General features: G+C 46.9%; 61 protein-coding genes (2 of these 61 only partly in view). 33 read left to right on the top strand and 28 right to left on the bottom strand.

Annotation, left to right across the window (positions count from 1 at the left end; all coding sequences use genetic code 11):
* The 5 genes from coaBC to folE all read left to right on the top strand — a co-directional run.
* On the top strand, positions 1 to 820 hold the 3' portion of the coding sequence (gene coaBC / locus MZ182_RS01665) for a bifunctional phosphopantothenoylcysteine decarboxylase/phosphopantothenate--cysteine ligase CoaBC (RefSeq protein ID WP_248069068.1). The gene continues 401 nt to the left of window position 1, outside the view; the window shows 820 of its 1,221 coding nt (coding positions 402-1,221); the start codon falls outside the window, past its left edge; its stop codon occupies positions 818 to 820.
* Positions 817 to 1,275 carry a dUTP diphosphatase gene (dut, locus tag MZ182_RS01660; RefSeq protein WP_011787732.1) on the top strand — a complete coding sequence of 153 codons (459 nt, stop codon included), beginning with the start codon at positions 817 to 819 and terminating at the stop codon, positions 1,273 to 1,275. Before coaBC ends, dut begins: the two co-directional genes overlap by 4 nt.
* 32 nt (positions 1,276 to 1,307) lie before the next feature.
* Positions 1,308 to 1,901, top strand: a complete 594-nt coding sequence (gene slmA, locus MZ182_RS01655; protein WP_011787731.1) for a nucleoid occlusion factor SlmA — start codon at positions 1,308 to 1,310, stop codon at positions 1,899 to 1,901.
* 136 nt (positions 1,902 to 2,037) lie between these two features.
* On the top strand, positions 2,038 to 4,026 hold the full coding sequence (locus MZ182_RS01650) for an alpha/beta hydrolase family protein (protein ID WP_248069026.1): 1,989 nt from the start codon (positions 2,038 to 2,040) through the stop codon (positions 4,024 to 4,026).
* 270 nt (positions 4,027 to 4,296) lie between these two features.
* Positions 4,297 to 4,941, top strand: a complete 645-nt coding sequence (gene folE / locus MZ182_RS01645; RefSeq protein ID WP_248069023.1) for a GTP cyclohydrolase I FolE — start codon at positions 4,297 to 4,299, stop codon at positions 4,939 to 4,941.
* Between the two features lie 51 nt (positions 4,942 to 4,992).
* Here folE and pyrE read toward each other — a convergent pair whose 3' ends face one another.
* Together pyrE and rph are read right to left on the bottom strand one after the other, a co-directional pair.
* A complete protein-coding gene (gene pyrE / locus MZ182_RS01640) occupies positions 4,993 to 5,634 on the bottom strand; it encodes an orotate phosphoribosyltransferase (RefSeq protein WP_006079863.1) in 642 nt (213 codons plus the stop codon).
* Positions 5,635 to 5,805: 171 nt separating this feature from the next.
* Positions 5,806 to 6,519, bottom strand: a complete 714-nt coding sequence (gene rph, locus MZ182_RS01635; protein ID WP_011787729.1) for a ribonuclease PH — start codon at positions 6,517 to 6,519, stop codon at positions 5,806 to 5,808.
* A 537-nt stretch (positions 6,520 to 7,056) separates the two neighbouring features.
* Here rph and MZ182_RS01630 point away from each other — a divergent pair.
* Positions 7,057 to 7,920 (top strand): YicC/YloC family endoribonuclease, encoded by an 864-nt coding sequence (locus MZ182_RS01630; RefSeq protein ID WP_248069020.1) that lies wholly within the window; start codon positions 7,057 to 7,059, stop codon positions 7,918 to 7,920.
* Positions 7,921 to 8,187: 267 nt separating this feature from the next.
* Here the strand turns inward: MZ182_RS01630 and MZ182_RS01625 are convergent, their stop codons facing one another.
* The 16 genes from MZ182_RS01625 to MZ182_RS01555 all read right to left on the bottom strand — a co-directional run bounded on the left by MZ182_RS01625 (position 8,188) and on the right by MZ182_RS01555 (position 21,787).
* Complete coding sequence (locus MZ182_RS01625; protein WP_248069017.1) at positions 8,188 to 9,075, bottom strand: OmpA family protein; 888 nt, start codon at positions 9,073 to 9,075, stop codon at positions 8,188 to 8,190.
* Between the two features lie 11 nt (positions 9,076 to 9,086).
* Entirely contained in the window at positions 9,087 to 9,794 is a 708-nt protein-coding gene (locus MZ182_RS01620) for a TadE/TadG family type IV pilus assembly protein (protein ID WP_248069016.1), read from the bottom strand.
* 1 nt (position 9,795) lies between these two features.
* Entirely contained in the window at positions 9,796 to 10,233 is a 438-nt protein-coding gene (locus MZ182_RS01615) for a tetratricopeptide repeat protein (protein WP_248069013.1), read from the bottom strand.
* A 2-nt stretch (positions 10,234 to 10,235) separates the two neighbouring features.
* Complete coding sequence (locus MZ182_RS01610; RefSeq protein ID WP_248069065.1) at positions 10,236 to 11,453, bottom strand: type II secretion system F family protein; 1,218 nt, start codon at positions 11,451 to 11,453, stop codon at positions 10,236 to 10,238.
* A 5-nt stretch (positions 11,454 to 11,458) separates the two neighbouring features.
* Positions 11,459 to 12,313 carry a type II secretion system F family protein gene (locus tag MZ182_RS01605; protein WP_248069010.1) on the bottom strand — a complete coding sequence of 285 codons (855 nt, stop codon included), beginning with the start codon at positions 12,311 to 12,313 and terminating at the stop codon, positions 11,459 to 11,461.
* On the bottom strand, positions 12,310 to 14,028 hold the full coding sequence (locus MZ182_RS01600) for an ATPase, T2SS/T4P/T4SS family (protein WP_248069007.1): 1,719 nt from the start codon (positions 14,026 to 14,028) through the stop codon (positions 12,310 to 12,312). The genes MZ182_RS01605 and MZ182_RS01600 overlap by 4 nt, the downstream gene beginning before the upstream one ends.
* Positions 14,029 to 14,036: 8 nt before the next feature.
* Positions 14,037 to 15,341 (bottom strand): type II and III secretion system protein family protein, encoded by a 1,305-nt coding sequence (locus tag MZ182_RS01595; RefSeq protein ID WP_248069004.1) that lies wholly within the window; start codon positions 15,339 to 15,341, stop codon positions 14,037 to 14,039.
* A gap of 11 nt (positions 15,342 to 15,352) precedes the next feature.
* Positions 15,353 to 16,285, bottom strand: coding sequence for a Flp pilus assembly protein CpaB (gene cpaB, locus MZ182_RS01590; RefSeq protein WP_248069001.1), 933 nt, complete (start codon positions 16,283 to 16,285; stop codon positions 15,353 to 15,355).
* 11 nt (positions 16,286 to 16,296) lie between these two features.
* A complete protein-coding gene (locus MZ182_RS01585; protein WP_248068998.1) occupies positions 16,297 to 16,548 on the bottom strand; it encodes a hypothetical protein in 252 nt (83 codons plus the stop codon).
* Complete coding sequence (locus MZ182_RS01580; RefSeq protein ID WP_248068995.1) at positions 16,548 to 17,189, bottom strand: hypothetical protein; 642 nt, start codon at positions 17,187 to 17,189, stop codon at positions 16,548 to 16,550. Before MZ182_RS01580 ends, MZ182_RS01585 begins: the two co-directional genes overlap by 1 nt.
* Before the next feature lie 14 nt (positions 17,190 to 17,203).
* Positions 17,204 to 18,103 carry a hypothetical protein gene (locus tag MZ182_RS01575; protein WP_248068992.1) on the bottom strand — a complete coding sequence of 300 codons (900 nt, stop codon included), beginning with the start codon at positions 18,101 to 18,103 and terminating at the stop codon, positions 17,204 to 17,206.
* Positions 18,100 to 19,740: a TadE/TadG family type IV pilus assembly protein gene (locus MZ182_RS01570; protein WP_248068989.1), complete on the bottom strand. Its 1,641-nt coding sequence runs from the start codon at positions 19,738 to 19,740 to the stop codon at positions 18,100 to 18,102. Before MZ182_RS01570 ends, MZ182_RS01575 begins: the two co-directional genes overlap by 4 nt.
* Positions 19,741 to 19,888: 148 nt before the next feature.
* Positions 19,889 to 20,452: a hypothetical protein gene (locus tag MZ182_RS01565; RefSeq protein ID WP_248114737.1), complete on the bottom strand. Its 564-nt coding sequence runs from the start codon at positions 20,450 to 20,452 to the stop codon at positions 19,889 to 19,891.
* A 48-nt stretch (positions 20,453 to 20,500) separates the two neighbouring features.
* On the bottom strand, positions 20,501 to 21,088 hold the full coding sequence (locus MZ182_RS01560) for a hypothetical protein (protein ID WP_248114736.1): 588 nt from the start codon (positions 21,086 to 21,088) through the stop codon (positions 20,501 to 20,503).
* 266 nt (positions 21,089 to 21,354) lie between these two features.
* A complete protein-coding gene (locus MZ182_RS21405) occupies positions 21,355 to 21,423 on the bottom strand; it encodes a hypothetical protein (RefSeq protein WP_411028082.1) in 69 nt (22 codons plus the stop codon).
* 10 nt (positions 21,424 to 21,433) lie between these two features.
* Entirely contained in the window at positions 21,434 to 21,787 is a 354-nt protein-coding gene (locus tag MZ182_RS01555) for a hypothetical protein (protein ID WP_248069585.1), read from the bottom strand.
* Positions 21,788 to 21,939: 152 nt separating this feature from the next.
* On the opposite strand from MZ182_RS01555, the gene MZ182_RS01550 reads away from it, so the two are divergent.
* Complete coding sequence (locus MZ182_RS01550) at positions 21,940 to 23,385, top strand: OmpA family protein (protein ID WP_248069583.1); 1,446 nt, start codon at positions 21,940 to 21,942, stop codon at positions 23,383 to 23,385.
* 116 nt (positions 23,386 to 23,501) lie between these two features.
* Here the strand turns inward: MZ182_RS01550 and MZ182_RS01545 are convergent, their stop codons facing one another.
* Positions 23,502 to 24,215, bottom strand: a complete 714-nt coding sequence (locus MZ182_RS01545) for a MarC family NAAT transporter (RefSeq protein ID WP_011787702.1) — start codon at positions 24,213 to 24,215, stop codon at positions 23,502 to 23,504.
* A 246-nt stretch (positions 24,216 to 24,461) separates the two neighbouring features.
* Here MZ182_RS01545 and recG point away from each other — a divergent pair, with 246 nt between their 5' ends.
* The 23 genes from recG to MZ182_RS01430 all read left to right on the top strand — a co-directional run bounded on the left by recG (position 24,462) and on the right by MZ182_RS01430 (position 47,214).
* Entirely contained in the window at positions 24,462 to 26,537 is a 2,076-nt protein-coding gene (gene recG, locus MZ182_RS01540; protein ID WP_014609667.1) for an ATP-dependent DNA helicase RecG, read from the top strand.
* Positions 26,538 to 26,719: 182 nt separating this feature from the next.
* On the top strand, positions 26,720 to 27,619 hold the full coding sequence (locus tag MZ182_RS01535) for a DUF3014 domain-containing protein (protein WP_011787700.1): 900 nt from the start codon (positions 26,720 to 26,722) through the stop codon (positions 27,617 to 27,619).
* 339 nt (positions 27,620 to 27,958) lie between these two features.
* Positions 27,959 to 28,702 (top strand): beta-ketoacyl synthase chain length factor, encoded by a 744-nt coding sequence (locus MZ182_RS01530; RefSeq protein WP_011918528.1) that lies wholly within the window; start codon positions 27,959 to 27,961, stop codon positions 28,700 to 28,702.
* Positions 28,695 to 29,570, top strand: coding sequence for a lysophospholipid acyltransferase family protein (locus tag MZ182_RS01525; protein WP_025008042.1), 876 nt, complete (start codon positions 28,695 to 28,697; stop codon positions 29,568 to 29,570). Before MZ182_RS01530 ends, MZ182_RS01525 begins: the two co-directional genes overlap by 8 nt.
* A complete protein-coding gene (locus MZ182_RS01520) occupies positions 29,554 to 29,808 on the top strand; it encodes a phosphopantetheine-binding protein (RefSeq protein ID WP_011787697.1) in 255 nt (84 codons plus the stop codon). The genes MZ182_RS01525 and MZ182_RS01520 overlap by 17 nt, the downstream gene beginning before the upstream one ends.
* Positions 29,809 to 29,817: 9 nt before the next feature.
* Positions 29,818 to 30,066, top strand: coding sequence for an acyl carrier protein (locus tag MZ182_RS01515; protein WP_014609665.1), 249 nt, complete (start codon positions 29,818 to 29,820; stop codon positions 30,064 to 30,066).
* Complete coding sequence (locus tag MZ182_RS01510; RefSeq protein WP_248069575.1) at positions 30,066 to 30,614, top strand: hypothetical protein; 549 nt, start codon at positions 30,066 to 30,068, stop codon at positions 30,612 to 30,614. Before MZ182_RS01515 ends, MZ182_RS01510 begins: the two co-directional genes overlap by 1 nt.
* Positions 30,611 to 31,975: an AMP-binding protein gene (locus MZ182_RS01505; protein ID WP_248069573.1), complete on the top strand. Its 1,365-nt coding sequence runs from the start codon at positions 30,611 to 30,613 to the stop codon at positions 31,973 to 31,975. Before MZ182_RS01510 ends, MZ182_RS01505 begins: the two co-directional genes overlap by 4 nt.
* Positions 31,968 to 32,375, top strand: a complete 408-nt coding sequence (locus MZ182_RS01500) for a thioester dehydrase (RefSeq protein WP_248069571.1) — start codon at positions 31,968 to 31,970, stop codon at positions 32,373 to 32,375. The genes MZ182_RS01505 and MZ182_RS01500 overlap by 8 nt, the downstream gene beginning before the upstream one ends.
* Positions 32,369 to 34,258, top strand: coding sequence for a glycosyltransferase family 2 protein (locus MZ182_RS01495; RefSeq protein ID WP_248069569.1), 1,890 nt, complete (start codon positions 32,369 to 32,371; stop codon positions 34,256 to 34,258). Before MZ182_RS01500 ends, MZ182_RS01495 begins: the two co-directional genes overlap by 7 nt.
* Positions 34,255 to 35,829, top strand: a complete 1,575-nt coding sequence (locus tag MZ182_RS01490) for an HAL/PAL/TAL family ammonia-lyase (RefSeq protein WP_248069561.1) — start codon at positions 34,255 to 34,257, stop codon at positions 35,827 to 35,829. The genes MZ182_RS01495 and MZ182_RS01490 overlap by 4 nt, the downstream gene beginning before the upstream one ends.
* Entirely contained in the window at positions 35,826 to 36,260 is a 435-nt protein-coding gene (locus MZ182_RS01485) for an acyl-CoA thioesterase (protein ID WP_248069559.1), read from the top strand. Before MZ182_RS01490 ends, MZ182_RS01485 begins: the two co-directional genes overlap by 4 nt.
* Entirely contained in the window at positions 36,257 to 37,009 is a 753-nt protein-coding gene (locus MZ182_RS01480) for an outer membrane lipoprotein carrier protein LolA (protein WP_248069557.1), read from the top strand. The genes MZ182_RS01485 and MZ182_RS01480 overlap by 4 nt, the downstream gene beginning before the upstream one ends.
* A 2-nt stretch (positions 37,010 to 37,011) precedes the next feature.
* The gene (locus MZ182_RS01475) at positions 37,012 to 39,447 is read left to right on the top strand and encodes an MMPL family transporter (protein ID WP_248069555.1); all 2,436 of its coding nucleotides are present in this window, start codon (positions 37,012 to 37,014) and stop codon (positions 39,445 to 39,447) included.
* Between the two features lie 23 nt (positions 39,448 to 39,470).
* Positions 39,471 to 40,760 carry an NAD(P)/FAD-dependent oxidoreductase gene (locus MZ182_RS01470; RefSeq protein WP_248069547.1) on the top strand — a complete coding sequence of 430 codons (1,290 nt, stop codon included), beginning with the start codon at positions 39,471 to 39,473 and terminating at the stop codon, positions 40,758 to 40,760.
* A gap of 4 nt (positions 40,761 to 40,764) precedes the next feature.
* Positions 40,765 to 41,529 carry a DUF3261 domain-containing protein gene (locus MZ182_RS01465; protein WP_011787686.1) on the top strand — a complete coding sequence of 255 codons (765 nt, stop codon included), beginning with the start codon at positions 40,765 to 40,767 and terminating at the stop codon, positions 41,527 to 41,529.
* Positions 41,530 to 41,575: 46 nt separating this feature from the next.
* The gene (locus tag MZ182_RS01460; protein ID WP_248069545.1) at positions 41,576 to 42,775 is read left to right on the top strand and encodes a beta-ketoacyl-[acyl-carrier-protein] synthase family protein; all 1,200 of its coding nucleotides are present in this window, start codon (positions 41,576 to 41,578) and stop codon (positions 42,773 to 42,775) included.
* 4 nt (positions 42,776 to 42,779) lie between these two features.
* Entirely contained in the window at positions 42,780 to 43,313 is a 534-nt protein-coding gene (locus MZ182_RS01455) for a hotdog family protein (protein WP_248069543.1), read from the top strand.
* Positions 43,314 to 43,425: 112 nt separating this feature from the next.
* Positions 43,426 to 44,151 carry a 3-ketoacyl-ACP reductase FabG2 gene (locus MZ182_RS01450; RefSeq protein WP_248069540.1) on the top strand — a complete coding sequence of 242 codons (726 nt, stop codon included), beginning with the start codon at positions 43,426 to 43,428 and terminating at the stop codon, positions 44,149 to 44,151.
* Entirely contained in the window at positions 44,152 to 45,411 is a 1,260-nt protein-coding gene (locus MZ182_RS01445; protein WP_248069538.1) for a beta-ketoacyl-ACP synthase, read from the top strand.
* Between the two features lie 31 nt (positions 45,412 to 45,442).
* Complete coding sequence (locus MZ182_RS01440; RefSeq protein ID WP_248069536.1) at positions 45,443 to 46,186, top strand: hypothetical protein; 744 nt, start codon at positions 45,443 to 45,445, stop codon at positions 46,184 to 46,186.
* 477 nt (positions 46,187 to 46,663) lie between these two features.
* Entirely contained in the window at positions 46,664 to 46,906 is a 243-nt protein-coding gene (locus MZ182_RS01435; protein WP_011787680.1) for a type II toxin-antitoxin system Phd/YefM family antitoxin, read from the top strand.
* Between the two features lie 8 nt (positions 46,907 to 46,914).
* On the top strand, positions 46,915 to 47,214 hold the full coding sequence (locus MZ182_RS01430) for a type II toxin-antitoxin system RelE/ParE family toxin (RefSeq protein ID WP_014609651.1): 300 nt from the start codon (positions 46,915 to 46,917) through the stop codon (positions 47,212 to 47,214).
* A 251-nt stretch (positions 47,215 to 47,465) separates the two neighbouring features.
* Here MZ182_RS01430 and MZ182_RS01425 read toward each other — a convergent pair whose 3' ends face one another.
* Positions 47,466 to 48,332 carry a DUF6236 family protein gene (locus MZ182_RS01425; protein ID WP_025008029.1) on the bottom strand — a complete coding sequence of 289 codons (867 nt, stop codon included), beginning with the start codon at positions 48,330 to 48,332 and terminating at the stop codon, positions 47,466 to 47,468.
* 233 nt (positions 48,333 to 48,565) lie between these two features.
* Positions 48,566 to 48,769: a hypothetical protein gene (locus MZ182_RS01420; protein ID WP_061782969.1), complete on the bottom strand. Its 204-nt coding sequence runs from the start codon at positions 48,767 to 48,769 to the stop codon at positions 48,566 to 48,568.
* 575 nt (positions 48,770 to 49,344) lie between these two features.
* Here MZ182_RS01420 and MZ182_RS01415 point away from each other — a divergent pair.
* Both MZ182_RS01415 and MZ182_RS01410 read left to right on the top strand, forming a co-directional pair.
* On the top strand, positions 49,345 to 50,361 hold the full coding sequence (locus MZ182_RS01415; RefSeq protein WP_014609791.1) for an IS110-like element ISSpu22 family transposase: 1,017 nt from the start codon (positions 49,345 to 49,347) through the stop codon (positions 50,359 to 50,361).
* A gap of 512 nt (positions 50,362 to 50,873) precedes the next feature.
* Positions 50,874 to 51,350: a GNAT family N-acetyltransferase gene (locus MZ182_RS01410; RefSeq protein ID WP_248068224.1), complete on the top strand. Its 477-nt coding sequence runs from the start codon at positions 50,874 to 50,876 to the stop codon at positions 51,348 to 51,350.
* 51 nt (positions 51,351 to 51,401) lie between these two features.
* Here the strand turns inward: MZ182_RS01410 and MZ182_RS01405 are convergent, their stop codons facing one another.
* A complete protein-coding gene (locus MZ182_RS01405) occupies positions 51,402 to 52,589 on the bottom strand; it encodes a benzoate/H(+) symporter BenE family transporter (RefSeq protein ID WP_248068227.1) in 1,188 nt (395 codons plus the stop codon).
* Positions 52,590 to 52,752: 163 nt separating this feature from the next.
* On the opposite strand from MZ182_RS01405, the gene MZ182_RS01400 reads away from it, so the two are divergent.
* A complete protein-coding gene (locus MZ182_RS01400; RefSeq protein WP_248068230.1) occupies positions 52,753 to 53,319 on the top strand; it encodes a helix-turn-helix domain-containing protein in 567 nt (188 codons plus the stop codon).
* A 136-nt stretch (positions 53,320 to 53,455) separates the two neighbouring features.
* On the opposite strand, the gene azoR is transcribed toward MZ182_RS01400, so the two are convergent.
* The 6 genes from azoR to MZ182_RS01370 form a co-directional block, all read right to left on the bottom strand.
* Positions 53,456 to 54,052, bottom strand: a complete 597-nt coding sequence (gene azoR / locus MZ182_RS01395; protein ID WP_248068233.1) for an FMN-dependent NADH-azoreductase — start codon at positions 54,050 to 54,052, stop codon at positions 53,456 to 53,458.
* Between the two features lie 188 nt (positions 54,053 to 54,240).
* Positions 54,241 to 54,774 carry a hypothetical protein gene (locus tag MZ182_RS01390; RefSeq protein ID WP_011787673.1) on the bottom strand — a complete coding sequence of 178 codons (534 nt, stop codon included), beginning with the start codon at positions 54,772 to 54,774 and terminating at the stop codon, positions 54,241 to 54,243.
* A gap of 11 nt (positions 54,775 to 54,785) precedes the next feature.
* Positions 54,786 to 56,006: a S1 family peptidase gene (locus MZ182_RS01385; protein WP_248068236.1), complete on the bottom strand. Its 1,221-nt coding sequence runs from the start codon at positions 56,004 to 56,006 to the stop codon at positions 54,786 to 54,788.
* 156 nt (positions 56,007 to 56,162) lie between these two features.
* Positions 56,163 to 56,606: a thioesterase domain-containing protein gene (locus tag MZ182_RS01380; protein ID WP_025008027.1), complete on the bottom strand. Its 444-nt coding sequence runs from the start codon at positions 56,604 to 56,606 to the stop codon at positions 56,163 to 56,165.
* A gap of 95 nt (positions 56,607 to 56,701) precedes the next feature.
* Positions 56,702 to 57,139, bottom strand: a complete 438-nt coding sequence (gene dtd / locus MZ182_RS01375) for a D-aminoacyl-tRNA deacylase (protein WP_248068238.1) — start codon at positions 57,137 to 57,139, stop codon at positions 56,702 to 56,704.
* Between the two features lie 71 nt (positions 57,140 to 57,210).
* On the bottom strand, positions 57,211 to 57,671 hold the 3' portion of the coding sequence (locus tag MZ182_RS01370) for a virulence factor BrkB family protein (protein ID WP_014609646.1). It continues 424 nt past the right edge of the window; the window shows 461 of its 885 coding nt (coding positions 425-885); the start codon falls outside the window, past its right edge — the gene reads right to left on this strand; it ends in the stop codon at positions 57,211 to 57,213.

Below are 57,671 nucleotides of genomic sequence, written 5' to 3'. Positions count from 1 at the left end.
TCTCGCCACTCAAGCGAATTTAACAAGCCTGCAAAGCCGTGGTTATACCCTTTGGGGTCCAGCCAGCGGCAGCCAAGCATGCGGCGAAGTCGGCCCTGGACGTATGCTCGAACCGCTAGAAATTGCCGAGCTAGCCAGTGATTTTTTTGCAACAAAAGAAGTCTCTGCGCAGCCTCTTGCAGGCCAGTCGGTGCTGATCACCGCCGGGCCAACCCGTGAAGCGATAGATCCCGTCAGATATATTTCCAATCACAGTTCTGGGAAAATGGGCTTTGCGCTCGCCAAAGCCGCAGCGGATATGGGCGCAGCCGTCACCTTAGTCTCAGGTCCAGTGAACCTAAGTACCCCTGAAGGCGTAGCACGCATCGATGTTGGATCTGCGCAAAATATGCTCGATGCTGTTATGGATAATGTTGATAAAAAAGATATTTTTATTGGCTGCGCCGCCGTTGCAGACTACCGCATTAGCGATATTGCTACTTGTAAGATCAAAAAATCGGCAGAAAAAATGCAACTTGCACTAGAGAGGAATCCTGATATCTTAGCCACGGTTGCGAGCTTGCCAAACCGTCCTTTTGTGGTGGGATTTGCCGCCGAAACCCATGATGTTGAAACCTACGCCCGCGATAAACTCAAACGTAAAAACTTGGATATGATCGCCGCTAATGACGTTTCAGTTACTGGCCAAGGCTTCAATGCCGATACCAATGCCCTGCGTGTATTCTGGCCGCTCGGCAGTCAAGATTTGCCTGCGACCGACAAACTCACGCTAGCACGGCAATTACTTTCGTTGATAGTGAAAGAAAAAACAAATACATGAAAACACCGATTGAATTAAAAATTCTCGACTCTCGAATCGGCTCAGAATTTCCTTTACCTGCTTACGCCACACTAGGTAGTGCAGGTATGGATCTTCGTGCCATGATAGATACCACAATGACGATAGCCCCCGGTGAAACCCAGCTTATCCCCACTGGCATTGCCATCCATGTGGCCGACCCAGGATTAGCCGCTGTGATTTTACCGCGCTCAGGTCTAGGTCATAAGCACGGTATTGTACTTGGAAATTTAGTTGGACTTATCGATTCCGACTACCAAGGGCCATTGATGGTATCTTGTTGGAATAGAAGCAATAGTCCATTCACTTTAGACATTGGCGACCGTCTCGCACAATTGGTATTTGTCCCTGTGGTGCAAGCACAATTCAAACTCGTTGATGAGTTCGACAGCTCAGACCGTGGTGAAGGTGGATTTGGCCATTCAGGCACGAAATAACTACCAGTCGTTATTGAGCGAAGGATACTGCAATGGCTGTAAGCCCAAAAATTAATCGTCGTGAGCATATCTTGCAATGCTTAGCACAAATGCTAGAAACCAGTCCTGGGCAAAGGATCACTACGGCAAAACTAGCCTCAGAAGTGGGGGTTTCGGAAGCCGCACTTTATCGTCACTTCCCTAGTAAAGCGCGAATGTTTGAAGGGCTCATTGAGTTTATCGAAGAGTCACTGCTCTCACGCATCAACATCATCATGGATGATGAGAAAGATACCATGAAGCGCTGCCAGCTCATGCTACAACTGCTACTGATTTTTGCTGAACGTAATCCAGGGATCTCTCGAGTACTCAATGGTGATGCACTGTTAGGTGAAAATGAACGTCTGCGAAGTCGTATTAGTAGTTTATTTGCAAAAATTGAAACCCAGTTAAAGCAAATTTTACGGGAAAAGACACTTCGGGAAGGTAGAGGCTTTAACCTAGATGAAGCCATATTAGCCAATTTACTGTTGGCCTTTGCCGAAGGTAGAATTGCGCAATTTGTGCGAAGTGAATTCAAACTCAAACCGACCACCCACTTCGATGAACAGTGGCGTTTTATTCAACATCAACTACTCCAAAGCTAATGATTTTTCAGTATAAAGGGCGGTAATACCGTCCTTTATTTTTTAGCGTTCCCTCCTTGTCTGACTAGCACTTTTGTTTTATCCTCAAAAACATTTAAAAAACAAAATAACCACAATTACATTACAGGGATGTCTAATGAAACTCGTCCAATTAGCAACTTTGACTGCGCTTTGCTTACCAATGCTGCCAATCTCTACATTTGCCGCAGATACTGCAAACCCTAACGCCTTGTCACAGGCTCAGTTGTTTAGTAAAGGTAGTGAATACTCAAACGTAAAGATATCTCCAACAGGCAAATACTTAAGTGCTATTACCAGTGTTGATGGCAAAAAAGTACTCCTTGTATTAGATGCACAAACTAAAAAACTCCTTAATGCCATACGCTTCCCGAGCAATGCCCAAGTAGGTGATTACGAATGGGCAAATAGCGAACGAGTCGTTCTGGCAAAAGAGTATCTGAAAGGTTGGATTGAGGCTCCACAATACTATGGCGAATTAATGGCTGTTAATGCTGATGGCTCACGTCCCACATACCTGTTCGGATTCAATAGTGGCGAACAACAAACAGGTTCAAACATTAAGAAAAATACTGCAATTAATGCAACAGCATTTATCCTCGATCCTCTGCCAGATGATGAGCGCTATATGTTGGTCAACGCCATTCCATGGAACAACGAAAGCACCCTTAACATTGAATTATCACAAGATGTATATCGAGTAGATTTATACTCAGGAGTTCGCAAACGTGTTCTAGGTTCGCCTATAGGTCAAGCGCGTTTTATGACAGACCATGAAGGCGAAGTCCGTTTTGTCGCAGGAGAAGACGGTAAAAACATCACAAAAGTATTTTACCGTCAAAATGGCGAGTGGGTGAACACTGATAAACTCAATCTTGGTCTAACTGATTTCAGCCCAATCTCCTTCGCCGATAACAAAAATACGATTTATGCCGCGGGACGAACACAAGGTGAAACATTAGGCGTATACAAAATTAATCTCGAAACAGGTGATAAAAAAGAGATTATTCAGGATGAAAATGTCGATCCCAGCAACTTTTGGATTAACGGTACCAATAAACAGCTCTATGCCGTTGAATTTGAAAATGGCTATCCTAGCTATGCCTTCGTCGATAGTGAAGATTCCCATGCAAAATTACTAAAAGATCTCATAGGCGTACTACCCGGCTATCAAGTGCGGATTGTCAGTGAAACCCGTGATGCGGAAAAGCTAGTTGTGCTTGCATTTAATGATCGCAATCCTGGCGATTACTATGTGTTTGATACCAAAAAGCTTAAACTTGAATACCTTGCTGCAGCTAAAAAATGGCTAGACCCAGAGCAAATGGCTGAAGTTAAACCTATCAATTTTACGAGTCGCGACGGTAAAACACTCCATGGTTATTTAACACTCCCCTTTGGTAAAGAAGCTAAAAATCTGCCTCTAGTAGTCAATCCTCACGGTGGCCCACATGGTGTCCGTGATTGGTGGGGGTTTGATTCACAAAACCAATATTTGGCAAGCCAAGGTATTGCGGTTTTACAGGTCAACTTTCGAGGTTCTGGTGGCTATGGTGATCAATTTGAACGTGCTGGCTACCAAAAATGGGGTTCCGACATCCAATATGACATTATAGATGCAACTCAATATGTCATTGACCAAGGTGTTGCCGATAAAGAACGCATCTGTATCGCTGGTGGTAGCTTCGGTGGTTACAGCGCCCTACAGAGTGCAGTGCTTGCACCGGATATGTTTAAATGCGCCATAGGTATGGCAGGGGTATACAATCTCGAGTTGATATTTAATAAAGGTGACGTCGCTCGCAGAAGTGCAGGAACAAGCTATCTTAAGGAAGTGTTAGGTCAAGATAAAGCGGTACTCAAAGCAATGTCTCCCTCTGAAAACGTCGATAAACTCAAAGCAAACATACTATTGGTACATGGTGGTGAAGATGAGCGAGCACCAATTGAGCAACTCGAATCCCTCGAGAAAGCTTTAAAAGCTCACAAGTATCCTTACCAAAAACTGGTGATGGATAACGAAGGCCACGGTTTTTATAACGATGAGCATAGAGCGAAATACTATGAACAAATGCTCAGTTTCCTAAAAACCAATCTGAAACTTTAGAATTAACTCAAACTTGCCGACACTGCTAGGCTAAACTCGATTGGCAGTGGTAGATTTAAAGCCGATATCCGATAAGGACTATCGGCTTTTTCATGTGGTCTATGCGCGTTTTTCGGTATGAATTGTCTGCAATTCGCGCTATCCTCCTCCCCCTATTCTTGCCCTAGCGAGAATAACAATAATTTGTATCTGATGCTGAACAGCCCAAGTACCACGCGATGATCAGCATAGGTTTTCTGTTATAGCCGCTACGACGTAGTGGAGGATAAGATGGCATTAAGTGAAGCAGCAGTAAAAGTACAAGCCGCGTTATTAGAACGTGGACTTGAAACCCCAATGCTCCCAAGCGTTTACAGCAGTGAAGAACGTAAAGACAAGATTGAACATCATATGAAAGAAATCCTGACATTAATGTCATTGGATCTGTCAGACGATAGCCTTGCCGATACGCCGCGCCGCATTGCTAAAATGTACGTCGATGAAATCTTCTCCGGCTTAGATTATGCGAACTTCCCTAAGATCACGGTTATCGACAATAAGATGGGCTTCGATGAAATGGTGCGAGTGCAAGATATTAGCCTCACCAGTACCTGCGAACACCATTTAGTGACGATCGATGGCACTGCGACCATAGCTTATCTACCACGCAAAAAAATCATTGGTTTATCAAAGATTAATCGCATCGTGCGTTTCTTTGCCCAACGTCCACAAGTGCAAGAGCGTTTGACTCAGCAAGTGTTAGTAGCGCTACAAACCTTGCTCGAAACCAAAGACGTTGCCGTTAAAATGGATGCCGTGCATTACTGCGTCAAATCCCGTGGCGTGATGGACTCCACCAGTTCAACCACTACCACAGCGCTGGGCGGTATTTTCAAATCTAACCCCGCAACCCGCGCCGAGTTTTTGCATCAATAAGGCATAGAGAGTCTAGGTTCTAGAACCTAGACTCTCGAGCCTAGGTTCCGCTTAAATCCCGTATTGCTCGCGATACTGGCTCACAGCGGCAAGCTGTACTTCCATCCCTGGTTTTTCAGACAGATAGCTGATCAGATCGGCGAGTTTAATAATCGCCACAATACCGCAACCAAAATCGCGCTCAACCTCTTGGATGGCCGATAATTCGCCCTTGCCTTTCTCTTGCCTGTCTAAAGCAATCAACACGCCCGCTAATTGTGCTTTATGGGCTTCGATGATTTCCATCGACTCACGAATCGCAGTACCCGCAGTAATCACATCGTCCACCAGCATCACACGGCCTTTTAGCTCGCTACCGACTAAGCTGCCACCTTCGCCGTGATCTTTCTTTTCTTTGCGATTAAAGCAGTAAGGAATGTCGATATCGTGATGCTCACACAGGGCAACTGCCGTAGTGGTCGCAATCGGAATACCTTTGTAAGCAGGGCCAAACAGCAAGTCGTAATCAATGCCAGAATCCACTAACGCAGCGGCATAAAAACGGCCCAGACGCGCTAAATCACGGCCAGTATTGAACAAACCCGCATTGAAGAAATAAGGACTGATACGGCCCGATTTAAGGGTAAACTCGCCGAATCGCAGTACCTGACGCTCTAAGGCAAATTCAATAAACTCACGTTGATAGGCTTTCACAATCTCTCCTTACGACTTTGTATGTAACTAGTTTTTATTAGGAAATATTTTATTTTATAAAATTTTATTAGGTACAGGGTTGGATCACGCTAGCCTCTTGTTACAGACAAAAAGCTGCAGCTAATAAAAAGCCCCGCACTTTATCAATGTCGGGGCTTTTATCAGTACACATTAGTTTAAAGCGGCTTTTTGCACATCGACGATTTCACGGATACTGTTCTTCGCCAATCCGAGTAGCTCAATCAACTCTTCGTGAGTAAACGGCTCACCTTCAGCTGTACCTTGGATTTCAATAATTTTACCCGTTTCTGTCATCACCACATTCATATCAGTTTCAGCGGCGCTGTCTTCGATATATTCGAGATCGCTTATCGCTTCACCCTTGTAAATACCTACGCTAACGGCAGCGATAAGGAATTTCAAAGGGTTAGATTTAATGATCCCTTTACCTCGTGCCCAGTTCAATGCATCCACTAAAGCCACACAGGCGCCAGTGATTGACGCAGTACGCGTGCCACCATCAGCTTGGATCACATCACAATCGATAACGATAGTGTTTTCGCCTAGGGCTTTCATATCCACACAGGCGCGCAGCGCACGACCGATAAGACGTTGAATTTCTTGTGTACGACCAGATTGCTTACCGCGAGCGGCTTCACGATCCATACGGCTATGGGTCGAACGTGGCAACATGCCGTACTCTGCCGTCACCCAGCCTTGGCCCTGACCTTTAAGGAAACGTGGCACACCTTCAGTAAAACTGGCGGTACAAAGCACTTTCGTTTCGCCAAATTCCACTAACACAGAACCTTCGGCATGGGCCGTAAACTGGCGAGTGATAGTGATGGGACGAGTTTGTGCTGGCGTTCTGTTACTTGGACGCATGCGAGATTCCTGTATTCTGAGTCATTGACCGATTTTGGCTGCATATTATAGGGGCTTGTGCCTTAGGATGCCATGCTTAGGGTGATTCTCTGGCAAACTCATCACACTCAAACGCCTAATCCGTGTCCTTATACCCAAACAACCTGAAGATGCAGAATTCAGCGGGAGTTTAACGCACTTTAGGCAAGGCCATTTATTGCTCCTGCATAAATGGCATTCACGCCATCCATGGCGATTGCGGTTATTTGCGGACCTAGTGGACTAAGTTAAAAATAACCAACGCAGCATAAAGTGCGTTACCCCGTGGTTAACATCAGCCGCCGGGACGGAACGCCTAGGGCACTTCACTTCCGTGTTGCATCAATTCAAAAGGTAGCCGACATTCTGTCATTGCTGCGCCTTGAATTGAAGCACCCTAGGCGCTCTGAAACTCGTATCTTCAGGTAGCTTGGGTATATTTACTGTATGCCTTTAATCCTAAAGCTATTGACTCTATAATCGCCTCTCATTATGACGATTACACCATTAGGACAACCCATGATCCAAAGCATGACAGCCTACGCTCGCATCGAGCACAAAGCACAATGGGGCACTGCCTCCTGGGAAATTCGCTCAGTCAATCAACGTTATCTCGAAACCTATCTACGTTTACCCGAGCAATTTCGCAGCTTTGAACCCGTACTTCGCGACCGCCTACGCAAACGCTTAAGCCGTGGTAAAGTGGAAGTGAATCTGCGCTATGAACTTGCCGACAACAGCCATAACGAACTGCAATTGAATCAAGCACTGGCAAAACAGCTATTAGATGCTGCCACTTGGCTCAAGCAAGAAGCGGGACAAGGCGATGTCAATCTGACCGACATCCTACGTTGGCCAGGCGTGCTAGCAAGCGGTGAACAAGATATGGATGCAATCGGTGCAGACTTAATGACAGCCTTCGATTCTGCCATAGATCAATTTATCGAAGCCCGCGGTCGTGAAGGCGAAGCCATCAAAGACATGCTGTTAAGCCGTTTAGATGGCGTGAGCGAGCAAATCGCTGTGGTACGCGAGCACATGCCAACGGTTATGCAGTATCAACGCGAAAAGCTCACCAACCGCCTTGCTGAAATCAAAGGTGAACTCGACCCAGCCCGTATCGAGCAAGAAATGGTGTTACTAGCACAGAAACAAGATGTCGCCGAAGAAATGGATCGCCTCGAAGCCCATGTAGCCGAAGCTCGCCGCATCCTCAAAAAAGGCGGCAGCGAAGGTCGCCGTCTCGATTTTATGATGCAGGAATTTAACCGCGAATCGAATACCCTCGCCTCTAAATCCATCAGCACTGAAATCACCTCAGCCGCAGTGGAGCTTAAGGTCCTTATCGAGCAAATGAGAGAGCAGATCCAGAACGTCGAATGATGTCCACAACCATCCAAATAACGCATTAATCATTATTTTTAATCACTGAATAAGGCCGGACTTGCTAATCGCAAATCCAGCCTCTTAAAGTCACATGAGAGAATTCTGTTGACTTTACTCAAGATAACTCTAGATAAGTTAGCACCAGAGAAAACTCCATGCTGAAAGATGTATAAACGACGCTCATCACCTTACACATTATACTATCCTCGGAGATTCAGCTCAGGGTTGCTATCAAGGTAGACAAAGCCATAGGCACTAACTTGATCATAGACGTACCGGAGTCAGTTCAACCCTCCTATTTGCAGCCCGCCCACCGGAGGAGTTATTACTTCTCAAGGGGTTGGATTCACCAAGCCCTTTAACCTCAACTACTTCAGCAGGTACACCATAATGCTCTATCAGCAATTTAGCCACTGTGCGAGCCCTAGCTTCAGACAATGTAAGATTGGACTTTTCATCCCCTTGATTATCGGCAAAACCAGTAATTTTGTATTTATCCGTGCTGTCGCGTTGAATCACATCGGCAATATCGGCAAGATAACCTTTTTGTACATCGCTCAAGTCAGCAGAATTTACCTCAAAATGAAGCGTCAACACCTGTTCTGAAGGCCATTTAATAGGCGCTGCAGCCTCTATGGTTTGCATAACCAACCGTGGCTGGTTATCAATATCGGTTACATGACCCACCACATAGGATACCGATAAATTATTATTTATTTTACTCGCAACAATGACTTGTTGGAGGCCCTCAACACCATCAATAGATTTCGATAACAGGGCTCGCCAGCCAATAAGCTCTCCACAAGCCTGCTCTTGGCAACGATAACGAATGGTGTAACCTCGTTGGCCTAATATTTCCTCAACTAATTGGGCAACATAAACAACCGAATATTGGTGATTGAAATCAAATACTCGTACTTTTGCATTACCACTTATCAGTACAGCTTGCTGAGGATGATATCCCTCAGTACGTTCGTTGGTTTCCTGATGAGCTAATATCATGGGACCAAGTGGAACCTCTCTGTTAGTCAACACTTTGTTTTCACTACTAAACAACTCGGCGCCTTTAAATTGATAATCACCGATTGATGCCGCATTTACTGTTGGCACACAGCTAACTAGAAACATGCCAATAAGCAGTTTGATATTCATAACCTTCCCTGTTACTTCAAATTTCCATCAGACACTATATGTGACTGCATCCTGATTGTTGATTGTGAACTCAACGCTAGCCTTGGCCCAGTTAAGGCGCCAAGCGTATTACACGCCCGCTGTTCAGGTGAGCCAAACCACCCCAAACTGGATACAAGGAGTTCACGTAAAATAGGTATCTTCAGTTGATAGCACCAAAGGGTTTTAACTTTCAGCAAATTAGCATCCTGAATATTCAGGCTTTCGTTCTGTCCTGCTACCTTTACACTTTCTTTCTTAGCTGAACGATACAACAAACTGTCGTTAGGAATTATCCAACGCTCTTTATCTGCAATATCATTCACCAATGCGGTTTTTCGTTTTACTTTAAAAGTTTCAAATATGGTCTTAGTGGGATGAACTATAGTGACAGTGGTAGATACCTTATTCATTGCGGCTTCGTCCAGCTTTACCTTGAGATACGCCTCTCCCATTTTCAGCGCTCCCGTTTCCCCTCTCATATATAGTGGCACCATGCCTTTTCGCAGGGCCTCACGCATGGGCTCAAGTTGGGCGTGATGGAGAGAGCCCAACCTAGCAGCTTCAAATGTCGCAGTATTTAACGTAGTTTTGGCGCGAAAAATATAAGTGAACTCCAATATGCCTAACAACAACAAGAAAAAGATGGGCATTAGCACCAAAAATTCTGTCAGACTTTGACCTCTAAAACTCCGTCTCACGTTAGCTCCCCTTAGATACCTGATTAAGGGAATGAGTCAATTGCTTGATTTGCTGTAACTCGGCAGTTTCAGGAGCGAGAATTTGCTCCGCCTGTTGCAAAATTTGTCTCGATTGATTGAGTTTAACCACGGCAAGGTTAAACCAAGCCTTTCCATCCTGACTATCGAGAACAAGCACCTTTTCATAGCAGCGAATTGAGGCTTCATAGCGCCCTTGACGAGCATAGATATTACCTAGTTTAAACCAGGACTCTTTATATTCAGGATTAGTCTGTGTCAGCTGTAAATACAAGGTTTCTGCGTCAGCCAGTCTACCCTCAATGTAAGCTTGCTCAGCGACGTTAAACCTTTCACTAAAAGAAAAGTCAACTTGTGACTGGGGTGCTGCACTGCAAGCCGTTAAAATGACGCATAAGATTATCGCTTTGATTAAATTCATTTTTATCTCAATTCCAATTGTTGTCCGAGAATGAGTCCAAGACGACTGACACTACCTGGTGCCAATTCCAATGTATATTTAGCACTCAAACAATACGCCAACCGCCAAGGTGCCAAATCGGGCACCACTTTACAGATTTTCATTTGCGCATCCAAAAACACAATATCCAGCGCATACCTCATCCCAAACATATGAATACAGCGACATTCCGTAAATAAGTATCCTTCATCGGCTTGCAATAAAGGTTTTGCCAGCAATCCTCTGGCACGCTGCCAAAAGGTCTGTGGCAGAAATACGTAATTCAAGAGTGAACGGTCCTCCAGATACAATGCTTTTAGTTGCATTCCCCCCCCCTTGGAAAACAGCGCGAATAACTGTGTGGCAATGGGGAAAAACAGCACGATAAAGGTCGTCGGAAAAATAAACAGTACTAAAGGTCCCACCAACTTCACTGGCGCCTGCATCGCCAGCTTTTCAGCTCGTTGGAAGCGCTCGGTTCGACGCTGTTCAGATTGTATCCTTAAAGTTTCTCCTACGCTGGAGCCACTTTTTTCAGCATGTGAAAGCGACGATACCAAACTTCGGATCTCACGAATATCGATGCGCTCACTCATATTTCGCAGCGCCTCAATTTTTCCAACGCCAGCTTTGATGTCTCTGAGCACCTTTTGAAATTCATGATTCAGGGGACCTGGAGGCCCCTTTTCAACCGCCTGCATAAGTGCACTATTCAGGTTCATCCCCGCTTCAACCGCCATGGTGATAAAGTCGAGGTACACAGGCAACAGACGGACAATCTCTTTTTCGACCTTTTTTTTCCTGTCGTTGAGATTGATTTCGGGAAAGATAAAGCCAAATAGTGAAAATGCTAGAGGCACTATACCCGCAGGTTTACCAAGCATCAGAAAGCACAACCACGATAAGAATATAAATATAAATGCAGACAATAATTTAAGAGCAAAGAACTGTTGAGCAGTCATTAAATAAGCCAGGCCAGCTCGTCGCAGTTTAATCTTGCTTCTCTCAATATATTCCACCGAGAGCAAGTCACCAAAATAGTGGGATAAAAAGTTAATAGCCGGCCAGCAAAGCCTCATTAACGGCGGTAAGGGATCCATATACTGTCGATCGGCCTTTTTAACAAAACTGACAATTCGACCAAAGGCAATGAAGCCGATAAAAATGGCAATGCTGACGCCTAATGAAATAATGAAAGTCATCACAATTACACATCTATATTGACGATTTTTCGAATAAAGAAAAATCCGATAATCTCAAGTATCACAACGATGGAAATAACCACCCAGCCGTACCATTCCGTCCACAACAGTGACATCTGCTCCGGCTCCATTTGATAAAGCACTAAGCCGAGTAGTATTGGCAATCCTGTCATCACATATCCCTGAGCACGCCCCTGGGCTGTGAGCGCATCAATCTTACCTTCCATTTCCAATTTTCGACGTAAGGTATCAGCCATACGCTCAAGAGTTTCAGCGAGGTTGCCACCGATTTCACGGGAAATTTTCATCCCAGAAATAACCAAGTTTAGATCCATCAAGGGGATGCGTTTATAAAGATTATCCAGTGCTTCGTTAAAGCTCACACCAACACGCACTTCCCGCAGGAACAAGTCAAATTCCTGTTTAATAGGATCGCTCGACTCGACAATCACAGACTCCAGTGCCTGGTTCAGGCTGGCGCCAGAACGCATGGCCGTTGAGGTTCCCTGCAACATGTCAGGTAATTGGCTGATAAACGCTTTCTGGCGCCGCTTTCGCAACCACGAAAAAATCACAGTTGGCGAAGCCCCTACCAAAATCCCAATTAGAGCGGCGGGGATCAAATTACCAGTTAAGAAAAATATGAAGACGAAAAACAATACCACTGCCGCCAAGTTCAGCATAAACAGCTTTTCTGGCTCTATGGTCAAAAATAGATCCGACAGCTTAATCTTGGCCTGAGCGGTAAAATTACGACGATAACTTATAGCGGCGCTGGACACTACACGCACCGAAAACCAAGCAAACACCCCTGCCGATAACGAGAATAATGCTGCAACCAGCGCAATTTCATAGCTCATATGACCAACTCCTTGACCTTAGCGTCCGAAGAAAAGATATCCATATCCACCTCTAGTCCACGTTTCGCAAGCTCTTCATAAAACTGAGGCACTATGCCAGTGGAGACAAACTCTCCTTTTACCTTACCATTGTCTCCGTAACCGTTTTGCTGAAATCGGAATATTTCACCGAGCTGGATACGATTGCCTTCGACCCCTGTAACTTCACAGATACTGATAATTTTGCGCGAACCACAGGCAAAACGAGTTTGCTGCACAATCAAGTGCACAGCTGATGAGATTTGCTCTCGAATGGCCAGCATCGGCAGTTCCACCCCCGCCATCATCACCATCACTTCCAAACGTGAAATACAGTCTCTGGGACTGTTCGCATGCGCGGTACTGAGTGACCCATCATGACCAGTGTTCATCGCCTGCAACATGTCCAACGCCTCCCCACCACGGCATTCCCCAACCACAATCCTGTCAGGGCGCATACGCAGGCAGTTTTTCACCAACTCCCTAATGGACACTTCTCCTTTTCCTTCTTGGTTTGATGGTCTTGCCTCGAGGGAAATCAGGTTGTTCTGTGTCAATTTGAGCTCCGCGGCATCCTCTACGGTGATGACCCGCTCGTGCACCGGAATAAAGTTGGACAGCACATTCAACAGGGTGGTTTTACCTGAGCCGGTACCACCGGAAATAATGATATTTTGCTTGTGCTTCACCGCCATTTCCAAAAAGTGCACCATGGCAGGACTTAGGGTGTTAAAATTCACCAAATGCTGAGCGGTGAGTCGCTCCTTCATAAACTTACGAATGGTGATACAGGGGCCTTTCAGCGCTATGGGGGGGATCACCGCATTTACCCGTGAACCATCTTTCAATCGGGCATCCACAGTGGGTGAGCTTTCATCTATACGCCGTCCAAGCGGTGTCACAATTCGCTCAATCGCTGCCAACACAGAGCGATCATCGGTAAAGGTCACGTCTGATTTGGTAATGCGTCCTGCTTTCTCATAGAAGATTTCGTCGGCTGCGTTCACCATTATTTCACTGACGTCCTCCATCGCCAGCAAAGACTCCAGCGGACCAAGGCCAACCGCTTCGTTGAGCACCTGCTCAGTCACTCTTTGCCTGTCAAGTTTGGCAGGGAAATCTTCCATTTGCGCAACAATGCCGCCGATCATGGCGTTGGTGAAAGTACGTAGTTCCTCATCCGTCATGGTGTTAACATTGATGCGGCGTAAATCCATTTGCTTCAGCAGCTCCTGATGGATTTTACCTCGCCACTCTCTAACCAGTAACGAATGACCGTTGTCAGCATGGGCCACTTCTTCAGGCTGATCTTTATTAGATACCGTTTTTTCCTGCGGCTGTGGTGCAGTAACTGGCTCCACTGTTTTTGCAATCGGCACAGCGTCAGCAACCATTTTTAGCTTGGTGTGATTTTTGGCGCTGATCTGATAGGAATGCAGCTCTATCAGATCTTCAGGCTGCAGCGGGCCATAGCTGTCCACCGCAATGCCATTTACCCTGAGACCACTTCTTGGGCTGAGTTCACTAACAAAAAGCCCCTGTTCGGAACGGAAAAAACGAATGTGTTCTTTAGTTATCCGCCAGCCATGCAACTGCACAAAACAGGCTTCATCTTTACCTAAAATACAACTTTCTTCCTGACAAATTTGATCCGCAACACGGGTGCCTTTATTGGTCTGAACATGGATTTGAAACATAAGCCCTCCTAGTCAAGCAACCAATCTGATGCTGGCACATCGATTTCGGCGCTTTCCATTTCAACCAAATTCCGTTGAATCTCATCAGGAAGCGGTGTATCGACTTTTGCCACTGTAGGGGTAACGAGAATAATAAGTTCGCTACGTCCTTCCTTAAAATTCCTCGATGTGAAAAGCTCCCCCAAAATAGGAATATCACCGAGTAGTGGCAACTTCTCGTAGCTGCGACTGTCCTCAACCCTGATAAGTCCAGAGATCACCAAAGTCTCTCCGGCCTTCATATTCACAACTGACTCGGTATTCCGCGTTAATAATCCAGGAACCCCTTGCACCACAGTAGCAAAATCAATAGAACTCATTTCAGCCCTAACTCTAGAGATTATATTGCCCTGCTCATCAATGACTGGCTCAATATCGAGCTGAATACCATAATCCTGCATTTCAACCACGGGCTGACCAAATTCGTTGAGTACTGCTAGAGGATAGGAACCACCGGACTGGAAACTTGCTTTTTCCCCACTGCGAGTACTGAGGGACGGCTCTGCCAATATACGTGCAGTTCCCTGCTCTTTCAGCAGATTAATGATGGAGTTAATACCAGTCGCTATACCGCCATAACCATGGGCTTTAGAAGAAGAAATAGGTATTTTGCCGTCAAAAAGTTCAAGAAGCTTATTACCCTCGGAACCATAAACGTAATAATCGTTAGGTTTAAAATTGGTTACTAAGGCCAAAGAAGGGCCACTGATAGCATTGTCCCAATTTATACCGAACTGCAGGCCGTCATTTTTGTTTATTTCAAGCACCTTGACCTGCATTTTGACCATATCTTTGATTTCAATCTGTTCAGCTCTAACCATCGAGAGAACTCCGGGAAACTTACCCAAGGCCCCTTGAAAGAGTTCAGCATCTTCAGGCCGAATTTTTCCCTCAGCCAGAATAAACCCGCTCTCATGACGGAAAGTGACATGCTCGAAACTGCGGAAAATAGAGCGAAGCTCACTCAGTGTTTTACTCGCCTGCTGTGGCAACACATCCACTGTGACGGTCAGTTTACGCTCACCAGCTTTCCAAACATGTAACTCTGTTGAGCCTGGCGTTTTTGGAATGAGCAGTAACTCACCGTTGTTCATCACACTGGTACCTAGTACTGCATCCATTCCCACAGCGATACGCTTGACTTCTCCTACCTGAATACTTTTGACCTGCCCCATATAGAGCTCAATATATTGCTTTGCAGGTGCCGCCGATGCCGAATGTGCCAATATCAAACCGCAAAGAAACATCATCAAATTTACGCGCTTAAAAAACATATCCTTGTCACCTAATTCTTCACTGCCTGAGAGGTAGCGCTATATTTTAAAAGACTGAGTTCACCGACTTTTAGACTTGGGTTTGCAATAGATATGGTAACCGGCTTAAGGCTACCATCTGATGCACTAGATAAGGTATAGAGTTGATACTGACCTGTGGTGCTGGCTTCCGTTGCTAGCTGTTTGCTGTCAAATCGCATTTTGGAGAGCCTTTGTCCGTCCGTGCGATTTCGCAACATGAAGGCAATCTCTCCAACCTCCTTCGCCAATATAAGCTTTGCTGCATCCTGATATTTCACCCCGACGGTGATCGACGAGTATTCAAGGGAACCTTTACCTACGCCATGAAGAACGAAGTCCTGCGTAGGAGATACCAAAGAAATGTCATCCACGGCTAGAATTCTAACGCTTTGTAACAATGGCTGAATTTGAGTTATCTTGTCACTGCCTGCGGCCTCAGATTCGTCTTCTGTTACCAGCATAAGATCAACAATATCGCCCGGTAATGTCATCCCAGAAACTGAGTTGATTTCGTCAATTTGCAATGTCACTGCGCGCTCGCCTTCACTGAGCAAGTCAGAAAAGCTTTCAATCCCCAATCCCGACACATAATGGGTCAGTAACGGTTCTCCAGGTGACATATCGTGTTTAACTACCTGGCCGTTGTAGTAATCAAAATCCCCCGGTGCAACCGCAGAAGCCGATGTAAAAGCTGCTGGCATATCAGCCACCGCCATATTGTCCGAACTGATGATTTCACCCATCTGTATCGACCGCGATGCCACCACCACAGAAACAGTATCGGCCTCCTCCTGAATAATTTGGTTCTTTAATATTTCTTCTTTGTTTTTTAGATAGTTATTTGACAGCCAGAACGCGGCTATTGCAACAAGCACTGCAATAGTCAGCATTAACCAACTGCTTTTAGATTTTTGGAAAGACACAAGTGACTCCTTTACTTGTTAAAGCTTTCTAATTCCGTTTTCGCTTTAGGGGCTGGATTAACTTTTGGTGACGCCTTGACTGACGTCACCTGAAATTGACTTAACGTTTGCGCATAGATGTAGCCAGAATGCTCCTGCTTCACTGCATCAATCAGCATATTGGCTATCGATTTGTTGTCTTTGTAAGGCATAAAGAAAATCGTCACTAACACCACAATGCCCAGTGCATATTCCGTTACGCCAAATCCACGCTGCCTTTTCATTAGTTGTCTATCCTTATCGCCTGAATGAAGGTTTGACCATCTCTGTAGGTCATAGCCAAATTTAGAGTGCTGTTGTCCTTAGCAAAAAGTAGGGCCTCACCTTCTGAAGAAGCTGATTCTCCATGTTGCAATACCCAGCCTTGCCCGGTTAAGGCCGACTTGTAAAACACCATGTTCGACGTCACTGACATCTTGTTGACCAGTAATAAATGCCGTGATTCACGCAGTCCATCGTAAGCCTTGATATCGTTGGCAACCTTGGTATTACGTGCTATGGGAAAGCCTTCTCCCAAGTTTTTCAGCTGATTTTTCTCCATAGATGGCAAGTTGGAAATGGCCAGAGTACCGGAGATACGCAGCTCATCCAGTTGTTGGAACTGCACCGTATAAAGTAATCCATCTTTGAGGTGGGAATAGATAATCCAGTCGCCAAAGGTCGACTCCCTGATCTCACCCCGCCAGGCATCCTGATAAAACCAATAAATCTCCTCGGGAGATTTATTGGTGTCAAAACCGGTAATAGACATATCTACGCCATTAAAAACCAGATCGTCAGCAACCACCTGCAACTTAAAAAACTTGGGAATGGGAAATTGCACGCTTTCCTGCGCCTGAGTACCAAAGGCAATCAGCAAGGCCAACACTATACTCCGCATCATCTTCTCCTGTGCCCCAACTCATGTAATTTGGCTTTTAAGCGGCTTTCACAAATCTGGGGAGTGCTCACCCGGCCTTTTCGATCGTAGGTTCCCAGTCTTACGCAGGGGACCGCATCCGGCTCAATCTTGGCCAAATCCAGCCACTCCAGCTCCTCGGCAATGGGTAATACAGACAAGAGTTTCATCAGTTTCTCCAGCCCCAGCTTCTCGGCGAATGCGCCAATGGGCACGAGATACTTAAGCTCACGTTTCGCTGCGGCAGGCCCACCAATCATCCAGCCTTCGGTAAGCAAGGCCCCCTGGCGAGTCATCGCTAGGCTCTTATCGCCAAGCTCAGGAAACCACTTAAAACTGCGTAACTTGCTGCTGACATTGACCTGGTAGAAGCCTTTGTTACTGAGCTCCATATCTGGTGCGATGGAGAGCACCTTGCCAACCGCGGTCGATACATCGGAAAAGTCACCGGGAAGCTCTGACTCGCTGGTTTGGCTGCTGTGATAAAAACCGGCTTTGTTTTTATCTTCTTCAAATAAGGTCACCCACTTACGCGTGGTCTGATCTTTTACCTGCAGCACGGGGTTTAACGTTTCCTGCACCTTATTGGTATTTTGACTCAGATAAATGGCTGCATTTCTATCGGCAAACACGCGATTGCGGATCTCATTGCTGATTTGAACATCAGTTTTAACCGGCGTGTCCGAATTGCGGTTCTTGGGTTTGCTTTGGAAATACGCCACCCGTTCCCAGATGGCATAACGTGCCGCCTGTTCCGTCATTTGACGGTTTTCCATATGCTTGAACACCATGGGCAGCAGCAACGCCAATGGCATCAGTACAAAACCACCAATCACAATAAATTCGGCTAGTACGCCGCCACGTTGTTTCAGGGACTTCATGAAATAACCCCCGAACCAATCAGCATCTTGATAAGGTTGTCATCACTCTTTTGTAAGCGGGTCTGCCAGAATGGGTTATACAGATTGCCGAACTCTCTGAGTTTGTCCTGTCTGGACCATTTGATCATCCAGGGCTTATTACTGCGGGACTTTACTTCGTCGGGTCTGGAGAAAATAGGGACCGCCGACGCCAAGGCAAATAATTGCTGACCAGGCATGCCGCCCTTTTCTTCAATTTTGTATTTATCCGATCTGTCTGCCTTGGTATTCCTGCCATCCAGCGTCTTACGGGTTGGCATTTTCGATTCGTCTTTTTTCAGCAGCACAGTAAACTCAGGGCCAATATCGGTTTTGGTGTCGGCCTTGAAGTCCAGGAAAGTTCTCAGGCCCTCTGTTTTGCGGAGGTTGTATTCAACATCAGCCTTGTTTTCACCCTGATGCTTGGTAGGGCGATAAACCCCATTCGCGGCGCTGTTATTGCGCCAGGCATTAGCCCAAGCTTGACGATTGTTGTCGTTATTGTAGTTAACGGCCTTCCATTCATCGTTATGTGGAAAGGTTTTCTCTGCAACGCCCCTGCGATCTCTATAGGTGTATCTGTCACTGCTCAGATCCTGATCCAGCGCATGGGCTGCGCCCCAGCCCAATGGCGAAAACTCCCGGGTTCTGGTCTTATGGCAGAAAGTCCCACTGCGATATTTGTGCCAAAAACTGAATGTATCCAGTGAGGTCCAGCTCCACTGATACCCGCGGTTTTTCTTGATCAGAGTAAAATCGGTACCACCATACTTTTCCGCCCAAATTCTTCCGGTAATAGGACCATCACATCCGATTGGCACAGGAATACGCGGCCCCACCTCATAGCCACGATTCGCCATCATGCGATCGCGGGAGTCGTTTACCACGTTGCCAAACTCCGCAACCCGCTGAGCAGTCAAAGATTCATTGCGGATCTGCCGACGCCCGAAGTAATGGGTTGAACCGCGATAGGCCTGAATGAACTTGCCAAAGTTGTATGCGTTGACCAAAGGGCTGGCCTGAACATCAGGATCGTTAAGCTTAACGGCCTCCTCATACAAACTGGCTCCAGAAAACAACGTCGCGTCATGGTTAACGCGCTGCAGCCCTGCGAGCAAGTTAATTAGCTTATCTTGGGCAAAGATAAAGGGGCCACTGCCAGTCTTAATGGCATTTCTCAGCACAGTGGTACCTTTGTGCATGACTTCGGTCAGCTTTTCTATGATAGGTCCGACGTAGGGAATCCATTGGATCCAGTCACCGATGGTTTCAAGATTTCCGGTGAATTCGTGGATCATATTCGTCCATGACGCGAGCGCTACGACCTGGCCGATGGCAATTTGATTGGCAACCATTGCTCTATTGGTTATGGCGATAACATTCATATCGCGGGTAATCATGGTGGCGGTGCTGTAGGCAACGTTGTCGGCCGTGTTCTGTAATCGCACCCGCTCGGTCGCGACCACACCTGAGTCATACAAAGAAAATACCGCCAAACCAATTGCGGCAAATATCGCCAGAAAAAGGACGCTGGCGTATCCTGCCTGCCGGTGAGGGAATCGACTTAAATTAGCTTTTGCAGCGGCTCTGTATAACAGGTAGCGGTAGAACACTTGCATGGCTCAATCCTTGACCGTGGTTTCTGTCCTTCGAGTGGCGCACGCCGTGAACTCTTCCGATATTGAGAGCATGGAAAAGCCGACGGCGATGCTTGAATGCTCAGCCTTTATTCACATTAAATTTGTTGCTAGGGTGTGGGGACGCCTGCTATTGATACTCAGCCTTCCATAAAGTCAAAGGTTCGGCAGAGCACCATTGCCAGAATTTCTTCTTAACCAAGTCACTTGCCGCGGCAGCATCCCGCCCCTCAAACAAGCGCCAATTTGCCTCGGCAAACTTCACGGCATGTTGTTTTAAGTGACCTGTAACCCTTTCTAAATCAGCCCCCTCCAACAGAACATCCCGGTAGAGCTCCCACGGTACTTGTGCATTGGGATCCAGTTGCTGGTTTCTGAAGAACCCCTCTGTGTAAACGCTGGCCGAACTGCCTGCCGACACACACTCGTCCCAACGTTGGCAGCGAAAGAAATACTCGTCCTCCGCCTCAGTCGTTCCTGTTAGCTCTCGATAGGGGCAAGCTCGTTCCCAAGCCTTATCGATATTGGTTTCGGCTATACCTTTGCGCGCCAGTTCAATCTCATAAGGCTTAGGAAACATCTCCAATAACAAGTCATAGCCGGATTTTTCCTCCGCAATGGAAATAGAGGCGGCGCTGAGCAGCGAGACACAAAGTAAAATTTTTGCTTGAAATAACCTTATTCTAAATCGCATTTTTACACCTAAGTCACTGTTGATAAGAATTTGAAATACATACTAATCCTAATCATCTAGTTTACTTTTCCAAATAGACAAAGGTTCGACCGCGCACCATTGCCAGAATTGCTTTTTAACGAGTTTGTCGGCTTCGCTAGCACTGCGCCCTTCAAACAATCGCCAGTTTTTTTCAGCAAATTTCAAGGCATGGTTATACGAATGTCCCGAACCGCCACCAAATTCTGCATCATTCTTGGCCAAGTCTTCGCCATCGTCTTTCCACTGCTGAGGAATTTTCTCCCCCGTTTTATGGTGCTTGAAAAAACCTTCAGTAAACTGACTCGCTGAAGCTCCCATCGTCTTACAGTCTTGCCAGCGGCGACAACGGAGATGAATTTCGTCTAAGTCAATATCGCCCGAATCGTCAAAGAGCAAGCGAGAACTGTTATATGGGCATGGCCGCTCCCAAGCATTCTCTATGCTTGTTTCTGCTACGCCTTTACGAGCAAATTCAACCTCATGGGGTTTAGGTGCATTAGCAAGGATGTTTTGCACCGTTAGCACTTTTTCTTCCGCTATAGAAGTAGGTGTAGCGCCGAGCAGCGATACACAAAATAAAAGGTTCATGCTAAAAGGAAATAAGCGAAATGACATCTTTACAGTGCTTCGTTTAAAGAAGTTATTGTGTGGATTAGCCAAAAAAAGGATAAGGCCATCACCTGATAGCCTTTGCCCCATGTGCCGTTGTTATTAACGAATACTCGTCTTCGAAGCGGTTTAATAATTTTACGCTTAAACATAGTTTCACTCCTTGAATCATAAAAAGAATTCCATGGTTATTACTAAAACAATGTAACGATGATTAAATCACTCAGAAAGATAAAAATAAATTAAGCTATAAACTCTAAAAAAGTAATTATTTAGTATGACGACATTAGTTGAATTCGTCCCTTTAGATTGCTTTTGTGATAGATATTTTGGAGATGCATTTTCACTGTGTTAAGTGAAACATTCAATGCTTTGGCAATCTATTGCTGATAAATGTGAGACTAAAGAACTATTTCTGACAACTTGCTCATGAAATCCAGCTCTTAGCAATGTAATTTCTATTTGAGTATCGTGATGATTGACGACAGCGACATAAACTGTTGATTTTTCATGTCGCAATACCAATGCGGGAGATATTTTTTGTGTCCAGTCGACAAAAATAACTCGATTAATATATTGTTGTTCATTGTTTGATAGTGCCTTTCGTAAACACAATCCATTCGTAAAATAAATTTTTTTCAACTCTGGTAACAAGTCAAAACCTTCTCCCTCCAGACGAATACCATTTCGTATATTCATATTCATACGTACATTCTCATATATCCATATATATCACTCGGGAAAAACATTACTCTAGTTAAACAAACTCTGAGTATGACATTTCAATTTTTTTATTGTACGATCCTTCGCCTAATTAATAAGCTAAAGTAAAACCTCCCCACTGAAAAGGATTTTTTATGGGACAAAATACATTATTGAGTGCTGTACTATTAACCACCACTGCCTTTGGTGCCAACGCAGAACAGTTGTTCACTCCTTTCTCGGATGCTAAATCTCCTGAAGAAAAACGCATCCACTTTACGCCCTTTGATATTATCACCGCAGTAAATGACAATAAGTTGACTCTTTTGACTGTCTCTGGACAGTTGACTCGGCAAAGCGTTGAACTACCTGAAAGTTATAGCCCTGAGCATGTGATCAATAATTATTTGGCTCAGATGAAAAAGCTCAATGCTGAGGTTTTATTTAATTGCAAGGCTGCATCCTGCGGAGATGGCCAAGCAATGCAGCGTCAACTAAAGCCACTTAGAGAAGTGAATGCCGACTATCACAGTGCTTACGTGGCAGCAAAAATGAAAGGTACAAGTGGTGATGTTTACAGCAGCATCTATGCCGTTAATCGTGAGGGCAGGTACACCTACATACAGGTCGATATTCTTGAGGTAATCCCAGAGCCGCTTGATCTGATTCAGGCAAACAACAGCTTTTTGCAACAGGCGCCAAAGGAGATTGAGATTAAAGACAAACGCAGTGAGGATGCACAAGGATCGGCTGATCATCCTTTGCTGGGTCGCATGCCCGGCAGTTATATCGCTCACTACAAACAAATCAATTTTACGCAGGTGCCTGTGATTGTGGGAATGACCGGAAGCGATTACCAAACCAAGCCACTAGCTGCCAAGCTCACCCAAATCAGTTATCGCATGCCAGAGAGCTATTCTCTATTTGAAATCAACAGCAATTATGCCGCAGCGGCACAAAAACTGGCCGCAGAACGAATATTCCATTGTAAAGGTACCGCCTGTGGTGACGATGACAGCCTGATAAAAGCCATGGGCTTATTTAAAGATGATCAAGATGATGAGGGGCAAGAGTACCAGCTGTTTCAACTCAGCCATCCGCAGGGCGATGTATATTTCGATATCTATTCACAGGGATATTCCAATGGTACACCGACTGACACTACTGTTAGAGTAATGGAACTCTCGGCACTGAAGGATGATCGGGTGGCGATTAATCTCGATGCGTTAACCGATGCTATCTCGCAAACAGGTAAGGCGACGTTGGAGGGCTTGCTGTTCGATTACGACAGTGAGCGCATGCTGCCCGAGTCCAAGCCAGTATTAGAGGTGCTAGCAACTTATCTTAAGCAAAATCCTGCTCTGAGTTTTTATGTGGTCGGTCATACCGATGATAAGGGCGAGCGGAGTTACAATCAAAGCCTGTCAGAACGCCGTGCTGCTGCCGTGATTAAACAACTGAATGAAACGTTTAACATTCCATCCGTCCAATTAACAGCCCATGGCAACGGTGAATACAGCCCAGTCGCGAGTAATGCTAACGACACGGGGCAGCGTTTGAATCGCCGAGTCGAGCTGGTGCTTAGATCTGACAAAAAATAGTCAATAACCTGAACTAGTGTAAGCAAAGTTGAGCTAATGGCTCTCCCCGTGATCGGAGCTTTCGAATAAGAGAAACTCCATCACTCAGGAGAGTAAGGCGGCTGCTATAGCAGATCTCAAATAGCAAGTGGCTGGGGAGAAATTAATGACGTAGGGCTATCTCCCATTTCAAGTGCTGTCTTTTGGATTAGTGGCGTATGGAAAACCGGATCCTGTGCCACTTCTTTTATGCCGTTAATACAAAATTGCATTCCCATACACACCAATAGAAACCCCATAATCCGCGTCATAGCATCAATACCCGTAGCACCGAGGATTTTACAAACGGGATCTGCCAGCTTAAGTACGCCCCAACTGATCAGGCTCATCAAAGCAAAAGCCGTCACCATAGCGCTATAAATCGTAAAACGGCTGTATTCATCGGGCAGCTCAGCAATTTGGGCTGCACCACTAATCACCAACGCCATAGTGCCAGGCCCACACATACTTGGCATCGTCAGCGGCACAAAAGCAATACTTTCATTAATATCGACATTATTAGCCTGTGCTGGCGTAGGAAATAGCATTCTAAAACCAATAAAGCCGATAATCAGCCCACCCGCTAATCGTAAACCAGGGATTGAAATACCAAATAGCTCTAAGATTGAAGAGCCAATAAAAAAGCAAACACAAAGAGTGCAAAATAGGTAGATAGCAGCCAAGTTAACCTGATGCCGAACATGTTCGCGAGACATCCCCTTACTCAGCCCCAAAAGTAGAGTGGCCGTAGTAGGCGGATTAACCATCGGTAATAATGCTAATAAAGCAAGAACCACGACTTGGAAATACATCCTGCACCTCGTATGAGAAATGATAAATAAAACTTATCTAACCAAGACTAATTTTATGTGTAACAGATGAAAACTCAAAATATCTGTATTTTTATGTATCGATACAAAACAAAGCGGTTAGGCAACCAATTTAAAAGAGCATAACCTTTACCCTCCTGCACTTTTATCGCGTTACGTCCTAAGATTGCCTTACGCTTATTCTCTGTTAATATATGTATAAATTCACAGTGATTGAGTGCTAACGACTTGCAGCAATTGGATCTTGTTCCGATCACCGACCTCAAAGGCGTCGCCAAAAAGGTCGCGGAGAAACTCGCAAAGCTCGGCATCACAACAGTACAAGATCTGCTGTTTCACTTACCCCTGCGCTACGAAGACAGAACCCAAATCTATCCGATTGCCGCCCTCAGCCCTGGTAGTTACGGCACGATAGAAGCAGAAATCCAATCGACACAAATCATCCAAGGCCGCAAGCGCATGCTGGTCTGCAATGTGCGCGACGATACGGGCAGCTTAAGCCTGCGCTTCTTTAACTTTTCCGTTGCTCAGCGTAATGCCATGCAAAATGGTTTGATGATCCGCGCCTATGGTGAAGTGCGCCGTGGTAGTCATCAAGCTGAGATAGTGCATCCAGAATATAAAGTGGTGTATCCCGGTGAAGATGTTCACCTGAGTGATACCCTAACGCCGATTTATCCCACAACTGAAGGCTTAAAACAGGCGAGTTGGCTAAAGCTGACGGAGCAAGCCTTAGTATTGCTGAAAGAGGGTGGCTTAACTGAGCTGCTGCCACCGCAATTGCAACCTAACAACATCAGCCTTAAACAAGCACTGCAGACGTTACATCGCCCTCCTGCGGGGATCTCTCAGTTCGATTTAGAGCTAGGTCAACACCCTGCCCAGCAACGACTCGTGCAGGAAGAATTACTCGCCCATAATCTCAGCATGTTGCGCCTACGGCAGCGCAGTAATTTAGACGCTGCCGTCACCATGCAGGCCACGGGGCAGTTGCTCAATCCCTTCCTCGCAGCTCTGCCCTTTAAGCCGACTGGCGCCCAGCAAAGAGTCGTGGCTGATATAGGCAAAGATTTAGAAAAACCGCACCCTATGATGCGCTTAGTGCAAGGGGATGTTGGCTCAGGTAAAACCTTAGTCGCGGCGATGGCGGCATTGCAAGCGATTGAAAACGGGTATCAAGTTGCCATGATGGCGCCAACCGAGTTATTGGCCGAGCAGCATGCAACTAACTTTGCCGCTTGGTTTGAGCCACTCGGGCTTAAAGTCGGTTGGCTTGCAGGGAAACTGAAAGGCAAGGCCAGAACCCAATCCCTTGCGGATATTGAATCTGGCGCAGCCCAGATGGTGATTGGCACCCATGCCATCTTCCAGCAGCATGTGGTCTTTAACAAACTCGCGTTAATTATTATCGATGAGCAGCACAGATTCGGCGTACACCAACGCTTAGGTCTGCGGGAAAAAGGCATGAGCCAAGGCTTTCATCCACATCAGTTAATCATGACGGCAACCCCCATTCCACGCACATTGGCGATGACGGCCTATGCGGATCTCGACACCTCCATTATTGATGAGCTCCCACCGGGGCGTACACCCGTCACCACAGTGGCAATTGCCGATTCCCGCCGTAACGAAGTGCTTGAACGGGTGCGCAACGCCGTCATCACCGACCAACGTCAAGCCTACTGGGTGTGTACACTGATTGAAGAATCCGAAGTGCTCGAATGCCAAGCCGCCGAAGACACGGCCGAAGAACTGCGTCTCGCACTGCCAGATCTCAATATCGGCCTAGTGCATGGCAGATTAAAAAGTGCCGAGAAACAGCAAATCATGGCCGACTTTAAGGCAGGCATGATTCATCTACTGGTAGCGACAACCGTGATTGAAGTCGGCGTCGACGTGCCCAATGCTAGCCTAATGATCATCGAAAACCCTGAACGTTTAGGTCTAGCACAACTGCATCAACTGCGCGGACGAGTCGGTCGAGGCGCCATCGCAAGCCATTGTGTGTTACTCTACAAGGCGCCGTTGAGCCATACCGCCACCCAACGACTGAGTGTACTCAGACAAAGCAATGATGGTTTCATCATAGCGCAGAAAGATTTAGAAATTCGTGGCCCGGGTGAAGTGCTTGGCACTAAACAGACGGGGCTCGCCGAGCTCAAAATTGCCGATCTGGTGCGCGATCAAGCTTTGATCCCACACATTCAGAAACTGGCAAATCATGTAATGACGCAGGCACCTGAAAAGGTCGATGCAATTATTTTACGTTGGCTCGGGCACAGACAGCACTATGTGCAGGCTTAATTAGATAGGAAGCGAATCGCTTCATAGTAAAATAAATCATGTATGTTCAGCTAGGTGCTATAGACAAGCGCATGGAAACTTGCACAATAAACCTGCGGCCCTCGAATAAGTCCGTTATTGCACTTTAATGTTAGCTGCATGTATTCACCACGTTACCTTGAAACTCAAGCTAAGGATGTAAAATGCAAGTTAATCAAGACGATAGAATAAACCCTCAAGAGACTTCTTCTAGCAGCAATCGCTTTGCTCTTTTTGCGATAGTGCTCGTCGTGCTACTTTCTGCCGGAGGATATTATTACTACAGCGGTGATTCAGACTCACCCAAACGCATCCCTAACGCGCCCATTGTATTACCTGAAACACCATCATCTGAACCTATGACACTGGAAAGTGCTACGGAGCCAGAAGAAACCACAGAAACAACACCAACAACCACTGAAACAAACACCAACAGCACAGAGTCATCCGTAACGACTGAGCCTGAGGTCGTCGTTGAACCCGTACCCGCCTTGGCTGAAAGTGATACTTTTGTACAACAAAAAGCACTCGCCATCATTAATAATAATCTGCTTGCATCTTCATTAGTGCAGCAAGACATTATTCGTCAATTCGTTGTGTTTGTAGATAACCTGGCTCAAGGTGAATTAACCCGTAAGGTAAGCCCAATTAAGGGGCCAGAAAAACTGTTTACAGTGTCTGAGATCACGAATAAAGTCTATTTGAATCCAGATAGTTATCATAGATACGACGCTTATGTTGACTCAATTACTAAGATGGATGAGCAGAGCCTAATCCGCACCTATAAGCAACTAACGCCGCTGTTGGAAGAAGCTTTTAGTGAGTTGGGTTATAGTAATGCGAAGTTTAATGACCGAATGCAACAAGCAATTAAAGTTTTACTCGCGGCACCGATCGTTGAAGATCCTATTGAGTTGAGTTCAATTAGCGTTAACTATCAATTTGTTGACCCTAATTTAGAAGCACTACCCAGTGCACAAAAATTGTTAATCCGCATGGGTCCAGAAAATACTCGTAAGCTCAAAGTTGCGTTACGTAAACTTGAAAATCAATTAGCACAATAACCTTAAACCCACTCAACAAAAGGCGCCCAGTGCGCCTTTTGTAATCTAAAACTCACTATATCAATATGTAATACCACTTTGTTTCTTATTACCCTACCTCATGAATAATATGTTACCAATGAGTTGAAATTTCCGATTTGGTTGCATTTTGTTAACCAGCATAATGCAAATGGCTTCATTAAAACTAAAGACTTAGTGTAGAATGCACGACACAACTGAGGGAGTATTTGGCGCGATTTATCCAACGCGTAGGTAGCCCAATATTAATTAAATTTATTAATGTTTTTAACTTAGTTAGGGATAACTAAGACAGCTTTAAACTAGTGTCGAGGCAAAGTAGTGCAACTAACATTCAGCATTCTCTCTTGGGGCGCATGGGCTCCTCAATATCCCCTTAATGATAGCTGGCAATGTTGGCGCAAAAACTCGGCTGAGCAGACCTCAGGCACAAGCACTACATCAGAACTGGACACCACTTCCCCACCCCTGACACACATTCCTTCCATGCAACGCCGCCGTTTTAGTCGATTAACTAAAATGATGTTAGAGGTCAGTTTTCGTTGCAGCGTAACACATAATTGTCGCTCTATTTTTGCCTCGCGCCATGGAGAGTTACAGCGCACCATTGGCCTGCTCGAAGATATTATCGCCAAACAGCCCTTATCGCCCTTAGGTTTTAGTCAGTCGGTGCACAACACCGCCAGCGGCATTTTTGGCATAGTGGCGGCCAATACCGCGCCTTCAACCTCAATTGCGGCGGGCACAGAAACCCTGTCCCAAGCTATGGTCGAAGCCTTCGCCCAATTACATCAATCGCCAGAACCATTGCTATTGGTTTTCGGTGATGATCCAGTGCCTCCGGTGTACGATGAGTTTACCCAAGAATTTGAATTACCTTTGGCCCTAGGCCTACAGCTCGCACCCTTCGATACACCCGCTTCGGCCAAGCTCACGGTGAGCCACATTTCTAAGGCAACAGCTTTAAATCCGCTGACCTATGGTGCATTTATCCACGCCCTTGCAACGGCGCAAAATATTTCAGGCTGCTTATCCCAATGGCATTGGAGACTTGAGCATGTTTGATGCAGCCCACAGCCATGACGCCGCTAAGGATCATCAAGATTCAATGCTCAATGCCGCTTATACCTTGCCGGAAACTCGCCGCAAAGGGCTGAATTATGTGCCACGTTGGCTAGGTGGCGTGAGTTGTTATATCGCCTTTGGCTTAGGCGGCTTATTAAGCTCCTTGACCATTCTGCCGCTGCTGCGTTTTTGGCCAGGCACACCAGAGGCGCGGATTATTCGGGTACAAAAGGCCGTGCATTTAATGTTCAAAGGCTTTGTCGCCATGCTCACTTGGGCTGGTGTGATTAAGGTCAGCAGCCACGATGCCCAAAAATTACATAATGCCAAAGGCGTTATCGTCATTGCCAACCACCCCAGTTTAGTGGATGTGGTGGTATTGATAAGTCTCATGCCCAATGCGGGCTGCATAGTCAAACAAGCTTTGTGGCGTAATCCATTTTTGCGTGGTGTGGTGTCCTGCGCGGGTTATATTCCCAATCGCGGCGCCGAACTCATGCTAGAGGATTGCCGCGAAGTGCTCGCAAGAGGCACCAATTTAATTATCTTCCCCGAGGGCACGCGTACGGTGGTCGGTGCGACCATTAACCACTTTGCCCGCGGCGCCGCCAATATCGCCTTAAGGGCCGAAGCGGATATTTTACCTGTGGTGCTACGTACCAATGTCCGTGGTTTGACAAAGGAGCAACCTTGGTATGAAATCCCAAGGCAAACCATGGGAATGGCCGTTGAAATCGGCACAATCGTTTCTTACCAGAAGTACCAAGCGGCTTTAGGTGAGCATGCAAAAATGGCCCGGCAGCTGACGCGGGATCTTGAACATTACTATAAACAACAACTCGAAAATAATTATGAACTTAAACAATGAAATAAAGCAGTTAATCATCGACTGTCTCGATCTAGAAGACGTCAGCATTGATGATATTGAAACCGATGCGCCGCTATTTGGCGAAGGTTTAGGCTTAGATTCTATCGACGCCCTCGAGCTCGGCTTAGCCATCAAGAAAAAATTTGATGTCAAAATCGAAGCCAATTCGGATGCCACTAAGGCCCATTTCCACAGTGTTGCCAGCTTAGCTCGCTTTATCGAATCACAGCGTCCATAGGAGAGGAATATGCAAAATCGTGAACAAATCCTCGCTATGCTGACCACTATTTTAGTGGACGAATTCGAAATTGATGCCGAGGCGATTACGCCTGAGGCCAACCTGTATGAAGAGCTCGATCTCGACAGTATTGATGCCGTCGACTTAGTGATAAAGCTGCAGCAACTGACAGGTAAAAAGATCCAACCCGATGAATTTAAATCAGTTCGCACAATCAACGATGTGATTAATGCTATCGAAGGTTTAGTGAGAACCTAATGCGAGCCTTGCTACAGGTCTTAACCGCCCTAACTTTGCTGGCCTACCCCGTTGCCGTGTACTTAGGGCTCAGTTACTTGCCTGCTGGCACCATAGCGCTCGTACTGTGTTTATTGCTGATAGTGCGGCTAATGCTTCAAAAGCAAAGGGTTAAGACATTAGTTTTACCACTATTGGTGGGGATTGTGCTCACGGCAGGCAGTTATATTGCCAAGCGCAGTGACTGGCTGCTGTATTACCCAGTAGTGATAAATCTGACTATGCTGGCGCTGTTCAGTTATTCACTGCACACTGGCCCTAGCATGATCGAACGTTTAGCCCGTTTGAAAGAACCCGATTTACCGGATGAAGCCACTGGGTATCTTAAGAAAGTCACGCTACTTTGGTGCGGCTTATTTATCTTCAATGGCACTATGGCGGCTTACACCGCTGGCTTTACTAGCTTAGCAACCTGGACCTTGTATAACGGTTTGATTGCATACGTACTCATGGGACTGCTCCTCGGTGGGGAGTGGTTATATCGCAGCTTTTGGTTGAAGAAAACATGACACAGCTACTCAAAAACTGGTTAACCCAAGGGCCCTTTGCCCAACAACTGATCAGCTTTAATCACCACGACATAGTCACAGGTGCCTTATTTACCAATCAGGTGGCGTATTTTTACGAGCAACTGCTAGCAGCGCCAGAGAAAAAATGGCTGCTCGCGAGTGATACCAGCGATCTGTTTGCTGTGGGTTTATGTGCGGCGCTGTTAGCAGGCAAGGAAATTATCTTACCAGCCAACACCCAAACGGGCACGCTGAGCGAATTAACCCACCAGTTTGAAGGTATATTGTCGGACAAGCCATTGTGTGAAAGTCAGGCCTTTATTCTACTGAGAAAAGAGCTGAGCCTGCCGAGTAAACCTTGGCCGGCGAGCGAGGCTATCGGCGAACTTGTGCTATTTACCTCCGGCAGCAGCGGCGAACCTAAGGCGATCCGTAAAACACTTCAGCAATTAGACGTTGAAGTCTCAGTGCTCGAACATACCTTTGCCGAACATTTACCCCATTGCAGTGTGGTTTCAACGGTTTCCCACCAGCATATCTATGGCCTGTTATTCAAGATTTTGTGGCCACTCGCCGCCAGTCGGCCGTTTTTAAGCGAGCAGATTGAATACCCAGAAACCTTAAGCTATTACACTGCCTTACTGCCAAACCTGTGTTTGATCAGTAGCCCAGCCCAGTTATCGCGTTTACCTAAGGCCTTAGAGCACGAGCGACAGCTGCGCTCACCTAGCCTAGTATTTAGCTCTGGTGGGCCATTAAGTTTTGCCGCGGCCAAGGGCGTCAACCAATGCTATGGCCACCTGCCCATCGAGATTTTTGGTAGCACAGAAACGGGCGGCATCGCCTATCGACGTCAGCATGAGGCCGATGAACCTTGGCAAGTGTTTGACAGAATATCGATAGATCAAGACCCTAGTGACGGAGCTTTGCTACTTAAATCACCCTATTTGGCCGACGATGAATGGCTGCGCTGCGAAGATAAAATCGAACCGACTGAAAATGGCCAGTTTAGACTCAAGGGCCGACTCGATCGCATCGTTAAGATTGAAGAAAAACGCCTGTCGCTGGCGCAAATGGAAACGCTGCTCTGCAGCCACACCTACGTTGAGCAAGCCGCTCTCGTAGTGCTACCACAGTTTAAATCCCAACTGGGCGCGGTCGTGACCCTCTCCGCACTTGGCCGCAGCGTGCACCAAGAGCAGGGGAAACTCAGCATTAACAATGCCCTAAAAGCACATTTACTGACGCAATTTGAGCGAGTCACCCTGCCACGCCGCTGGCGTTATCCCGATATTTTGCCGCTGAACACTCAGGGTAAGCGTGTCACTGCCCAGTTAGTCGAGTTATTTGATCATGATTAAATCGAGTTTACCGCCGATCCTGCATTCCAATATCGGCATGGATAACATTGAATTACGTCTGTTAGTGGCGGCCGACCTTGAATCTTTTAAGGGACATTTTCCCGAGCAAGCCGTACTGCCAGGCGTGACGCAATTAGATTGGGCGGTGCGTTTAGGCTGCCAATATTTCGGCTATTGCGAAACCGTAGCCAACTTAGAAGTGCTTAAGTTTCAGCAACTCATACTGCCAGGGCAAGAAGTCACCTTAAGCATTAGCAACAATGCGGCTAAGGGAAAACTTACCTTCGCCTATAGCGATGGTGAAAACCGCTACGCGTCAGGTCGTATCGCCTTCGATATCTCGCCCGTTAACAGCAAGCCTTCTGCTGCCTATAATAGCGATGGGGCGAGCCAGTGCTAACACCTCCCAGCGACTTAGTTGAGTCGGTGCCAATCAAGCTCGCCTTAGTGATCCCCAATTACAATCACAGCGCCGCGATCGCCCAGACCTTGGCCAAACTCGCTCAATTTAATCTGCCCTGCTATTTGATTGATGATGGCAGCAATGACGAGACGCGCTATCTGCTGCAGACCTTAGCCCAAACATATCCTTGGGTGACCCTGCTGCAACATCCCTACAATCGTGGCAAGGGCGCCGCCGTGATGACTGGCCTGCGCCGTGCCTACCGCGATGGCTTTAGTCATGCACTGCAGGTCGATGCCGATGGTCAACACAATCTGGCTGATATTCCGGCTATGATAGCCAAGGCGCAGGCTAAACCCGATGCGCTGATTTCAGGCAAACCCGAGTACGATGAATCCGTGCCTAAGGGCAGGTTCTATGGCCGCTACTTAACCCATTTTTGGGTGTGGGTCGAAACTTTAAGCTTTGATATTCAAGATTCTATGTGTGGCTTTCGCGTTTATCCCCTCGCCGCCACCGAGCGATTACTGTGCCAGCAAGCATTAACGGAGCGAATGGATTTTGATATCGAAATCCTCGTCAAACTCTACTGGCAAGGGGTGGATATTTTATTCCAGCCGACTAAGGTGATTTATCCCGAAGGCGGCGTCAGTCACTTTCAAGGTGTGGCCGACAATGTGCGCATCACTAAACTGCATACCAAGTTGTTTTTCGGCATGCTCAAACGCCTGCCTTGGCTATTGAAGCGTAAATCACAGCGTAAATCGCAGCAACAAGCTGCGCAAAACTCCCATTGCTCGTCAGCAACACAATCGACTTCAGCAACATCATCAACTTCAGCCACCCATTGGTCGGGCATGAAGGAGCGCGGCAGTTACTGGGGCATCAAACTGTTAGCCGAGAGCTATCGTATTGGCGGTCATTGGTTGTGCCGCGCCATTATGTATCCGGTGATTTGCTATTTCTTTCTCACGGGCAAAGTCACCCGTAACGCCTCGTTAGACTTCCTGCGCCGCGTGCAAACGCTTGAGCCGCAACATCCTAAGCTCAATCAGCCCATAGGCTGGCGCGATAGCCTGAATCACTTTTTAGCCTTTGGCAATGCCGCACTCGATAGAATCGATGCCTGGTGCGATCGCATCCAATTGAGCCAAGTGGATTTCCCCAATCGCCAAGTGCTGGCCGACCAACTCGAAAGCGGTAAAGGCGCCGTGTTATTGGTGTCGCACCTTGGCAATTTAGAACTCTGCCGCGCCATTTCGATCCACCAGCGCAAAGTCAAAGTGAATGTCATGGTGTTAACTAGCCATGCGGAAAATTTCAATAAGGTACTCAAACAGTTAAATCCAGATAGCACGCTTAATCTTATTCAAGTGACCGAGCTTAACCCCGCGACGTCTATGTTGTTGCAGCAAAAAATAGAAGACGGTGAACTGGTGGTGATCGCGGGCGATAGAACCTCATCGAATACCCAAGGTCGCGTCATTTACGCGCCGTTTATGGGGCAAGACGCAGCGTTTCCCCAAGGGCCGTTTATTTTGGCAGGTTTACTCGATTGCCCTGTATTTTTAATGTTTTGCCTACGGGAACAGGGCCGTTATCGGGTGCATTTAGAGCACTTCGCCGAAACACTAAAAGGCCCGCGAGCGGGCAGAATGGACAGATTACAGCAGGCGGTGAATCACTACAGCGAACGTTTAGAATACTTTGCCAGACGCGAGCCTTTGCAATGGTTTAACTTCTTCGATTTCTGGCGTAAAGACAGCGAGTTAGAACGTGCATCAGCCAATTCAGTACAAACCGATGCTGTAACAGCAGAGTCAACATCACCGCAGATCCCAGAGCAGGATCATAAGACAGACAGGACAAGTCATTCATGAGCCACACCCAAGCCGCCGACTCAAAGAATCAATCAGACTTACAGACTGTTGAGCTCGGCCGTCAATTTCTCACCTTAGAACAAGTGGTTGCCGTCGCTAAAGGCGCAAAGGTTAAACTCTGTGATGATGCGGATTATCAAGAATATATCCAAAAAGGTGCGCGCTTTATCGATAGCCTGCTGCACGAAGAAGGCGTGGTTTATGGTGTAACCACAGGTTATGGTGACTCTTGCACAGTCAATGTGAGCTTAGATCTGGTCCACGAATTGCCACTGCATTTAACCCGCTTCCACGGCTGCGGTTTAGGCGAGACCTTAAGCATAATGCAGGCCCGCGCTGTGATGGCTTGCCGTTTAAACTCCTTAGCCATTGGTAAATCTGGCGTGACCTATGAGCTATTAAAGCGAATCGAAACTTTGCTCAATCTCAACATAATCCCTGTAATCCCAGAAGAAGGTTCAGTCGGCGCCAGCGGTGACTTAACGCCGCTGTCGTATTTAGCCGCCGTGTTAGTCGGTGAGCGCGAAGTAATCTACCAAGGTGAACGCCAAGCGACTCAAGATGTCTACGCTAAGCTCAACATCACCCCGCACGTACTGCGACCAAAAGAAGGCTTAGCCCTGATGAACGGCACGGCGGTAATGACAGCATTAGCCTGTTTAGCCTTCGATCGCGCTCAATATCTTGCCCGCTTAAGTAGCCGCATTACCGCTATGGCCTCGTTAACGTTAAAAGGCAACTCGAATCATTTTGATGAAATCTTATTTGCCGCTAAACCGCATCCGGGACAAAACCAAATCGCCACTTGGATACGGGAAGATTTAAATCACCACGAACATCCGCGCAATTCGGACAGGCTGCAGGACAGATATTCCATCCGCTGCTCACCGCACATTATCGGCGTGTTGCAGGATGCGCTGCCGTTTATGCGTCAGTTTATCGAAACCGAAGTCAACAGCGCCAACGACAACCCGATTGTCGACGGCGAAGGCGAGCATATTCTCCACGGTGGCCATTTCTACGGCGGTCATATCGCCTTTGCGATGGATTCACTTAAGAATACTGTGGCTAACTTAGCCGATCTTATCGATCGCCAAATGGCGCTAGTGATGGACCCTAAGTTTAATAATGGCTTACCCGCTAACTTATCCGGCTCAACCGGCCCGCGCCGCGCGATTAATCATGGCTTTAAAGCGGTGCAAATTGGCGTATCGGCGTGGACAGCAGAAGCACTCAAGCACACTATGCCCGCCAGCGTATTCTCACGCTCGACCGAATGCCACAACCAAGACAAGGTGAGCATGGGCACTATTGCTGCCCGCGACTGTATGCGCGTGCTGCAATTGACCGAACAAGTCGCGGCGGCAGCCCTGCTCACCATGACCCAAGGTATTGGTTTACGTATCACCCAAAATGAACTGGACGAAGCCTCACTCACCCCGTCATTGGCGAAAACCCTCGCCCAAGTGCGCGCCGATTTTGAGACCTTAATTGAAGATAGGCCGCTTGAAGCCGTGCTGCGCCAAACCATAGCGAAAATCCAAGCGGGCGAATGGGAAGTGTGCCGATGAAATCATTGCTCACTATCGATATGGAAATGCAAATCCCCTTCCACGATGTGGATTCCATGGGGATCACTTGGCATGGCAATTACCTGCGTTATTTCGAGATTGCTCGCTGCAAACTGCTCGATGAGCTGGGCTATAACTATCGCCAAATGCAAACATCTAACTATGCGTGGCCTATTATCGATTTGCAGATTAAATACGTCAAAGCCAGCACCTTCGAGCAAAAAATCACAGTCCGCGCCGAGTTAGTCGAGTGGGAAAACCGCTTAAAGATCAATTATCAAATTCGCGATGTCGAAACCGGTGCCCGCATCACTAAGGGCTATACCATTCAGGCGGCGGTCGATATGAGCACTCAAGAATTGTGCTTTGTTACCCCAGATGTGTTCCGTGACAAAATAGCCACCCTGCTCGCTAAGGTTGAAAACCAATGAACGCCACGCTAACACACATCAAGCTTATGCTTATCCTGTGTTTTTGCAGCGTATTGATATCGGCGCAGTGCAAGGCTGACACATCGACAACGGCGGTTTCTGCCAACAATTACCAGCAACTATTCACCCAAACTGCGGATAAAGCACAGCTTGTCGCCTTAAGCCAAAAGCTTAACTTGGGCGAAACGGTGCGAGGCCAGTTTGTGCAATCTCGGCAGTTAAAGGTGCTCAAAAAGCCGTTAATCAGCCAAGGCCAGTTTATCTTCGACAAAGAGCAAGGGCTGATATGGCAACAGATAAAGCCCTTCGAATCCCTGCTGATTTTAAAAGATAAGCAGCTTATTCAGCGCGATAGTCAAGGTCGAGTCCAAGTCAGCAAGGCTGATGCATCGGCGAGCGCTGCCGCTATGGGCGATTTATTGCCCAGCCTAGTGCGCGCTATGCTCGGCGGCGATATTTCCAGTTTAAGCGAAAACTTCGAGCTGCACTTCCTCATCGCAGACAGGTTAAGCCCAGACGGCCAATGGCAATTGGGCCTAACGCCCAAAGATCCCTTAATGAAAAAAGCCATCGCCAATATGGTGTTAGAGGGGAGCGATGTGTTGCAATCCTTAGTGCTGCTGAGCGCCGCGCCGAATGTGAGCCCACAGGATATGACCCGCATCGACTTTAGTGCGCTTTCCCAAGGTAAACTCAGCGAAACCGAATTGGCGCAGTATGCTGTGGCGATAGAGGCGAAGAAACCTTAACCATGGCCGCCAATTTCGCCGCGCGCGCCAATCAAGCGCTAATACAATCATCCCCTAAATGGCGCCTCGCCATTTGGTTACTATTGATGCTGTCTGCCAGTCTGTGGACGCTGCAACTTTGGCAAAACGGCGCACGGGTGCAGAGCGATATTCTCGCCATGCTGCCGCATTTACAGCAAGACAAACTCACCGAACGCGCCCTTAACCAAGTAGAAGCCACGCTCGCCGACCAAGTCTATATTGCACTTGTCGCCAAGGATGAAACCACGGCAATCGCTGCAGCTAAGCTGTTGATACAAAAGCTTGAAACTGACCTTGTTACTGGCAGAAATGCTGTACTCACAGAGATTCGCAGCGCCGATATGCAGCTCGGTGAAGCCTTGGGGCAATACTATTTCCCCCACAGATTTAAATTACTGACAGCACCACAAGCTGAGGCGTTAGCAACGAAAGACATTGGAAATCTGATTGAAGCGGCCACCGCACAGCTTTACAACGCCTTTAGTTACGCCAATAGCAACTTGCTTGCCCAAGATCCGCTGCTGTTATTCCCCGCCAATTTACTCGCCCTCGCGCCGAGTTCAAAAGTCAAAGCCAGTCAAGGTATTCTGCTGGCTAATCAAGGCGATAATGTCGCTGCGGTTGTTATGGCAAAGGGCCAAGAAAGTGCTTTTAATCCCAATGCGCAATTGGCGCAGATGACGGCATTAACCCTAGGATTGGATGCGGTTAAACAAAGCTATCCCGATATTACCCTGCTTAAGGCTGGTGCCCTGTTTCACGCGATTGCAGCGACCCAAACGGCTAAGAGTGAAATCTCGATCCTCGGTCTTGCATCCTTACTTGGGGTAATAGCTTTAGTCTGGCTGGCGTTTCGTTCTGTGATGCCGCTACTGTTGGCAATCGTTACCATTTCCAGCGGGCTGTTGCTGGCCGTGACGTTGACCTTAAGCGTGTTTGGCGAGCTGCATTTACTCACCTTAGTGTTTGGCACTAGTTTGATTGGCATTGCCATCGACTACAGCTTTCATTTTTACTGCGAGCGCTTAAGCGATACCGAACGGAGCGCTCAGGCGACGGTCGCGTATATCTTCCCCACTGTGACGCTTGCCTTTATCACCAGTGCCTTAGCTTATGTGGGCATAGGTTTAGCGCCGTTTCCAGGGATGCAGCAAGTGGCTATTTTCTGCGCCGCGGGGCTGCTCGGGGCCTATCTCACCCTCATTCTCGCCTACCCACTGTTAGCGGGAAGTCGTTTGCCATCGGGCTCCCGCCCATTAGCGTTAGCGGGGAAGTACCTTGCCAACCTCACTCAGTTATCCAACAGATTGACCACGCCGTTAGGCATGGGCATGTTTGCTTTAGTGATAGTGGTGTGGTGTCTGGTTGGCGTAACAAAGTTAACCGTCGATGACGATATTCGCCATTTACAGCAAAGCCCCGTGAGCGTGACTGAACCTGAAAATAAGCTCAGGCAGCTACTCAGCGGCGGCACAGATAATCAATTCTTACTGGTACGCGCCGCGAGTGAAGAGGCACTACTACAACAGCTTGAGCGAGTGTCGCCCATGCTCAATGCTGCCATAACAAACCAAGAGTTAGGCAACTACGTCAGCCTCAGCCGATATCTGCCCAGCCATCAAAGGCAAGACACGGCTTATCGCTTACAGGGTGAAATCTATCAAAATCAGATAGATACTGTGCTCACAAGCCTTGGGTTGGATGAGAACTTAAAGCCAGAGCTGCAAGCAAGCTACTTAGCAGCTAAAGAGCAATATATCAGTCCAGCAGATTTCTTTACGCAAGAGGCAGGCAAGCAACTCGCACCGCTGTGGCTAGCACCAAATGGCAAGGCCACCGACTATAACGTTCTAAATGATGGGGCGAGCGCTGAGTATGGTGCCATTGTCTTGCTTGGCGGCATTAAACAGATCGACGCGATCAAGGCGCGCTTTGCCAATGATCAAAGCGTACAACTTATCGATAAAGTCGCGGATATCTCCGCCGTCATGGGCCATTACCGACTGTTAACCCTAAAGCTGTTAGCGCTCGCACTCGGTATCGCACTCTTGTTGTTTAGCCTGAATTTTGGCATTAAAAAAGCCGCGGTTGTCGTTGCCGTTCCAGCCCTTGCGGCCTTGCTAACGCTTGCAACCTTAGGCTTAACGGGCTCGCCACTGAGTCTGTTCCATGCACTCGCGCTCATTTTAGTTTTCGGGATTGGGATAGACTACAGCTTGTTCTTTGCCTCTGCTCAACAGCACGGCAAGGCAGTGATGATGGCGGTATTTATGTCCGCCTGCTCGACCCTATTAGCCTTTGGTTTACTCGCCTTTAGCCAGACCCAAGCGATTCATTATTTTGGTTTAACCCTGTCGCTAGGTATAGGTTTTACCTTCTTACTTTCGCCACTGATTTTAACGACTAAAAAGTCCTGATAACGACAAGGAACGTACTTTACATGCCTACACCCGCTCACAATTTATCGGCTATGCCAAATTCACTTGCCGTCGATGTGGCTATTATCGGCGCAGGACCTTCAGGCGCCATTGCCGCCAGCTTGCTACACCAACAAGGCAAGCGCGTGCTGGTGTTAGAAAAACAACATTTCCCCCGTTTTTCCATCGGTGAAAGTTTACTGCCCTGCTGCATGCAATTTATCGAAGAAGCCGGCATGTTAGACGCACTCAATGCCGCTGGATTCCAGCATAAAAATGGCGCAGCCTTTCGTCGCAATGGCACTTACACTACCTTCGACTTTACCGATAAATTTACCCCAGGGCCGGGCACCACATTCCAAGTGCAGCGCGCCAGTTTTGATAAACTGTTAGCCGATACCGCCCAAAGCCAAGGGGTCGAAATCCGCTACGGCGAAACCGTCGAGGCGATAGATTTAACCGAGAATCCATGCTTAATGGTGCGCAATGAACAGGGCGAGCTTTATCAAATCAGCGCCCAATATGTGCTTGATGCCAGTGGTTTTGGTCGCGTGTTACCCCGCTTGCTCGACTTAGAAAGTCCATCTTGCCTACCACAGCGCAGCGCCATCTTTACCCATGTGGAAGACAACATCAGCGATCCTAACTTTGATCGAAATAAGATTTTAATCAGCGTCCACCCTGAGCATAAGGACATTTGGTATTGGCTCATTCCCTTTAGCAATGGCCGTTGTTCACTCGGCGTAGTGGCAGAACCGCAATTACTTGCGCGTTTACAAGGTTCGCTTGAGCAACAATTGATGAGCATAGTCAATGAAGAACCAGGACTAAAAGCCCTACTGGCAAACGCTAAGGTGGTGCAAGAATGCGCCACACTCAAGGGTTATTCAGCCAATGTGTCACGGCTTGCGACCGACAAGTTCTCCCTACTGGGTAATGCCGGCGAGTTCCTTGATCCGGTATTTTCCTCCGGCGTCACTATCGCCATGCAATCGGCATCGATGGCAGCAAAATGTGTGACTAAACAACTCAATGGCGAAACGGTTGACTGGCAAGCCGATTACTCAGCACCTTTAATGCAGGGGGTGAATACCTTCCGCACCTATGTGCAAGCTTGGTATGATGGCCGCTTTCAGGATGTGATCTTCTATGAAGAACCGAATCCACGCATCAAGCAAATGATTTGCTCGATTCTGGCGGGCTACGCTTGGGACCTCAATAATCCCTTCGTTAAAGACTCGGAGCGCCGCCTGAATATGGTGGTCGAATTGTGCCAAAACCAAGTTTCCACTCCTGAATTTTCAGAGGCGTAACCGCATGTCGCTCAACTTTAACGCGAAATGGCGAGTGTTCCCCGCGCTACTGATCATCAGTCTAGGGCTGACTGGATGTAGCGAACTGCTGTTCAGGCAAACCTGTGTCGGCCTCGCTAAAGACATGCGTTATTGCTTGGCGCCACTGCCCCATGATTTTGCCCCCGCAGCCGATAAGCCTCTGACTAAGCCGACGGCCAAACCCGCCGACATTAGCAGCCCGCAAACCGACAGCAAAGTTAAGCTAACTTCGCCCCAGTCCTTTAGCCAAAAGGTCAGCATTAAAGTGGGTGATAAATCCCACGAGCTACTCACTCAATTAGAGTTAGAGAATGAGCGCATGACGCTCGTTGGCTTAGCACCACTCGGACAGGCTTTATTTACCTTAGTTTATGATGGTAATACACTCAGCAGTGAACAAAGCGTGCTGCTAGGGGACAATTTTAAAGCTGAGTATTTAATGGCGATGATGCAACTGATCTATTGGCCTGAGCAGAGTATTCGCGCCCATTTAGAAGGTGGTCATTTAGTCACAGGCCTTTGCGATACGGTTGGGGGAAATCAGGGCGATGCACTTGTAGGCACCCGAGTGAATACAATCCCTTGTCGCCAGATCTATAGTCAAGACACCTTGATCAGTAAAAGCGGCCAGCAAACCCATGTGGTGCAAATCCGTTATCAGCAAAATATCGGCGATGCTCTTTGGCAAGCCCACATCAGCTTAACTATGCCACAAGCTAAATTTGAGCTAGAAATCGAACCTATTTAATCTGTTAGCATCCGCACTTAACTGTGCCATGGTAAAAAGACACACAATGATGAACAGAGTAGCTATTACACAGATTGGATTGTGTACCCCGCTAGGGCAAGATCCCCAGCAGGTTTTAGACCGCCTGATCGCCGGTGATACCAGTGCGATGCTGCGCAGTGACACTCTCCTGTTCGAGCACCCAACCTTAGTTGCCCCCGTGACGGCAGCGCTACCAACCATTCCCGAAAAACTCATTCAGTTCGATTGCCGTAACAACCAATTACTGCTGTGCGCCGCACTGCAAATTGCGACCACAGTTGAACAAGCGAAACGGGGTTTTGGTCATGCCCGTATTGGTGTAGTGCTAGGCACGAGCACGTCAGGGATTTCAAAAGGTGAAGCCGCGCTGAGCTACCGCAATCAACACGGATACTTTCCGGCGGATTACCACTATTTCCAGCAAGAACTCGGCAGCACCAGCGACTTTTTACGCCAATATTTTGAGCTCGATGGTCCCTGCTACACAATTTCAACCGCCTGCTCATCCAGCGCCAAAGTGTTTGCCAGCGCTAAACGCCTATTACAGGCTAACCTCTGCGATATGGTGATTGTCGGCGGTGTCGACAGTTTATGCCAACTCACAGTCAATGGTTTTCACGCCTTAGAATCTGTCTCGAAAGGCCACTGCAATCCTTTTAGTATCAACCGTGATGGCATCAATATCGGCGAAGGCGCGGCGTTATTCACCCTCACTTTGGGCGAGTCAGAGGTCATGCTAGCGGGTATTGGCGAGTCGAGCGATGCGCACCATATGTCGGCGCCACACCCCGAAGGCGCAGGCGCCATCACTGCCATGCACGCGGCATTGCAAGATGCACACATTGCAGCAAAAGACATTGGTTACATTAACTTGCACGGTACAGCCACGCCTAAAAATGATGCGATGGAAAGCCGCGCCGTGGTTGAAGTGTTTGGCGTGAACACGCCTCCTTGTAGCTCGACCAAGCCCTTAGTCGGCCATACCTTAGGTGCCGCTGGCGCCATTGAAGCCGCCTTCTGTTATTTATTACTTTCAGCACATAATCACCGCCAAGCCCTGCCGCCCCATCAATGGGACGGACAAGTCGATCCACAGGATCCGCCCATTGCATTGGTCGAGCGCCATCAAGTCGCCGCTAAGGGCGCGCTTAATTATGTGATGAGCAATTCCTTCGCCTTTGGCGGCAGTAATGCCAGCCTGATTTTCTGCCGTAACGAGGCCTAGTACCATGCAGTTACTTAAGATCAACAAACCCTTTGCCGAACAGAATATTGCCGATTTTATTCCCCATAGGGCACCGATGATTTTGCTCGATAAAATCATTGGCTATCGGCGCGATAACCTAGAGACCGAAGTCACTATCACGGCCAAGAGCCCCTATTTCGATGACAAACATCAATCCGTACCCAATTATGTGGGTATCGAATATATGGCCCAAAGTATTGCCGCCCTTGCGGGTGTTGAGGCAAAGCTTCGCAATGATAAAATCCGCGTGGGTTTTCTATTGGGATCGCGCAAATTAACCTTGTATGCCAAGCAATATGAGCTCGGGCGCACCTATCGCACCCAAGTCAGCCGCCTCTATCAAGAGGAATCGGGATTAGCGGTATTCGATTGCCAAATTTATCTGCTGCCCGAAGCCGGCTCTAACCTAGAAAAGAGCTTAGTGGCCCAAGCCAATGTAAATGTGTTCCAACCTCAGGACACACAAGCCTACCTTGCAGGCAATCAAGACGCGGCAAATAGAAGCCTTGGGCACTAAAGCAATGATGTAGATAAAAAAGCCTTAAAGCGCCTTAACAAGCTACCTTTTTACCATAAATACATGCAACCCCATACCGACACATAACGATAAAATGGGGTGGAGAAAACAGATGAATAACAGAGTATTAGTTACCGGTTCGAGCCGTGGCATTGGTAAAGCCATCGCCCTAAAACTCGCCGCTGCGGGTTTCGATATCGCCCTGCATTACCACAGTAACCAAGTAGCTGCCGATGACACTGCCGCGCAAATCCGCGCGCTTGGGGTGAATGTGAGCCTGCTGAAATTTGATGTCGCCGACCGCGCAACCGTCAGAGCCGCCATTGAAGCCGATATCGAGGCCAATGGTGCCTATTATGGCGTGATCCTCAATGCTGGTATCAACCGCGACACCGCCTTTCCTGCTATGACAGAAAGCGAGTGGGACAGCGTCATCCACACTAACTTAGACGGTTTTTATAATGTCATCCACCCCTGCGTCATGCCTATGGTACAAGGTCGCAAGGGCGGGCGCATCATCACCTTAGCCTCAGTTTCTGGCATTGCGGGCAACCGTGGCCAAGTCAATTACAGCGCCTCAAAAGCGGGTATTATCGGCGCGACTAAGGCATTGTCATTAGAGCTGGCAAAACGCAAAATCACCGTCAACTGTATCGCCCCCGGCTTGATTGAAACCGACATGGTGGCTGATATTCCTAAGGATATGGTCGAGCAATTAGTGCCGATGCGCCGCATGGGTAAACCCAGTGAAATCGCCGCCTTAGCCGCATTTTTAATGTCTGACGATGCCGCCTATATCACTCGCCAAGTGATATCAGTCAATGGAGGCATGATCTAAATGAGCGAGCCGACAAATCAAACCCGCTTAGGGAAACGAGTGGTTGTCACTGGCATTGGCGGCATTACCGCCCTGGGCCATGATTGGGAGGCGATAGCGGCGAGCCTTAAGGCGCAGAAAAACTGTGTTGTCACTATGGGCGAATGGGATAAATACGATGGCCTCAATACCCGCTTAGCCGCGCCCATTAGCGACTTTGAAGTGCCAAGCCATTATTCGCGCAAGAAAATTCGTTCTATGGGTCGGGTTTCTATCATGGCGACCCGCGCCAGTGAACTTGCATTAATCGATGCGGGATTGTTAGACGATCCTATCGTGTCCTCGGGTGAAATGGGTATCGCCTATGGCTCGTCCACTGGCAGTACCGATGCCATCATCGCCTTTGGCGATATGTTGAAGACCGGTGATATGTCTGGCGTCACCGCCACGAGTTATATCCGCATGATGGCACACACCACAGCGGTAAATGTGGGGGTATTTTTCGGCTTAAAGGGCCGAATTCACACCACTAGCAGCGCCTGTACCTCGGGGAGCCAAGGCATAGGTTACGCCTATGAAGCCATCAAATACGGTCATCAAACCTTAATGTTGGCGGGCGGCGGTGAAGAACTCTGCCCCACAGAGGCTGTCGTGTTCGATACCCTGTTTGCCACTAGCACTAAAAACAGCACTCCCGAACTCACGCCACGCCCCTTCGATGCGAGCCGTGATGGCCTAGTGATTGGCGAAGGTGCTTGTACGCTGGTACTCGAAGAGCTAGAACACGCCAAGGCGCGCGGCGCCAAGATTTACGCTGAGTTAGTCGGTTTTGGCACGAATTCAGATGGCCAACATGTCACTCAACCAAACGCACAAACCATGGAAATCGCCATCAGATTAGCCCTCAAAGATGCACAGCTTGAGCCTAGCGCCATAGGCTATGTCAACGCCCACGGCACGGCGACCGACCGTGGTGATATTGCCGAGAGTCACGCGACCCATGCGGTATTTGGCACTAACATGCCGATTTCATCCCTTAAAAGCTACACGGGCCACACCTTAGGCGCATGCGGTGCACTAGAAGCTTGGGTGAGTATTGAGATGATGAATGCGGGCTGGTTTGCGCCGACACTCAATCTTGAGAGTATCGACCCACAATGCGCCGATTTGGACTATATCCGCAACGAGCCGCGCCCAATCGATACAGATTATGTGATGAGTAATAATTTTGCCTTTGGCGGCATTAATACCTCGCTGATTTTTAAACGCTGGGCCCAATAACAACATATAAAAACCACATAAGGACATCACCATGAAACCACTGTTTGCAGGTATGCTGCTTAGCATCAGTTTATTAAGCTCGCCTTTATTGGCTCAGGAATATACAGTTGAAACCTATCAAGAAATCTTTAAGGGTGATAACCAATTCAAGCAAAAAGAAGCCATTGAATCACTCACCATCGCTGGTTTATCCGATCCTGCCATTTTTGATGCGCTCGAAGCAAAGCTACTCGCATCTTTGCCCCAAGCCACTGAAAAAAATGCCATTGACTACAGTGCTTGGTTAGTCAAAGGCTTAGCTTATTCAGGCAATGATAAGTACAGCGAAACCATCAACAAGATTGTTAATGGTGATTATCCTAAAAAACTCAAAAAATACGCAGGTCAAGCTTTAGAAAACATAACGATATATAAAAAATGGAATGCGATTCTTGCGGATAAAAGCCAATATACTGCCGATCAAAGTCAGCAAAATAATGCCTTTGCCAATGCCCTACGCAGCAATGATTTAGAATTAATGCGTCTCGCAGCTAAACGCATCATGGATGACCGCCAGTACGATGATTTTATCCTTGCCGTACTCAGTAACGAATTGAAAACACCACGCTTAATGGCCGATGACAAACTCGCCATCGATACCTATGCCAACATGGCAAAAGCGCTAGCTAGTTCAGGGAATACCGCTTACCGCGATGTGATTGAAAATATGGCAACCACGAGCTCAAACAAAAAACTCAAAAACTACGCCAAGAGTTATTTGAAGAAATACTACTAAACCTACCCGTTTTACCCTTAATCGAGTAAATCATGGCCGAGCTTATCCTCGGCCATTTTTATATCCGTTTGGATAGTTTTGAATATGAGGAAGTAAAAATTAACAGTGGGTGGCTTAGAGAACTCATTCCATCACATTGATATGAAGAAAGTGTTGGAAATAGTACTGAGCGATCTATCACTTCAACGGTTTGGATTGTAGCGTTTGCTGGTACCCACTCATACAGGCTTGCCATGGCATTGACTCACCGACGCGCTGCAAATGGGGCTGACGGCCGTCTCGCCAATCACCATGGTTTGCCTTTCGAGTACTTGTGTCATCTGTAGGTTTAAAAGGCTAGTGCAATTTGCCATGAATGGTGATTTGTTAAATTGGCTTCTCATTTGCGTTGAGCTTAAATCGCACGATTTAATCGTTTTGACCGTTTCGCACAATGCACTATACTGCCACTGTATTTCCAAATAAGAGGGCTTATTCGTGCAAACATTAACAGCCAATGACGCCAAACGAAATTTCGGTGAGTTACTGCTAAACGCTCAACGTGAACCCATCAAGATCAGCAAAAACAGTAAAGATGCGGTTGTTGTGATGTCTATTCACGACTTCGAACAACTTGAGGCGATGAAAGCGGATTACCTTAAACACTGCTTCAACGCTGCTAAAGAAGACTTAGCGAAAGGTAATATTGTTGATGGTGAAGATTTTCTTAACGCCCTGTAGCAACTTACATGAAAAATAAACGCTATAAACTGAGTAAGTTAGCTCAAACTCACTTACTAAAGATTAAAGACTACACCATTCAACACTTTTCTGAGTCGCAGTGGCACAAATACAAAGAAAGCCTAATATCCGGCTTGCAAATGTTAGCCGATAACCCCGGATTAGGCAGAAGCTGCGAAGATATTTACCCCAACGGATTCTACTTTCCGATTGCTAAACACACCGCCTACTTCACAAAAGAAGACGACTTCATCCTCATCGTTGCCCTGTTAGGCCAGCCACAACTACCACAAAATCATCTGAAATAGTCTCACCCCTTTCATAGAGCAGATATAAAAAGTAGGAGTGAGGCCAACCATGGTACTGACTCGACGACACGCAGCGAGTCCATCCCTGGATGCTCGACCGCCCCGTCCATGGGGCGGACGGTCGTCTCACCAATCACCATGGCCAGCCTTTCTAGCATCTGCGTAGCCTCTAAGTTCAAAAGACTAGAACTAACATTTAACGATGGCCTGCTTCACCAACCATTTTGGAAAAACGAACAATAGAAGTCTTGTTATAGGGCGGGGAGCACCTTCTCTTTATGCGCTAACGCTAAGTAACCTAACGAAGACTGACTCTTAGCTGGTTCAAAAATTGTGGAGACTTTAGCTTGCAACTTTATTAATGAAACTAGTCCACCTGCTATAGCCCCAAGAGGTAAGTCTGTTGGGTTGGAAAAGAAGTCAAACACAGCACCTGCTGCCACACCTTGAGCTATTTTTCCACCGTCTAAGTTAAGCTGTGCTGAAAAGTCGTATTTACGAGTCATTTTCCAACGTTCGTTTGATACTTGATTCAATTCTGATATTGCGGTTTTAAGATCAGCAACAACTCTAGTTGAGGCAAAGTCTGGATCAGGAGAATTAATTATCTGGGTATAAAGGTCATCTAATGATTTATGCAATACATTTAGTTGGTCTCGCCTTCTATTTTTGAATTCTAAGACATCTTCTATAGGTATATCTCCAGATGGAACTGGCAAAGCATTAACCAAATCAAATCGTAAATTCGGTTGCTGCATCTGGAATTTACTTGGTAACACAAGCGATGAGCCCATTTGATGTAAAACCCAATCAACTTCGCGATTTGATGCTAGTAAATCTTCCGCAACTTTTGCCTGAGCAAGAGCGAATGAATGGCCTAAATCAGATCCACTCCATGTACCAGAGAAACCTACCAGGGGCCGTTCTATAACACCAGTTTGGATAAGAATATCTTCTTCAGGAACTCCCACATACACTAGGTTACTGCCGGGTATCACGACCTTATCCCAATACAAACTGTAGTATCGAATTTCCTCTTTTGAAATTGAGCGCTTCATAGTAAAGCCACTCAAAGTAATATCAATTAGTGCTGGTGACGCAACGACGCCTCTTTCCATCAAATGCACTCCTAATCTTCAATTAACCCTATAACGCTCAAATTTAGCGCGGAAAGTCGCACAGTGGGTTGAGGTCGCAGCCATCGCTTTTTGCTGGCGATAAGATTTGCTTATTACGTGAATTATTCACTGTACCGACGGCTCACAGAGACTTTGCCGTTTTCAAGTTCAAGAACATCCAGAGCTACTTTGCTATAGCTAAAATCCGAACCATCTGACCGCTGCCCCTTCGCTTAAAACTTGTGCTTAATAGAAACTACATTGTAACCATACTGATAGTCGATGATTTCTGCTTTGTATTCTGTATGAACACCAAAGTAGCGGCTCATCCCTTTACGCATCATGTCTTTACCATTAGGTTCACGAGAATCGTCAGGCGCATTTGGAAAATGTTGGTTGCCAACGTCATCGGTAAGATAAGGATAAATAGCGCTCAAGATCGTCCTTTGTTGCATTCGGTTGCTGAGTCATTATCTGCGCGTGGTGATAAGCTTTAACGAAAGCATCGTAATCAAAATCATCAGTTGGCGGGCGAGAGGTGAAAAATACTAAAGCTATTATAAAGATAATTAACTTGCTCACACGAACTCCTTTCCAAAAATTCACATAACGTCTTAATATTTATGCACTGCGCTGTTTGTCGGGTATAAATCGCTTATTTGACTTAGCCACTACCACGCCCATGTTAATTGGTATAAATGATGCTATAGGAATTTGCTTTTTTGGGGTAGCTGTTTTTTATACAGTTTAGAGGGTAATCACTTGATATCGTTTCAGCTTTATCATTCAAAATCTAAGAACACTCACAGATTAATTCACTGGTGACGCAGCAAGCTTTAGGGCTATAAATTTTTAGCTGAAAAACAGCTGAAGGGTCAGTTAGGATTGTCATTGTTGCACCAGTGACCTTCTAAAACATGGATAATGGAATGGACCCATCCACTTTAAATCGGCCTCGCAATGGGCCACGATGTAGTCGCTAAAACTCATCAGAAAGAGGACGGGTCCACCTATGAAGATTACTACAATCGGTTTAGATATCGCAAAGTCTGTTTTTCATCTTGTTGGTGTTGATAAAGCTGGCAAGTTAATCAAAAAGAAAATGCTTAGACGCAAAGACTTGCTGCCCTTTGTCGCGAAAATTGAGCCTTGCCTTATCGTTATGGAGGCGTGTGGCGGCGCGAGTTATTGGGCCAGAGAATTTGAGCAATTTGGGCACATAGTTAAGTTAATTGCCCCGCAGTATGTGGTTCCTTTTAGGCAAGGTAATAAAAATGACTACAACGATGCGCTAGCCATTGCGGAGGCTGCGCAGCGACCCAACATGCGGTTTGTAAAACCCAAAAGCGTCGAGCAGCAAGATGTGCAACTGCTCCACCGTATGCGGGAACGATTAACTAAACAATCAACAGCTTTAATCAATCAAGTCAGAGGGATGCTAGCGGAATACGGCATTGTGATGACCAAAAGTAAATCGGCTTTTAAAGCCCAGCTACCTGATATTTTGATCGATGAAGCCAATACACTGACCACCAAGGGTAGAGCCATCTTTTATCAGTTATATGATGAGGTTATCGACATTGAAAAACGGCTTAAGAGTTGTGACACTCAAGTACTAAACGAAACTCAAAACAATGTGATTTGTCAGCGATTACAGACTATCCCTGGTGTTGGGCCTGTCACCGCTACGGCGATTTATGCTGCAGTGGGTGACGGTAAAGACTTTAGCAATGGCCGACATTTTTCAGCTTGGTGTGGCTTAGTACCTAAGCAGCACAGCAGTGGCGGGAAAGATAACCTCCTCGGGATAAGTAAGCGGGGAAACGCCTATTTACGTACGCTGTTCATCCACGGCGCCAGAGCGGTGTTGCGGCACAGTGGGAGTAAGTCGGATAAGTTGAGTTGTTGGGCTATCCAGCTAGCGGAACGCCGAGGTTTCAATCGTGCGTGTGTGGCCGTCGCGAATAAGCTCGCCAGAATGTCATGGGTTATCGCGGCACGTGAAGAAGAGTTTCGGCTCGCTATGTAACAACATCAAATGTACTTATTATGTTAACGATTAACCAACCAGCAAGTTGCTAAGACACTTGATTTGATGATGAGACAGTCAGACTGATCTACTAAAAACCTTACGAAAACACAGGCTCTGATGAAGCCGCAGGGATGATAAGGACAGTAGAAGCAAATATCCATCAGGGCCAGAGGAATCCCTCAATAACAGGCCGAATATATGGGTGCAATGAACTCTTCTCAAAATTGATATCGAATGTCTTGCAAACCGGATGGGTCCATATATGTTTTAGTAGAGCCCTCAGGGATGAGTTTATGGCGTGTCACTGGGGAAACAATGGCAATGAATGCCACGCAACTCAGTTATCTTGCTTTGGGGCATTTACGCAGTTGATATAAGAATTTATGTATCTCCTCATCTAGTTTTATGGCTTAAGATTTGCTTATCCACCACGGCGCATTGGCAAATAGATAACAAAGCGATGACGCCATTATGGATAAGCCACAATAATAGGGAGCACCCGATCTGCCATGACAATCACCATAAGAGCCATGAAAATCATCCTTGATGACCTTAAAGGACCCGAGATAGCGGCATTACTGCAGGAACACCTCAACGATATGCGGGCAACCTCTCCGCCTGAAAGCGTTCACGCATTAGATCTTGATGGCCTGCGTCAGCCCAATATTCGCTTTTGGACCCTCTGGGATGGCAACAATTTAGCGGGCTGTGGTGCACTAAAATGGTTAGATACCGAGCATGCGGAGATCAAATCCATGCGCACCGCCGCGCCCTATAAGCAGCAAGGTATAGCATCTAAGATATTGCAGCACTTGATTAACGATGCCAAAAGCGCTGGCGTCAAACGCCTGAGTCTAGAGACAGGTTCGATGGACTTCTTCAACCCCGCTCGCCTGCTCTACTGCAAATTTGGTTTTGAAATCTGCGGCCCCTTCGACACCTATCAACTCGATTCCAATAGCGTGTTTATGACGAAGAGAATCTAAAACACATGCGCCTTAGTCTTTGAAATTCATCTCTAAGGCGCTTTGCTGCAGTTAAGTATTCGCTCGCTTAACTACTGATGCAGTTCTGTGCCCGTTCCACCAATGGATGATAAACCCAAGTAATAACCCCCAGAATGCACTACCAATACCCAGCACACTAAAACCCGATGCGGTGACCAAAAAAGTGATCACTGCCACTTCGCGATCTTCCGTTTTAGCTAATGCAGCGGTCAGACTATTGGCAATAGTGCCGAGCAGGGCTAATCCGGCGATGGCCAGTACTAATTCCTTCGGGAAAGCGGAAAACAGACCAACCACAGTGGCACCGAGTAACCCAGTGATAAAGTAAAATACCCCGCCCCACACCGCCGCCCAGTAACGAGTCGCGGGATTCGGATCTGCTTCTTTACCCATACAAATCGCCGCTGTGATGGCGGATAAGTTAAAGGCAAAACCGCCAAATGGCGCGAGAATAACCCCTATTAACCCTGTGCTCGTGATCAAAGGTGAAATGGGTGGCCTGTAACCATTACCGTGCAGCGCAGCAACGCCCGGCATATTTTGCGAGGCCATAGTCACCACAAACAGCGGTAATGCTACACCAATCACACTCGCCAACGAAAACTCAGGTGTCGTCCACACCGGCATCGCCAGTTGCAACTGAACCGCATCTAGCTTGAGCAAATCTAATTGAAAACTCATGCCTATGCCCACCAGCAAGGTCAGCAAGATGATGTAACGCGGCGCAAAAGGCTTAACGACGACAAACACCAACAGCATGATTAATATGAGGCTCAACTGGGTTTGCATCGCCTGAAATAGCCCTAGCCCAAATTGCAGCAGGATCCCCGCTAACATGGCGGAAGCCACCGACTGCGGCATGATACGAATAAGTTTATCCATCCAGCCCGCCACCCCGCAAAGAGTAATTAACATCGAACTCACCAGAAAAGCGCCTATGGCTTGGTTGACGCTCAATCCCGCAAGGCTAGTCACCATCAGCGCTGCGCCCGGTGTAGACCAAGCCGTTAGAATAGGATTCTTGTAGTAAAGCGATAACCCTATGCTGGTCACCCCCATGCCCACACCTAAAGCCCACAGCCATGAACTGATTTGTGCTGGTGTCGCCCCCACAGCCTCCGCCGCTTGAAAGATGATCACAGCAGAGCTGCTATAACCCACTAATACCGCAATAAATCCCGCTGATATTTTTGATAAACTCCCTGCATCTCGCCACATACCCACTCCCTTTTTCTGCAATTGCTGTCGCCATTACTTTGTGCGCTATAACTTATAAAATGAACAAGATGGCTTTTGTGCGCTATAACGTACGAGATGGACAAGATAACACCTGTGCGTTATAACGTACAAACTAAATTTTTATAAAAATGATGGGGCCATTGTGCAGACGATAAACAGCTATCTCGCCACCACGCTTAAAGCACTTCGCAACCAAAAGGGATGGAGTTTAGATAAAGCCGCCCAAGAGACGGGCGTTAGTAAGGCCATGATAGGACAAATCGAGCGCGGTGAATCAAGCCCAACCATTGCGACGCTGTGGAAAATAGCCAGTGGATTCAATATCTCGCTGTCGACCTTTCTCGAACCCACACCCCAGAGCCAAGGCGCTGTATTCCGTAAGCCCGACGAGTTACGCCAACAACCCGCTACCGACGGTATGCTAGTCGCCTCACTCTTCCCCTTTGAAGAGCGCTTCGGTTTCGAGATGTTTGAGCTCACGCTGCTGCCACACTATGAGCGCCTTTCTGAGCCCCATGAAACGGGTGTCACTGAGCATGTCATTGTCTTGAGCGGTACTATGGAAGTGCTAGTCGATGGCGAGTGGCAAACACTCAACCAAGGTGAAGCAGTACGATTTGCGGCCGACAAACCCCATGGCTATCGCAATCTAAACGAGCAAGCCGTGGTATTCCACGACATCATTCACTACCAACGAGGCAGTATCTAGTAACCTCCAGCCAATTACCCCAGAATAGCGTCTGCGGTAAACCAAGGGTGCAACCGAAGTGAGATAGGTTATTGGCACTACTCAAACAAAAATGCCAGCTTATATAAGCTGGCATTTTATTAAATTTATTTGACTATTAAGCAGTTAACAAATCAATACTGTGTTTGGCTTCGCTCATGCCTTTATCGTGTGCTTCTGGCCCCATATTCAGTGCTTCGGCGTAAACCACTTCAACATTGGTGATACCTATAAAAGCTAAAACCGTTTTCAAGTAAGGTACAACGTGATCGGTTGGGCCATCTTTGTGAGCGCCACCACGAGTCGTCACCAACACGGCGCGTTTACCTTCCACTAATCCTTTTGAACCGGTTTCGGTGTAAGTAAAAGTCACACCAGCGCGGGCAATAAAATCGATCCAGTTTTTAAGTTGGGCTGGAATGGTAAAGTTATACATAGGTGCCGCGATAACGATAGTGTCGTTCGCTTTTAATTCAGCGACTAAGGTATCTGATAAGGCAAGCATTTCTTGCTGACGAGCCGATAATTCGGCGCCACCACGTAGACCAGAAGCGATTTCACCGTCTACCATAGGCAGTACGTCTTTACCGCCTAAATCACGTACTGTAATAGCGGCGCCTTGGTTTTCCCAGTGGTTCGCTAAGTGGTCAATTAACACGGCAGATTGTGAATAACCGCCAAGAATGCTTGATTTTAAAATTAAGACTTTAGACATAATCTGCTCCGAAAATAGGTAAATGACTCAGAGTCAGATGGAATATCTCAACTCTATGACGCTAGTGTATTAGCTCATAAAAAAGAAATAAAGCGGATAAAATCTGAGATTAGCTTCGATTTTTTAGAAAGGTTACACCAAAGGCTAGCACAGCTAGCCTTTGACATTTGAAAATCAATCGCTCAAAACTATTGAACAAAATAATAGTTGTACTCGTTAATGAGATGGGATAATTCAGGGACTTTTTGAATATCTTCAATAAACTTATCCGTAGTTGTCATCGCCCAGGCCAAACTATCTTTATCAAGGCTATACAATCCCTCGTTAGAATACATATTGTGAGCCTTGGTGAAATTCTCACGATAACTGACACTGGCAACCACCTCATTGTGGACCCTAAACTCATAGGTCAGCACCAAATCATTATTGGTCACCATAGGCAACAGCCCTAGGGAACCACCCGCTAAAATAGCCGAGGTCAATCCCGCGGCCTCTCCCCCTGCTGTAGGTTCCATGTTATAAGTCACAATGAGCTTTAGTGGATTACCGATATTCTCTTTATCCATTTTTTCAAATAAAGGTGTGCCCTTGAGTTTGTTATAAAAGTCTGTTGAATCAATGGTACTGATAAAAAACACTGGTGGAAGTACCGTTGTTTGCGCCTTAACGAATGGGCTGATTAGCAACAAACCCAGCATTAAAATACGAAGCATAAATGGCATTGGAAACATCCTTATTGATAGCAATTTAGTTGTACTACAGCACCAAGCGCAGCCGCATTTGCCGTTCGAATATCACCCTTCATATTGGGCTCTACCGACTGATAACTAATGTGGTGTTTATCTAAAAAGCAGGCAGCATATTTCGCATCGAGGGCAAAGTTAACATTCTGCGGTAGCGCGCCCGATTCACGCAGACTCGTCACATTTAACGTACTGACGGTGATACCTAATAACTCCCCGCCGTCAGAGACCACTGGGCCGCCACTAGAACCAGGTTGGATCGGTGCCGAAAACTGGAACTGTCCAACCGCGCCTTTTAATGCCTCGCGCGAACTAATATTGCCTCGCGTTAAATTAGGTGAAGCCGCCAATAATCCCTGTAAGGGATAACCAACATTGGTAATGGCCTCACCAAGAAAAATCTCTGTACCTTTACGCAATGGCAAGTATTGCTCCACTGGTGTGCCCGTACTGACAACCGCTAAATCTAATAGGGTCGAGCTAGCCTCTACGACCGCATCAAAGGATTTATCGCCAACATTCACCTGTGTCACCATGCAATTTTTGAGTACATGGGCCGCAGTAACAATTTGTCCCTGCGGATTAATATAAAACCCCGTCCCGGTACTGACTGGTTTTTTCATATTTGCGAGTAAATTCGCCGATACATCTTTCATTGCATACTGCGCAGGGTAGTTACTTGCAGAAGGCGTTAACGCATTTAGCACATCGACAATCACTAACTGAGTCGCTCGCAATGATGCGTTATAAAGCCCTAAACCATCCCCAAGATAACCAATATCTGTCTTAAAGGATTTTTGTCCCTCTCGAATAGGCTTATCGGAACCATTAAATACCCGATAACTCATGATCATTTCTGCTTTGCCCGATTCAAATTTCCACTCGGGATCGATATCGATCAATAACCCATATTGATTAGCTTGCGTGCGGTCTAACAGCTTAGCATTTGAAAAATAAGCACCAAAACCATCCTTCACACCATCACTGAGTGATTTTCCTGGATCGACCCAAATATTCCATTTCTCTAAATAAAAACGATTATTTAACTGCGAATGTGGCAAATAATAGGCAACACTCACATCCACAGGGAGCGTAATGGACTTATTCAGTACCACACCCTTAGGCAATTTATTTGCATTTAATTTGGTATTCGCGCAGCCACTAAGATGAAAACAGAACAGAACAATAAGCACACTGGAGAGAAATCGCATCGGTTATCCTTAATATCAATGCAAATAGCACTATACAGCGTAAACGAACCGTACAGACTATGGAGGATGCAATCTAAGTTGCATTAAGCCAAAGATTCTATTGCAAGATTAAAACAACATCAACGATGAAAGAACACAAAAAGCAAACAATGACAACTATTTAGTAATATTTGGAATGCTAATATAGAGGCCCGTAAATTCAGCGCATCGTTGCTCACCACAGTAAAGTTCAACCACAAGTCGGACTTTAGCTTTTCGTCCTGCAGATAATCCAGCTAAATTGGCATCCTGCCATACCACGCGTGCAACAGGTTGTGAACTCACAGGTGCGAGATAACGCATATGGGCATCAGCGAGCACAATATCACCCGCCACGCCTATCAACTGTTGATTAAGCCACACGGCCCCCCAGCCTGTTAAGGTCATCAGTGTATAAATGCTGCCCGCAAACATGGTCTGATGCAGATTAATATTGGGCGTTATCGGCGCTGTGACTCGAAACTCTCCCTCACTGTAATCGAGTGGCACAATCTGCATAAACTCGCTAACGGGGATCGTACTGTGCCAAGTCTGGCGTAATTTGATGAGTAATTGATCCATGCGCATTTCCCTTAATACTCCCTCTTGGTACAAGCGACATTGATTATGTCTAATACTCAATCACCGGGGCCCCAAGATAAACATCTCGATAGAAGTTACACCTGCAGATTAAAGGTCACTGGGCCATCATTGACTAAGGACACTTGCATATCGGCACCGAACTGTCCGGTTTCTGTAGTAACACCCTTATCGCGGCAAAAAGCAACAAACTCTTCATACAATGTCAATGCCTGATCTGGCGTACCTGCCCCAGAAAAACTCGGCCTCAAGCCTCTGCCTGTATCGGCGGCCAAGGTAAATTGTGACACGACTAATAAAGATCCACCGACTTGTTCTAAATTGAGATTCATCTTGCCATTTTCATCGGAAAACACGCGATAACTCATCACCTTAGTGGCTAATTTTTCCATTTTTTCGCGGTTATCTTCCCGCTCAACCCCGAGCAAGACTAACAAGCCTTTATCAATTGAACCTAGGGTTTGGTTATCGACCAACACGCTGGCACGGCTCACTCTTTGAATTAACGCTATCACAACTTTTCCTTTATATTTATATGGTTATACTGCCAACATAAAACCTATTACCGCAATTAATCGGCAAAAACTTAAGTTTTCGTACTCGCTTCGTCCTTATCGAAACTCGATTCATAATCGAGATACTCGGGCATAGCCGCGGTAATTTCTGCCCCCAGTAATACAATCATCCATGACAGATACACCCACACAAATAAGATAGGAATCGTTGCTAAGGCACCATAAATAGCCTCATAACTTGGGAACTGAGTGACATACAAAGCAAAAGCTTTTTTCCCTAACTCAAACAGCAGCGCTGCGACTAGTGCCCCTAATAATGCATGTAAAAACTTCACCTTTTGATTGGGTACGACCATGTATAACAACAGAAATGCTGCGACAGAAAACAGCATAGGTAAACGCTCAATAAACAGAGGGACAACACCAGAAAAAGTCTCATCTTCAAACAGTTTTAACGAAACAACATAGGAGGTCGCCACCAAACTTGCACCAACCAAAACAGGGCCAAGCGTGATCACCATCCAGTACATTG

The sequence above is a fragment of the Shewanella sp. JNE2 genome (genome assembly GCF_023159115.1).
Taxonomy (GTDB): domain Bacteria; phylum Pseudomonadota; class Gammaproteobacteria; order Enterobacterales; family Shewanellaceae; genus Shewanella; species Shewanella putrefaciens.
The sequence above is the reverse complement of the archived record's forward strand: the minus strand, read 5'-3'. Positions and strand labels throughout refer to the sequence as shown.

Bases quoted from the DNA above. Each gene is read 5' to 3' on its own strand.
- MZ182_RS01410 (WP_248068224.1), top strand. From the start codon at position 50,874: ATGACAATCACCATAAGAGCCATGAAAATCATCCTTGATGACCTTAAA.
- MZ182_RS01630 (WP_248069020.1), top strand. From the start codon at position 7,057: ATGATCCAAAGCATGACAGCCTACGCTCGCATCGAGCACAAAGCACAA.
- MZ182_RS01385 (WP_248068236.1), bottom strand. From the start codon at position 56,006: ATGCGATTTCTCTCCAGTGTGCTTATTGTTCTGTTCTGTTTTCATCTT.
- MZ182_RS01650 (WP_248069026.1), top strand. From the start codon at position 2,038: ATGAAACTCGTCCAATTAGCAACTTTGACTGCGCTTTGCTTACCAATG.
- MZ182_RS01610 (WP_248069065.1), bottom strand. From the start codon at position 11,453: ATGACTTTCATTATTTCATTAGGCGTCAGCATTGCCATTTTTATCGGC.
- MZ182_RS01500 (WP_248069571.1), top strand. From the start codon at position 31,968: ATGATTAAATCGAGTTTACCGCCGATCCTGCATTCCAATATCGGCATG.
- azoR (WP_248068233.1), bottom strand. From the start codon at position 54,052: ATGTCTAAAGTCTTAATTTTAAAATCAAGCATTCTTGGCGGTTATTCA.
- MZ182_RS01550 (WP_248069583.1), top strand. From the start codon at position 21,940: ATGGGACAAAATACATTATTGAGTGCTGTACTATTAACCACCACTGCC.
- MZ182_RS01510 (WP_248069575.1), top strand. From the start codon at position 30,066: ATGCGAGCCTTGCTACAGGTCTTAACCGCCCTAACTTTGCTGGCCTAC.
- MZ182_RS01440 (WP_248069536.1), top strand. From the start codon at position 45,443: ATGAAACCACTGTTTGCAGGTATGCTGCTTAGCATCAGTTTATTAAGC.
- MZ182_RS01470 (WP_248069547.1), top strand. From the start codon at position 39,471: ATGCCTACACCCGCTCACAATTTATCGGCTATGCCAAATTCACTTGCC.
- MZ182_RS01460 (WP_248069545.1), top strand. From the start codon at position 41,576: ATGATGAACAGAGTAGCTATTACACAGATTGGATTGTGTACCCCGCTA.
- MZ182_RS01585 (WP_248068998.1), bottom strand. From the start codon at position 16,548: ATGAAAAGGCAGCGTGGATTTGGCGTAACGGAATATGCACTGGGCATT.
- MZ182_RS01555 (WP_248069585.1), bottom strand. From the start codon at position 21,787: ATGAATATGAATATACGAAATGGTATTCGTCTGGAGGGAGAAGGTTTT.
- MZ182_RS01465 (WP_011787686.1), top strand. From the start codon at position 40,765: ATGTCGCTCAACTTTAACGCGAAATGGCGAGTGTTCCCCGCGCTACTG.
- MZ182_RS01595 (WP_248069004.1), bottom strand. From the start codon at position 15,341: ATGTTTTTTAAGCGCGTAAATTTGATGATGTTTCTTTGCGGTTTGATA.
- MZ182_RS01380 (WP_025008027.1), bottom strand. From the start codon at position 56,606: ATGGATCAATTACTCATCAAATTACGCCAGACTTGGCACAGTACGATC.
- MZ182_RS01535 (WP_011787700.1), top strand. From the start codon at position 26,720: ATGCAAGTTAATCAAGACGATAGAATAAACCCTCAAGAGACTTCTTCT.
- dut (WP_011787732.1), top strand. From the start codon at position 817: ATGAAAACACCGATTGAATTAAAAATTCTCGACTCTCGAATCGGCTCA.
- rph (WP_011787729.1), bottom strand. From the start codon at position 6,519: ATGCGTCCAAGTAACAGAACGCCAGCACAAACTCGTCCCATCACTATC.
- MZ182_RS01475 (WP_248069555.1), top strand. From the start codon at position 37,012: ATGGCCGCCAATTTCGCCGCGCGCGCCAATCAAGCGCTAATACAATCA.
- MZ182_RS01575 (WP_248068992.1), bottom strand. From the start codon at position 18,103: ATGAAGTCCCTGAAACAACGTGGCGGCGTACTAGCCGAATTTATTGTG.
- MZ182_RS01600 (WP_248069007.1), bottom strand. From the start codon at position 14,028: ATGTTTCAAATCCATGTTCAGACCAATAAAGGCACCCGTGTTGCGGAT.
- MZ182_RS01515 (WP_014609665.1), top strand. From the start codon at position 29,818: ATGCAAAATCGTGAACAAATCCTCGCTATGCTGACCACTATTTTAGTG.
- MZ182_RS01450 (WP_248069540.1), top strand. From the start codon at position 43,426: ATGAATAACAGAGTATTAGTTACCGGTTCGAGCCGTGGCATTGGTAAA.
- folE (WP_248069023.1), top strand. From the start codon at position 4,297: ATGGCATTAAGTGAAGCAGCAGTAAAAGTACAAGCCGCGTTATTAGAA.
- MZ182_RS01520 (WP_011787697.1), top strand. From the start codon at position 29,554: ATGAACTTAAACAATGAAATAAAGCAGTTAATCATCGACTGTCTCGAT.
- MZ182_RS01405 (WP_248068227.1), bottom strand. From the start codon at position 52,589: ATGTGGCGAGATGCAGGGAGTTTATCAAAAATATCAGCGGGATTTATT.
- MZ182_RS01390 (WP_011787673.1), bottom strand. From the start codon at position 54,774: ATGCCATTTATGCTTCGTATTTTAATGCTGGGTTTGTTGCTAATCAGC.
- MZ182_RS01425 (WP_025008029.1), bottom strand. From the start codon at position 48,332: ATGGAAAGAGGCGTCGTTGCGTCACCAGCACTAATTGATATTACTTTG.
- MZ182_RS01445 (WP_248069538.1), top strand. From the start codon at position 44,152: ATGAGCGAGCCGACAAATCAAACCCGCTTAGGGAAACGAGTGGTTGTC.
- MZ182_RS01605 (WP_248069010.1), bottom strand. From the start codon at position 12,313: ATGAGCTATGAAATTGCGCTGGTTGCAGCATTATTCTCGTTATCGGCA.
- MZ182_RS01560 (WP_248114736.1), bottom strand. From the start codon at position 21,088: ATGTCATTTCGCTTATTTCCTTTTAGCATGAACCTTTTATTTTGTGTA.
- MZ182_RS01505 (WP_248069573.1), top strand. From the start codon at position 30,611: ATGACACAGCTACTCAAAAACTGGTTAACCCAAGGGCCCTTTGCCCAA.
- MZ182_RS01565 (WP_248114737.1), bottom strand. From the start codon at position 20,452: ATGCGATTTAGAATAAGGTTATTTCAAGCAAAAATTTTACTTTGTGTC.
- MZ182_RS01545 (WP_011787702.1), bottom strand. From the start codon at position 24,215: ATGTATTTCCAAGTCGTGGTTCTTGCTTTATTAGCATTATTACCGATG.
- MZ182_RS01615 (WP_248069013.1), bottom strand. From the start codon at position 10,233: ATGAATTTAATCAAAGCGATAATCTTATGCGTCATTTTAACGGCTTGC.
- MZ182_RS01480 (WP_248069557.1), top strand. From the start codon at position 36,257: ATGAACGCCACGCTAACACACATCAAGCTTATGCTTATCCTGTGTTTT.
- MZ182_RS01485 (WP_248069559.1), top strand. From the start codon at position 35,826: ATGAAATCATTGCTCACTATCGATATGGAAATGCAAATCCCCTTCCAC.
- MZ182_RS01430 (WP_014609651.1), top strand. From the start codon at position 46,915: ATGAAAAATAAACGCTATAAACTGAGTAAGTTAGCTCAAACTCACTTA.
- slmA (WP_011787731.1), top strand. From the start codon at position 1,308: ATGGCTGTAAGCCCAAAAATTAATCGTCGTGAGCATATCTTGCAATGC.
- MZ182_RS01415 (WP_014609791.1), top strand. From the start codon at position 49,345: ATGAAGATTACTACAATCGGTTTAGATATCGCAAAGTCTGTTTTTCAT.
- MZ182_RS01525 (WP_025008042.1), top strand. From the start codon at position 28,695: ATGTTTGATGCAGCCCACAGCCATGACGCCGCTAAGGATCATCAAGAT.
- MZ182_RS01455 (WP_248069543.1), top strand. From the start codon at position 42,780: ATGCAGTTACTTAAGATCAACAAACCCTTTGCCGAACAGAATATTGCC.
- MZ182_RS01625 (WP_248069017.1), bottom strand. From the start codon at position 9,075: ATGAATATCAAACTGCTTATTGGCATGTTTCTAGTTAGCTGTGTGCCA.
- MZ182_RS01490 (WP_248069561.1), top strand. From the start codon at position 34,255: ATGAGCCACACCCAAGCCGCCGACTCAAAGAATCAATCAGACTTACAG.
- MZ182_RS01570 (WP_248068989.1), bottom strand. From the start codon at position 19,740: ATGCAAGTGTTCTACCGCTACCTGTTATACAGAGCCGCTGCAAAAGCT.